A 57,671-nucleotide genomic window follows, 5' to 3' on the forward strand; every position below is an offset into this window, starting at 1 on the left:
AAGTTAAAGCTACTGCGGATATGACACAAGCCCAATCAGCTTTAACGTTAGCCAGGATACAAAAAGACCGCCTGCAACGGGAAAAGCTATTAACGGCGACGGTGCGGGAAACAGAAGCCGCTTTGGAGTTAGCCAGGGTGCAAAGCGATCGCCTACAACGGGAAAAGCTGTTAAAAACTACCGTAGATGAAGCGGAAACAGGCTTGAAATTGGCGAGAGAACAACGCGATCGTTTACGACGGGATAGGCTTCTCAGGACGACTGTGCAAGAGACACAGACGGCTTTGAACTTAGCCAAGGCGCAACAAGAAAGATTACAAAGGGAACAACTCTTAGCCAAAACTGTGCAGGAAGCAGAAACCGCTTTAAATTTAGCCAGGGTACAACGCGATCGCCTGCAACAAGATAGAGTTTTAACTGCAACTGTCCAAGAAGCAGAAGCCGCCTTGAGTTTAGCTAGAGTACAGCGAGAAAGATTACAGCCGATAGTAGCATCGGGAGCGATCGCCCGTAGTTTCTTCGAGGAAAAAGACCAAGCCGTAATATCGGCGGAGGCGAGGCTGGAACAAGCCAAAGCTAACGCTAAAAATCTGCTGGAAGATAAAGAACAAGCGGTGATTGCGGCGGAGGCGAAACTGGAACAAGCCAAAGCCAACGCTAAAAATCTTTTGGAGGAGAAGGAACAGGCTGTCAAATCAGCAGAAGCGAAGCTAGAACAAGCCAAAGCCAACGCCAAAAATCTCTTGGAGGAAAAAGACCAAGGTGTAATTGCGGCGGAAGCGAAGCTGGAGCAAGCTAAAGCCAACGCCAAAAATCTCTTAGAAGAGAAAGAACAAGCGGTGATTGCGGCGGAGGCGAAACTGGAACAAGCCAAAGCTAACGCCAAAAATCTCCAAGAAGAAAAAGACCAAGCTTTAACAGTTGCACAAACCAATCTCGCCAAGGCCAGAACTGCAATAAATCCCAATGATGCAAGCGTGACTGTAGCATCGGAACGAATTAAACAAGAACAAGCCAGAGGTGAAGTTACCTTAGCCGCCTTGAAAAAAGAAAGAGAAACTTTGCTACAACAACGCTTAGAATTTCAAAAACAACTGGACAGAAACCGCAAAGAACTACAACAAGCCGAAAATGACCTAAACCAAAGTATAGTCCGCGCACCCATCGCCGGGACAGTGCTGCAATTGAATTTGCGTAACCCCGGACAGGTAGTACAACCGAGTGAGGCGATCGCTCAAATCGCACCGTTAAACGCGCCAATACAAATCAAAGCTAACGTCCAGGCGCAAGATATCAACAAAGTCAAACCCGGTCAACAAGTCCAAATGCAGGTTTCTGCTTGTCCTTACCCAGACTACGGCACGCTCAAAGGAACAGTCAAAACAATCGCCCCAGATGCCCTACCTGTAGCTAATAATAGCCCACAAACCACCACAGCTAAAGCCACAGCCTATGAAGTCATTATAGAACCGCATACCCCATACGTTGGTAGAGGCGATCGGCAATGTCAACTCAAAACCGGAATGCAAGGTAAAGCAGATATCATTTCCCGCAGAGAAACAGTATTAAGGTTCATCCTCCGCAAAGCCAGATTAATTGCAGATTTGTAATTAGTCAGAGACGCGATTAATCGCGTCTGTACAATTGTCTTCTGCGCTTGATTCTTAATTTTGAATTTTGTAGCTTTAGCTTCCCGTAGGGTATTTTGAATTTTGAATTGGTATAACCTCCGTATTCCTCTGCGTTTAAAAAAGCCACCAACTGATACAAAACAGTACTTAAATTACAAATTAATATGCTTAATTTCTTCAAACTCCGAAAAAATTACCCCTGTGTTTTACAACTGAGTGAAGAAGATTGTGGAGCCGCTTGTATAGTTTCCATTTGTCGGCAACACGGACGCTTTTTAAGTATGAATAAAAGCCGTGAAGCAGTAGGAACTGGACAATTAGGTACAACCTTATTAGGTCTGAAACGTGGCTCGGAAAATCTCGGTTTTAACGCCAGAGCCGTGAAAGCATCACCCGCAATCTTAGACAGAATTAAAGAAATTCAACTACCAGCAATCATTCATTGGCGGGGCTATCACTGGGTAGTTTTATATGGAAAAAAGGGAAGCAAATATGTCATAGCCGATCCAGCCGTAGGAATTCGTTATATTCACCGGGAAGAGTTAACAACCGCTTGGAATGGGGTCATGCTCTTAATGGAGCCAGATCACCAGCGTTTTTCTCAACAGCCCCACGACAAACCACAGCCAGGATTTACCCGCTTTCTCCAGCGCATCTTGCCCTATCATGGGCTATTGTCCCAGGTTTTTATGATCAACATTGTCCTGGGCATATTGGCTTTAGGCTCACCAGTCCTGATTCAAATCCTCACCGATGATGTCTTAGTTCGTGGCGATACTCAACTACTAACTGTGATAGCGATCGCTGTCGTCATCATGAATTTATTTAGTAGCGGTATGCAGGTATTAGAATCTACGATGATTGCTCATTTTAGCCAACGCCTGCAATTAGGTTTAGTCTTGGAATTTGGGCGGAGAATTCTGCAATTACCATTGACTTATTACGAAGCTCGTCGCAGTGGAGAGATTACCAGCCGACTTAGAGATATTAATGAAATTAACCAGTTAGTCTCACAGGTTGTAGTACTTTTACCTAGCCAATTTTTTATCGCTGTAATTTCTTTCGGCTTAATGATTTTTTATAGTTGGCAGTTAGCATTAGCGGTCATCCTCATCGGTGCATTGATGAGTTTAGCTACATTGCCGCTTTTACCAGTCCTACAGCAAAAGACTCGTAGTCTTTTAGTTTTAGGTTCAGAAAATCAAGGTGTGTTAGTAGAAACCTTTAAAGGCGCACAAGTCCTGAAAACCACAAATGCTGCACCGCAATTTTGGGATGAATTACAAAATCGTTTTGGTCGTCTGGCAAATTTAACATTTAGTACTATTCAAATTGGCATTATTAACAATACTATTGCGAAATTTCTTTCTGCTATCGGTGGTGTAGTTTTATTAGGACTAGGAAGTATTTTAGTCATCCAAGGAAAGTTAAGTATTGGTCAAATGCTAGCAATTAATGTTCTGCAAGTTAATGTGCTGACATTAATTAGCTCATTAGTAGGTTTAGTTGATGAATATTTTCGTTCCCAAACTGCTATCTCTCGGCTTTTGGAAGTTATTGATGCTACTCCCGAAGTAGATAACACTTCTCAAAAACCATTCGCCCAAATCTCTAGTGATGCAGACATTCGTTTTTCCCATATTAACTTTCACCATCCTGGTAGAGTTGACCTATTGGAAGATTTTTCTCTCAAGCTACCAGGAGGACAAATTATTGCTTTAATTGGCAAATCAGGCTGTGGTAAAAGTTCCTTAGCCAAACTCATGGCAGGATTATATCAGCCCAATTCTGGTAATATCCGCATCGGCTTTTATAACATTCAAGATATTGCCCTTGATTGTTTACGACAACAAGTAGTTTATGTACCTCAAGAACCTCATTTCTGGAGTCGTTCAATTTTAGAAAACTTTCGTTTAGGGAGTCCCCATATTTCCTTTGAAGAAGTCGTCACAGCTTGCCAAATTGCCGATGCTGACAGTTTTATTAGCCAACTACCAAATAAGTATCAAACAGTGCTAGGAGAATTTGGGGCTAATCTTTCTGGAGGACAAAAACAAAGACTAGCGATCGCCAGAGGTATTCTCAATAATCCACCAGTCCTAATTTTAGATGAAGCAACAGCTGGACTAGACCCAGTTAGTGAAACTCAAGTTCTTGATCGGTTGTTAGAATCACGTCAAAGTAAAACTACAATTCTCATTACCCATCGTCCCAGCGTAGTCCATCGCGCCGATTGGATTGTCTTACTAGATCAAGGCAAAATACAACTCCAAGGTACTTTAGAAGATTTCCTGTCTCAACAAGGAGAGCATCTAAAGTTTTTATCAATATAAATATTATTTTTAGTCATAAAAAACATAGCAAATTGTAATTTTCCAAAAAAGATGCAGTAAAACCAAAATTTTATGTATAAAGTAGTAAACAAATAATTTTATTAAGCACTGATCATAGCTTATAAAATACATATTTTGGTATTTGAAAACTCATAAATAAACTAAACTTATTGCAGGGGTATTATTAATCTTACCCCTGTATTTTTATGGCGATCAATTTATATGAAAATTATATTTTGCCATCAAAATAGCATGAGTCAAAAGTAGTAAAATTTATTTTTATAAATACCACCACAGCATAATTTAAATAAACCAAGGATATTCAATAATCAAAACATAGGTAATAACAAACCTATGTTGTTAAGTAAGTGAGGTAAAAGTTCATGTCTAACCAAATGCTAGCTTCCAATTTACTTGAAGATTTATCCTTAGATCAACAGCAATCTTTAGCTGGTGGTCAAACCTTTGATGAGGGAGATGATGAAGGCGGAAATACACGACTTGGCACTGGTGAAACTCGCCGCTATAGAATTAGAAGTGTCAGCATCGTTAGTGTCCGCAAATTGTCATAGTTAGTGACAATTGGAGTGAACTGAAATAAACGTCTCAAAGTCTAATTGTACTTGAGCATTTCTGCACAATCTCCTATTTTCTGCTAAATCTTATGAAGCTAGGTAATAAAACTACCTAGCTTTTTTTATGGAATTATCTCTATTGATGAAAGCTAAATAACTCATATTTTTATTTAAAATAAACTTTAATTAAAAGATGATTTTCTATGAACCAAAAGCTAGATATTTAATCAAATATTATCTAACTAAAGAGTAATTTAAAATATGTATAAATATTGAACAATTAAATTATCAGGTGTTAGACACCTATGTGATTAAGTGAGGTAAAAAATATGTCTAATCAAACCATTGCATCTAATTTGCTAGCAGATTTATCCACAGAACAACAGCAGTTTCTAGTGGGTGGTCAGCAAACAACTCAACCACCACAAGGTCAAGGTGGTTGTCCGGGTGGTATGGGTTCTGGTGGTATGGGTATGGGTTCTAGTGGTACTGATCAAGATAGCTGGGAGCAAAATGGCTATGATCAGGAAGGGGGTGGCGCTGGAGGTAGCTTTGGTAGTCGCCGTCGCCGCTTGCGAGTAAGACTTTCTGGCTACGTTTATCTCAGATAAGTTGACAAATTTCAAAAGTAGGATCTGCACTCTTATTCATACAAGGTAAATGTTCTCAAACCTTGTAGTTAATGACTAGTGCAATCAGAACGCTAACTAGATGGGATTTTTACTCAACAGCCAGTTCCTCGGAGAAACTGGCTTTTTTTAATTTAATTACATTTTGAGGATACAATTTTCAGCTATATCCTATTTATGATGGGGTACGAAAATATTGTTTTTTGCATAAAAATATAAATTAATAAATGAAATAGTATTTGCATTGATATCTGCAATATTTACAGGAAGATTAGTTGAAAAATCATACTTCTTAAGCAATATTTTTATTATTTTTATTTCCACCTCTAGGAGAGTTTAATTTGTCAATATTATTCCTATAAATAGAATCAAAGTTATTATACATTTATGGTTATTATTCATATTTGTATAAACTTTGTAAGCGTGTATAAATAATAGAGAGAACAGAGAAAAAGAATCATGTCAAATCAAGTTTTGCAATCTGATTTACTCGTGGAACTCTCCACAGAAGACCAGCAAAATCTAGCTGGAGGTCGCTGGGGTCATTTCGGTGGTTTCGGTGGTTTCGGTGGTCGCTCTTGGTTTAGAACAGGCAGATTCTGGGGAGGTCGCTCTTGGTTCAGACCAGGTGGTTTCCGGGGTCGCTGGGGTGGTTACTGGAGATAATTGCCTGAAGCTCATCGATAGAAGCTTATTAATTATCATGACAAGTCTTGATTTATCTTAAATCAGACTTGTCTTTTTGCTATTTATAACGCCGTGTCCAACTTTCTCTCAAACCTAACCCCCAACCCCTTCCCTGCAAGGGAAGGGTAGCAAGATTCAAAGCCTCTCTCCGCTTGCCTAACGGCAGGCTAGCGCCAACGGGAAGAGGTACTCTACGAGAAGCGCTCCGCGCTATGGAGAGGGGTTTCAAAAATAAGTCGCACATCGCGTTATTTATATTAAAAATAATTACCCAATTGTCTGGGAATTATGCTCAATTTCTTGGGCTTCTAAAAGCCTAGTTTGTTCCCAAATCCAATCTTGTAAAATTGGATTAACTAACTCAGGAGCTTCATCTTGAGGACAATGTCCTACGCCTTCCAAGGGAATAAACTTGAGTACTTGAGGATAGTTAGCTAATTCTCGACCTAAATCTATCGGTTCCCAAGGGTCATCTGTCCCCCACACAATCAATGCTGGACAGGGTAGCAATGGTAAAAGGTCTTCTGGTAGGGGGCCAGAAGAATAGGAAGTAAATGCCAGGAAGACGGCTACAGCACCAGGATCACTTGCTGGTGCTGTCAAAATATCCACCAGTTCCTCTGTCACAGCCTCACTATTAATGTAGGCTTGTAGGAGAATCTTTCTCACTGTTTTTGGTTGCGCGACTTGACGGAAAAAGAACTGACCAATTGCTTTAATAGATAGTACGCGTTGCAGCACAGGCGCACCAAAACGACGTGACCAAGGTAGAGTTTCCCGTTTGCGATCGTGCAGTAATCGTAGAGAACAGTTGAGTAAGGCAACACTTAAACAAATCTCTGGATTGCTGACTGCTGCTTGCATGACTACAATACAGCCAATAGAGTTACCCACTAAAAAAGCTGGTTCACCGACAACTTCACGGCAAAAATCCGCTACTTGTTCTCCCCAAGTTTCTAGTGTATAAGCCATTTCTGTATCTGGTTGAGGTTTGGCTGAACCACCAAAACCAATTAAATCAATTGCATAAACACGGCAATTTTCCGCTAGTGTGGGTATGTTTTTTCGCCAGTGTCCCCAGGAAGCACCAAAACCATGTACGAGTACAACAGATGGCCCGGTAGTTCCTTGAGTTTGATAGCAGATGGAAAAACCTCGCCAAATCCAGGTTTTTGTAGAAGTAGAAGTATTCATGAGAATTTAAAAATAGCTGAAGATATTAAAGTAAAAGATTGTACCAATAGAGTTAGAGTTTAGTTGTTCTACTGAACAAATCCTGGGGATACTCCCTGCTTATGGAAAAACTCATAACCCTGAAAGAAACTCAGCTACGTGTCAGTTTTGTGTACAAAATAACAGAAGCAGCAATGTTTACAGCACTGAGATTTTTGTCAAGTTAGAAATCAATAAACAAAAATTCCACAATAAGAGTGTGAAATTTTTTATTCCCCATTTCTTATTCTTTATTGCCTATACTTTATTTTCAACTCAGAGCATCGGCCCAATCAAGGAATTAATAAAAATTATCACACAGATGCCAGTAGCAATGATCTACTCTCTGAGGTTTAATATGGGAATTATTAATTTTCCTATTTATACGTGGGTACAGGCTTGACTAATAAAAATCAAGGAAAGTTGAGATATTATTAACTTCAACTTATTAGTTTATAGATATTATGTAATAGTTTTTTTTAGATGAACTCAATTGTATTTTCATATTTTTATTTATGGGTCATAAATAACACTATTTGCATATTTTTGCACAAGATTAGGAAGTTAATACAAAATAATGAAATAAGCAGCCGGATAAATTCAGTAGTTTTACAATTTACGGACTTGAAGTTAGCCCATAAGATGTACTGGATACAAAGCATCTACTAATAGGTGAGCTAAACCTGAACAGTAAGGTTCAACTTCACCTAGATTTTTGTTCCTAGTGCAGGCTGGCTAAAGAAAATGACCATACTAGAAACAAGTGACACTCCTGTTGGTGGTTACGCGCCAGATTTTGAATTACCAGGGATTGATAATCACGTCCATCATCTCAGTCGTTATTTAGATAATTTTCGCGCAGTTGGCGTAGTTTCTTTGGGTAATTACTGCCCTTATGTAAATTTGTATCTAGACAGGTTAAAGGCCATTCAAGCGGAATTTGGGATGGAGGGCTTTATCTTAATTGGCATAAATGCTAGTGATATTACCGAGCCAAGTTGGTCAAGCTTAGAGAAAATGAGAGCCTTTGCCCAAAATCACGAGTTAAACTTTCCTTACCTGTGGGACTCGACCCAAGAAGTTAGCAGAAGCTTTGGCGCTACTAAAACACCGATCGCCTTCTTGATCGACAGTCATGGTATATTGCGATATAGAGGGCAGATTGACAATCATCCTCAAGAGCCATCATCTGTAGGCGAAGACTACCTACGAAATGCGATCGCTGCTCTGTTTAAAGGCGAAGAAATCCCAGTACCTGAGACGGAACCAGTAGGCACTTCATTGATCTGGCGTATATAGACATAGATAGTCATTGTACTGCTATCTTAAATTGGAGGCACTTGCAACTTTTTTGATAAAGCGGAACTTCATGGGAACGAATTACCGACGGGTTTTACTCAAACTGAGCGGTGAAGCCTTAATGGGCAACATGGGCTATGGGATTGATCCAGAAGTGGTCAAGGAAATAGCCCAGGAAATAGCGGAGGTGATAGCCACTGGCGTTCAGATTGCCATCGTCGTTGGCGGTGGTAACATTTTTCGTGGCGTAAAGGCAGCGTCGGCGGGGATGGACAGGGCAACCGCCGACTACATTGGGATGATTGCCACGGTAATGAATGCCATGACGCTGCAAGATTCACTGGAACGCATAGGAGTACAAACGCGGGTACAAACTGCGATCGCTATGCAGGAATTAGCCGAACCATATATTCGCCGTCGAGCCATCCGTCATCTAGAAAAGGGACGGGTGGTTATTTTTGGTGCTGGTTCCGGTAATCCCTTTTTTACAACAGATACAACAGCAGCATTAAGAGCCGCAGAAATCGACGCAGAAGTAATTTTTAAAGCCACCAAGGTAGATGGGGTTTATGATGCAGACCCCGAAATCTATCCTAACGCCAAACGTTATAACAGTCTCACCTACGCCCATGTTCTCGCTCAGGACTTGCGGGTGATGGACAGTACGGCGATCGCCCTTTGTAAAGAAAATAATATCCCTATTCTTGTATTTGACCTAACAACGCGGGGTAATATTCGCCGCGCCGTTTTAGGAGAATCTATCGGTACCCTTGTGGGAGGTTCTTGTGAAATTAGCTGAAGCTGAAAGTAAAATGCAACATACTGTTGAGGCGACTCAACGGGCATTTAATACAATTCGTACTGGCCGCGCCAATGCCAGCTTGTTAGATAAGGTGTTGGTAGACTACTACGGTTCACCTACGCCCTTAAAATCCCTAGCAAACATCAGCACGCCAGACGCAACGACAATCCAAATTCAGCCTTACGATAAGACCAGTTTAAATATTATCGAAAAGGCAATTTCTCTATCTGATGTTGGTCTAACACCCAGCAATGATGGTTCTGCTATTCGCCTGAATATACCACCCTTAACAAGCGATCGCCGCAAAGAACTAGTCAAACTGGCTGCTAAGTACGCGGAAGAAGGGCGTGTTGCTATTCGTAACATCCGCCGTGATGCCGTAGACTCAATTCGCAAACTAGAGAAAAACGCCGAGGTTTCCGAAGATGAAGCCAAAGACCAACAAGACAAACTGCAAAAACTAACCAACAAATATACTGCCAGAATCGATGAACTGTTGACAGAAAAAGAAAAAGACATCACCACTGTCTAAACAGTTTTCAGGCTGAGGAATCTCATGTTCTTCAGCCTTTTTTATCAGTAATACCAAATTAATATGAAGCTGCGCCAAATAAATGATGTAGAGACTTTGTATGCAACGTCTCTACAGTACAGAATAAAGTGCATCTATGGCTACGCCAGGCAAGCTACATCAAGAAACGGTATAAGTCCTAACTGTTGACAACTCTCAGAAATTTTGAATTTTGAATTTTGAATTTTGAATTTTTTATGTACGACACCATCATCGTTGGTGCTGGGCCTGCGGGTGGCGCAGCAGCATATCATTTAGCCAAAAAAGGGCGTTCAGTATTAGTTTTAGAAAAAGAATCCTTACCTAGATATAAACCATGTGGCGGGGGAGTGTCACCAATAGTTGCCGAATGGTTTGACTTTGACTTTAGCCCAGCAATTTCTCTGAAAGTAGACTCATTTCGTTTTACCTGGAACTTAGAAGACCCTGTAGAAGCGAAGATTGAGACTAAAGAACCAGTGTGGATGGTACGCCGGGAAGTTTTTGATCATTTCTTAGTACAGCAAGCGCAAAAACAAGGCGCAGAACTGCGGGATAATACAGAAGTTACAGGAATTGAGTTTAAGAGTGACTACTGGCAAGTTAACACCGCTAACGGCCCCGTTACTGGGCGCTATCTAATCGCTGCTGATGGTGCTAAAGGCCCAATGGCAAAATGGTTAGGCTTCAAAGAGCGTAAACGCCGTTTAGCCGGTGCATTAGAAGCAGAAGTTCCCGCCAAGGTCGAAGATAAATCTACAATTCACTTCGAGTTTGGTTTAGTGAAAAACGGCTATATTTGGAACTTTCCCAAAGAAGATGGTTATTCAATTGGTGTAGGAACCTTTATTGGTGGACAACCCCAAGATTTTAAGAAAATTTTGGTTGAATACTCCCAATTATTTAATATAGATGTCCAAACTAGTAAGCAATATGGTCATCCAATTGCTCTATGGGATGGTAATCAAAAATTACACACTCAGAACGCTATTTTGGCAGGGGAAGCAGCTTGTGTAGTTGACCCCATGACCGCAGAAGGAATTCGCCCCTCAATTTATAGTGGTGTTCACGCCGCCGCCGCAGTTGACAAAGCTCTTTCCGGTGATATCAACGCCTTAGAAGAATACACCGAAATCATTCATGAAAGTTGGGGTGCTGAGATGGCTTGGGCGCAAAAATTAGCCGGCGCTTTCTATCGCTTTCCTAGCGTCGGTTATCAAGTTGGTGTTAAGCGTCCCACTGCTCCCAAAGTTATGGGTAAAATCCTCTGTGGCGAAATGTCTTACAGCAGCGTTGCCGGTCGCGCTCTCAAGCGTCTAATCCCTGGCTTTAGAGGTTAGGCAACACCAATTAACAATTCAAAATTCAAAATACCCTACGGGAAACTAAAGCTACAAAATTCAAAATTAAGAGAAGTATCTGTAGGGTGGGCAATGCCCACCATATCCGGTTTTTGGTGGGCATTGCCCACCCTACATAGGATTCACTACACCCCTACACCCCTACACCCCTACACCCCTACACCCTTACTTTTTGGATATTTTTTTACTACTTGGAAACCGTATTAGCTCTACGGTCAGGACGCGACTCTAATTGGCGTTCGCCGTAATGTAACAGTCTGCCTATAATTGCCAAACGATTTTCCCAAGCTCTGACTTGATAGCTATTTTCCATCTGTTGTTGACGCATCCAGACCCGAAATAGTGATTGAAAGCGAGTTAGATTAGCTTTGGCTGTGACTAACTTACTAGCAGAAGGTGCGGTTGCTAGTTGATTTAAAGCATTTTGCAGTAATTCTGCCTGGCTATGAAAATCGGCAATGCTTTTATTTGTTATCTGTTGTTTTTCATCCTGTAGAACTAATTGCCATTCGCGTTTCAAACTCAGATATCTGGTCACAGCACTTTGGAATGGTTCACGATGAGGTAGAGGTTCACTAATTGCCGATTGTTGCTTTCCTTGGGTATTACTAAATAACTTGTGCAGCTCGTTATTTAAATTTTCGGCGGCGAACAGTGCATAACCACTCACCGGTAAATCCCTCACCAATTGCAACTGGTCAAATGCACCTAGTGTTGGTAAAGAAAGTAATCTGATTCCAGGAATTAATAAAGTAGAACCTAATTGTGTCGAAGTAATCCAAGGTTTTGCTAAAGTTTGGAAACGCACCGTATCTTGGGCATAAGTCATGGGAATAATTAAATCTACATTTCCCTGTCTTGCCCAAATTTCCCAATGCTGTTGAATTTTTTGGACGCGTTCATATTCTGGTAGGGGGAAGACTGCAACTGACAAAATCAGGTTGCGGTCTTGCTGACGTAACATTTGGGAAACTTGAGCAACGAAGCTATCAACTTGCTGGGTACGGAATGTTGTCCACTGCTGCCATAGTTGTGTTTGACTAGGGGAAATCTTCATCGGATCTACACCTGTCAATTGTTGAAACTGGGTTCTGGCTGCTTTACCGTAACCGTAGCTTCGTCCGGCTGCTGGGTCTTGGAAAGGGTAGCGAATATAGTCTAGCTGTAGACCATCGACTTTATATTTAGTAATAATCTCTTCGTAAAGTTTCAGCAAATACTGGCGTAATTCGGGATTGGCTGGATCGAAAAAGGGCTTAGTTTGACCAAAGGGAATCATTTGCCCTTGGTGATCGTAGTTTGCCCAATCAGGGTTAGCAGCTAGGACTGGCCCTGGATAATTGGTGGGAATATTCAGTAATTCATTATGGCGCTGGTTTCCAGCCGCGAATGTCCAAACCCAAGCGTGTAATTCCATCCCTCGCTCATGAGCTAATTTCACCCCAGAAGCCAAGGGATCCCAACCGCGAATTAATGGGTTTTGCTGGGGTGCAACTTTACTGGGATAAATGGTGTAGCCAGCGTTGACTGTTTCAAAAAAGATGGTGTTGATTCCTGCTTGCGCCAAACGATCAAAAATTTTGGCTAATTCTTGTTCGCTACCTGCACGGACAATTGTCCCTCTGTCTAGCCATACTGAGCGGATTTCGGCTGGCGCTAATCTGCGGTCTGTGGGAAACTGTTTCCACAAGTTTGTTCTGGTTGCGAGCCATTGTTGACGAGCCAGAGCATAATTTTTATTGGCAATTAACTGAGGTAAGTTTTTGGCTACTACTCTAGCTTGTGCCAAAACTTGTTCTTTGTTAGCGATGGGAGTTAAAGAGGTGCTGGTAATTCGTGGGGCTTCGGCTTTCACAGACAGGGAGTTGTTGCTATTCCCATCATTCACCATTGCGGCTAAGTGGGCGCTTTCTACTCGTCCAATGAGGTTTTCTAGCTCTTGTTGGAGAGCGATCGCTTCACTACTACCTATTGGTGCATTAGAATGAGGCGCAACATCCCAATGTACTTGTTGTTCCAGTTGATCAATCGCTTCTTCAGTTGCGGGTGGTTTGGTTGCTGGTAAGACTGGTTTAGGTGGAGTGATGGTTCTGGGGGCGATATTATTAGTTCTCTTCTGTTCCTCTGAAACAGTTGCTACCGATGTGGCACAATTGGACGCACCTCCGGTAATTTTTTTTGTGTTATTTCCTGACACATAACGAGTCACAGCAGCTTTGAGCCAAGAACTATCTAATTCTGCTGTGGAAGCTGCATCTGTTCCCCAGCGCCAGCCCAAAAAAGTAGCGCGTTCTGTTGAGACTACGGCGGCGGGATTTTCTCTGGAATTCCACACGGCTACAGTTTGACTAGCACCACTACTGGGTATCAAAACACCACCGTGTACATTACCAAAAATTCCCCTGTTATTTACCCAGCTATGACTTGAGGTTTGAGGGGGTTTGATTTCTTGTTTATCCTTGAGGCTAAATCCCCAATAGCCGCCTAAGAGGGTTTTTAATAATTGACGGACTCCTGGGGCTGAGAGACTACCAACGGGGCCGCTTGCAATGATGTTACCGCCTTTGCTCTTCCACTCTTCCAAGGCGATCGCTTGGGTTGGCGTGAGGGTTTCGATATTCGGCAAAAATAACACGCGGCGATCGCCCCAATCTGCTACATTACTCACACTTGCTAGGGGAATCACACAATATTCCACCCCAATATTTTGCAAGCGTTTGGTAATTCCTGCCCAATGCTGTGTATTGTCTGGACTTTGAACTACACTCAAAACGGGTTTTTCTACCGCCTTTGCTGTCAAAATATCAACACAATTAAAAATAACTAATTGCAGAGTAAAAATGAAGAATCCAGTTTTTTTAATTTGCAATCTGTGATTATCTTGATTGTTTTTTTTGTGATTCTTCACTATTTCTCCCCACCACTAATTAATTATTATTTATTATTTATGAATTAAATCAACTCTGATTTACATCAGGAAAACAACTGATATTGCCTATCTAAACGCTAACACTATCAGTAATACAAGTTTTTATCAGTTCTTCAACACCTGCGATCGGTATGATTTTTGTTTGTAATTTTTGGGCTACTTCCTCAACATTCATATCATCTAAAAAAACTAATTCTCCATGTTTGAGCATGACATTAGGTAGCAAAATGCCTCCACCTAAATCCTGTTCTTTTAAGTGTAAAAGTAAATCGTGTCCAGTAATTAATCCGGTAACACTAATAGTTTGTCCCCAGTAATCACTAGATAAGGCACGCATATTTATTTCTAATCCTTCCACCGCATTTAAGCTTTTGAGAATTGGTTGAAAGGCTTTTTCTACAGCATTACCAACAACCCAAGTTAACTTTTTAGGGTGGTTGATTTTTGCTGGTAATAATTCCGCCGCAGTCTCTGCAAATTGTTTGAGAAATAACCTAATTGAACCTACACCGTTATCAATTTGGGGGTATTCTTCGTACTCAGCCTCGCTAGGTAATTCCTCACCCGCAATCAAAAACCATTCGTCTGCTAACCAAGCAACATTAGAACCAAATTGTCGGCGAAATTCCTGGGTGAGCGATCGCACCTGTGCAATCACTTCTTGGGCTTTCTCTCTAGTTACAGGTATAAGTTCGTCTTCTTCAGGACGAAATCTTGTTAACCCGACTGGTACAACTGCCACTGAGGCAACGGTAGGCACATCCCCATCATGAAATGACGCTAAATCCCGCAGTGTTTGTTCCAGATGTTTGCCATCATTTATACCAGGACACACAACTACTTGAGCATGGATTTGCAGCCTTCTGGCTTGAAACCACCGCAACTGGTCTAATATCTGTGCTGCACGCTGATTTTTCAGCAGTCTAATTCTCACTTCCGGTTCCGTTGCATGAACAGACACATATAAGGGAGACAGACGCATTTGTTCAATCCGTTGCCACTCCCTTTCCGGCAAATTGGTGAGAGTTAGATAAGAGCCGTATAAAAAACTTAACCGATAATCATCATCTTTTAAATACAGGCTAGAACGCTTACCTGGGGGTTGTTGGTCAATAAAACAAAACGGACAACGATTATTGCACTGAATTAGACCATCAAACAAAGCCGTTTCAAACTCTAACCCCAGGTCTTCGTCGTAGTCTTTCTCAATTTCGATATGATGAGTTTTGCCAGAAGCGTCTAAAACTTCCAATTCTAGGAACTCATCAGAGCATAAAAATTTATAATCAATTAAATCGCGGGGCTGTACACCATTAATAGCTACAAGCGCATCGCCCACGTCAAAGCCAATTTCAGCAGCTATAGAATCAGGTAGTACTTTGGTGATACGGGCGGGAAGAATAGCAGCCATGAATCAAAAGCCAATATCTCATTAGAGTCACTACTAATGAATATAGACTAATGGCAGTAAGATTCAGAACACAGACAACCGCTTGCAAACAATCTTACAAAAGTTATTCATACTGACGCACCCTGATAACTTGTATGCTGTGTTGACGGTTGACGGTTGACGGTTGACGGTTGACAGTTGACAGTTGACAGTTGACACCAAAAGACCTGCAAGTTAAACGCGTGACAGTTTATTAGGGATTGGGTAAAAGATAAATTGCCCAGTCCCCAATCCCCAGTCCCCAATCCCTAGCTATTTTGCAAAATTCCGGCGCTAATTGCCCCTAAAATCGCTATACCAAACACTAACCGATACCAAATAAACACCCACGTACTTTGGGTTTTAAGAAAACTCAGTAAGCCAGCGATCGCAATATATGAAAAAATAGCCGCAGAAATTACTCCCACAATTAAGGGAAGCGCTGCACCATCGGCTATACCTTCAGCTAAAACATCTTTTAATTCGACTAACCCCGCCAAGGTAATAGCGGGAATCCCCAGTAAAAATGAGAATCTGGCGGCTGTTTCCCGTTGTAAGCCCATAAATAACCCACTTGTGAGGGTAGAACCGGAACGAGAAACACCGGGAATTAATGCTAGTGATTGGGCTAAACCCATCAACAGTCCATCCTGCATTGTCAGATGTTCAAAATCTCGCTCACGTTTGCCTAATTTTTCCCCCACCCCTAACAACAAGGACATCACTATCGAGGCAACGGCGATCGCTCCTAAACTTCTAATAGGTGAATTATCAAAGTCGGGGATAAATTTTTTAATCAGCAACCCGAAAAAGATAATGGGTATGGTTCCTAAAATAATTCCTAAAGATAAACGTAAATCATAATCAGCGTAATCTTTCAAGGCGATCGCTCTTGTTGCGCCTTTAATAATTCTTGTCAAATCTCCCCAGAAGTACCACAGCACAGCCGCAATACTCCCCAACTGGATGATAGCCGTGAAAGCTACCCCTGGATCACCCCAGCCAAAGGCTACTGGTATGACTTTCAGATGTGCTGTACTACTAATGGGTAGGAATTCAGTCATTCCCTGCACAAAACCTAAAACAATCGCCTGCAAAATATTCATTTGCTGCACCCCACCACCTACCGAATTAGGTGAGGCGCTAAAAACTTCTAAAGGAAACAGCACTATCGACAAAGCCGCCGATACTGCACTGACAAGCACGAACCATTGACGTTTGAATATAGACATTACTTTACCTGCGATCGCTTTAATTAAAAGAATTAAGTAACCCAAGTTGCCAGTTTAAGGCTGTTGTAGTCTTTGGGCTTGGTCATTGGTAATAAATGGTTAACCAATTACCAGTTACCTATTACCTATTACCAGTTCTCGTCAGATAACTAGCAACTTATGTTAAATAAACAGCTAACTAGATAAGCCCCCAGGAAAATAACCCAACAAAGCATCTCATGTTACAGCTTGCGGTGCAATAGTCAACAGTCAACAGTTTTCTCCTTCCCTACTCGTGGTAGTATAAATATGCCCCCAGGGGGGATTTTTGAGTATGGTATTTTGAGTAATATAAAGATTAGTAACAATTATTAAAACTTTGATTAATAATACTTTGGCACCTTACGCAACTTCTACCACTCCAGGGATTACGGAACTACCGCCAAGCGAAACTGGACAGAAGAATATAAAAGAGTTGGAATCAACACTACAAGCATCTCCCTCTTTGCCTTTAGCTTTAGTGTTTAGGCAAACCTGGCTAGTGTTTGCAGCAGCAGTGTTTTTAGTATCAGTACCAGTATTTATAGAAGCGCCATTAGTGCGATCGCTACCCACATTGAGTTTAGCGCTCACAGGATTTTGGGTGTGGCTAAGTTTTACTTTAATGTCCCGTCCAGCAACCTATGTATGGGGAGATTTGCTTTTAGGCTTTAGCTGGAGTTGGCTAGCAGGAGGGATTTACTGGGGTTGGCTACGTTGGGAACCTTTGTGGCATTTACCAGTAGAGTCTGTAGGATTACCATTTGCTTGTTGGTGTTTGTTACGCAACTGGGGCAAAGTAGGTAACTGGTTTTATTTAGGTTCCTTACTCGGCACAGTTTTAACAGATGTGTATTTTTATTTAGTAGATTTAATGCCCTACTGGCGGCAAATCATGGTAGTAGAACCTGAAAACGTGTCGCCCATTTTACAAGCAGCCGTTAGCCAAGTGCAAACACCTTGGGGTATATCGTGGGCAGTTATTCTAGGTTTAGTGCTACTAGTAGCGGGAACTGTACCCTTAACTAAAAAGCAGCGACACTGGTACGCTTTCGGTGGAGCAGTCTTAAGTACAATTTTGGTAGACAGCTTATTCTTGATAGCCGCCCTGACAGCATAAGTCAATTCAAAATTCAAAATTCAAAATTAACAAAATGTAGGGGGTTAAATCCCCGTTACAACACTTAATTGTGTAAAGCCTGCGGCATAGTTGCGCTTAGAGCGTAGCGGGGCGTTCGCTTTTAGCGTCTCGCAGAGAAGCCCATTGCGTTGGCGTTAGCCTACTCTGCGAGTTCTCCGCAGGAGTAACTGAAGGCTATTGCGAATTGGTTTAAAGACAACTACCCATAAGAGGCTGTTTAGACTGGGTGTAATGGTGTTAAACCCTTAAACCCCTAAACCCCCACACCCCTACACCCCTAAACAAATATTGTGAGCATTAATAAGCTGTATATTAGTTTCTGATGGCTGCTGTGTGTTGATTAAGTCATTAGCTTCTCATAAACAGTAGAAACGTTGTACGCAAAGTCTCTACTATATATTTTTGAAGGCTGTTTACTTAAAGCTGTTGTTTCAGTTTGATGGAAAGAGGTAAAAAAATCGTGAAAGGATTGGTGCGTTTATTAACAGTATTTAGCTTGTTGCTAGGCTGCTGGGGATGGTTAGGAACAACTCAAATTGCCCAAGCTGGCAGTTTACAAAGTTTTTTGGTTCCTCAAATCCCAGTTTTAGCGATTGAATCGCAAAATCGGGCAGATGCCAAACTAGCAACAGAATTCGGTAAAAAAATCGATTTGAACAATACCAACGTAAGAGCTTTTCAACAATATCCAGGGTTATATCCCACTCTGGCTCGGAAAATTATCCAAAATGCTCCTTACAGTAAGGTAGAGGATGTCTTGGATCTACCAGGATTAAGCGATGGTCAAAAACAACTCTTACAGTCTAATTTTGATAAATTCACCGTAACAGAACTAGAACCTGCCTTCAACGAAGGAGACGATCGCTTTAACAACGGTATTTACAGATAATCCAATTTGTATTTTCCGTCAACAAGACTAACCCACTCTCTATCTCAGAGGGTGGGAGTCTTATTATTAAATCAGAAGATAGGTAATAGGTAATAGGTGATTGGTGATTGGTGATTACCCATTATTCGTTACCCATTACCCATTACCCATTACCCAGATTTCTCACCTTGTCACACATAGAGTTTCCTAGCCAATTTGATGTTTTAGTGGTCGGTGCTGGTGCGGCTGGACTATATACGGCATTGTGTCTGCCAGAATCCTTACGAGTCGGCTTGATTACCAAAGAAACTGTTGCTTTATCTGCTAGTGATTGGGCGCAGGGTGGTATAGCTGCCGCGATCGCCCCAAATGATTCTCCTTCTTTACATATTGAAGATACAATCCAAGCAGGGGCGGGCTTGTGTGATGTTGCAGCCGTGGAATTTTTGGCTCAACAAGCTCCCAAATGTATCGAATCCTTGGTGAACTTGGGAGTTGCTTTTGACCGACATGGGCAAGCTTTAGCCTTAACTTTAGAAGCCGCCCATTCTCGTAACCGTGTTCTTCACGCCGCCGACACTACAGGTAGGGAAGTCACAACTACACTCACCGCCCAAGTATTACGTCGTCCCAATATCCAAGTAATTCAGCAAGCTTTGGCTTTGAGTCTTTGGCTGGAACCAAAAACAGGTCATTGTCAGGGAATCAGTCTGTTTTATCAAGGTGCAATTACATGGGTCAGGGCTGGGGCTGTAGTCCTGGCGACTGGTGGCGGTGGTCAAGTATTTGCCCAAACTACCAACCCGGCGGTAAGTACAGGCGATGGAGTGGCAATTGCATGGCGAGCCGGGGCTATTCTCCGTGACTTAGAATTTGTCCAATTTCATCCCACAGCCTTAACTAAACCAGGTGCAGACCGTTTCCTGATCAGTGAAGCAGTCCGTGGTGAAGGCGCACACCTCGTAGATAATGAAGGGCGGCGATTTGCCTTTGACTATCACCCGGCTGGAGAATTAGCACCCAGAGACGTTGTGAGTCGGGCTATATTTAGTCATTTACAACGCACTGCTGTTGATCCTGCCACAGCCCATGTGTGGTTGGATATGCGACCTATTCCCGAAGATAAGATTCGTCTCCGGTTTCCTAATATTGTTAAGGTTTGTCAGCGTTGGGGCATAGACGTTTTCCACGAACCGATTCCTGTAGCCCCAGCCGCCCACTATTGGATGGGTGGTATTGCCGCAGATTTAAAGAATCAAACTAATATTCCTGGATTGTACGCAGTTGGAGAAACTGCTAGTACGGGTGTACATGGAGCGAATCGTTTAGCAAGTAATTCATTGCTGGAGTGTATTGTCTTTGGCGCGCAGCTAGCAAATCTCACGCCAGCAGATTTGATACAGCATATAGAAACACCAGCCTTACCCACAAGAGAATTGAAGATTGATGCCAGCGAGTGGCAAAACCAGCAAGCACATTTAGCCATACTGCGAGAAAAGTTACCGCGTCTAGTTTGGCAAAGCGCTGGTATTTGTCGAGAACAGTCTACTTTATCTGTGGCGATCGCTACTGTAGAATCTTGGCAACAGGATTTTGCTGCATTGCCTTTAAGCCAATTTTTGTTATCTCTACAACCCAACGAGCCTGTTAGCTTTAATTTTTCAGATACCGACCAACAACTACGACTCTGGGCAGAAACAGGCAATTTACTCGATATTGCCTATTTAATTCTCAAAAGCGCTGCTTTTAGAACTGAAAGCCGTGGCGGACACTTCCGTTTAGACTATCCCCACTCAAATCCTCATTGGCAAGTCCACACTTTAGTACAAAAGCACCAATGGTGGCAATCTCCGATCATGAAATCTTAAATAATGCTTAAGTATATTCAACTAAGTGTTTAAGTTCCATATACTGACTTCCAATAGGCACAAATAAATACTAATAATGAATTAATATTTACTTCCAAATAATTAATTTGGATTTAAGTATTTTCACGGTGTTAGGCGCAAATTACCGCAGCTACAAAACTATTTAGTCAAATAGTCCACATCGTGCTTGCTTATCAAATCGTGGAAAAAATAAATATTTAGCGAGTACCGCTACCATGCTGGCTATCTGGCCCACCATAATTTGGTGGAACATAAGATTCTTCCAAATCTTGTGACTTTTGCTCAGATTGGCTGGGTATGATGCTTATATCCCTAGAACTGCTAGCCAAGGAAACGTGACTTTGAGTTCCATTGGCATCTGCGACCTTGGGAATAATCAGGCTGGCACTGATGCAAAATATCACAACACCGATGATTGTCCAGTTGGTTTTCATAGGCTTGGTGAATTATTTTAAATTTCTGATTTATTTACAGATTGTTTATTTTGTACAAAAGGGAAAAGAGCTTTTCCCAAAATTAAACGTTGGGTAATCTTATTGGTGAGACAGAGAAATACTTAACTAAAACACCGTCAAGAGTCTCATCTTTTCGAGAATTGACACAGAAAGGCACTCAATAGTTAAGCAATATAACCTACGACCAGTTATTTTCATCGGTCTTTGGTTATAGTTATTTCTACGTCAAAAGTTATATATGTTCATTAATTACCACAGGAGAAATATCAACATCATGTTTTTTTAATTATTTCTTAATAATTTGCGGTGTAAATACTCACACTTACAGTAGTTGTCTACGTAACTTTACGCAGGCTCATCTAAATTTCATAAATTCATGATCTTAAGAATATATAAAATTTAGGGGGAGAACGACTATTATAATCATTCTTTTTAAAAATTGGCTTGAGAAATATCAGTAAAATTTCATAATACGTCCGTAACTCGACTGACAGCAATAAATTAAAAATATGAAATACTCTATGAGTAGTCCTACGTTTGTGTGGCATTTCGTAGGAAAGACGAAGTCAACAAAAACTCAAAAACGATTCGGCAGTTCCTTATTTATACCAAGTTGAAACAAGAATGTGACAGATATACAGCCCTAAACCCTTGTCCTCTCTTAATTCTTGATTTTGTACTCCTGCGGATAATCCTTACCTCTAGGGGAAAGCAAGCTACGCGGTAGCGTTGTGTAGCAAAGGGTATTTTTTCTTACTGCGGATAACCATTACCCCTATGGGTAAGCAAGATCCCATCGTATCTCCGAGAGGAGAAGGGTATTTTGAATTTTGAATAGTATCAAGACTAAGTGTTTCCCCTATCCGCCAATTCAAAGCGATTTTTTCCTAAATGTTTAGCACGGTACATGGCTGCATCCGCTTTCTTTAGCAATGTATCAGGCTCTAAACTGGTTTCCGGGTAAATACTAATACCAATACTCACAGAAACTTTAGTAGTACACCCGTTCAAAACAATTGGCTCAGTGATATTTGCTAGAATTTTTTCAGCGACTTTGGCTGCTACCTGCACGTTAGGTATGGCCTGTAGAATGACGGTAAATTCGTCGCCGCCTAAACGAGCCACTGTATCACTAGCGCGTAAAGAATTGCTGAGTCTTTGAGCTATCACCACCAACAAGCGATCGCCCATTTCATGACCAAGGCTGTCATTAACCTGCTTAAACCCGTCCAAATCAATAAATAAGAGTCCCAGGGAGAAATTGTTATCTTTCGCCCAATTAATAGACTCATAAAGTTGTTCCGCAAAATATTTACGGTTCGGAAGACCAGTTAAAGCGTCGTGATAAGCTAAATAACGCAAATGGTCTTCCTTTAGTTTTAATTCATTATTAGAGCGAAACAACTCAGCTGCTGTGCGCTTGAGTTCTTCCTCCATGATTTTGCGCTGAGTAATATCTCTGATCACCCCAACTAAAAAGAAATTACCTGCTGCGTCTTTGTGGAGCGATCGCTTAGTAGCAATTAAATGAGTTTTCCCATAAGCATCAGTAAATTCTTCCTCATTTTCCTGAGGCCTTTGAGTTTCAAACACTAACTCATCTTGCTGTCGAAAAACATCAGCTTCATGTTTAGGGAAAAAATCAACATCTGACTTTTCAACTAAAAAACTCTCAGGATAACCAATAAATCGGCAGTAAGCTTTATTTAAAACAATCCACTGATGTTGCTCATTTTTTACAAAAATTGGGTCAGCGATCGTATCAATTACTTGCTGCAAAAATTCTTTGGAACGCTTTAACTCTTCCTGCATATGAGCAAGATAATTAATCATCCAAATTACTGAACCAACCAAAGTTAGTAATGCAGGAATTAATGGTATCCACCACCCTGATAAAAAAGCTAGATAAGCACTTAAAAGCAGCAAACAGCAAGCAATAAATATAGCCACTATATTGGGAAGTGTTCCCCGTATTCGCCATGCTGCTACTGCTCCTAAATATGACCAAGCAAAAATCCACAAGTATTCCCAAACATCAGACCAAACTTTTAATACAGGTCTTCCTTCCAAAGCCGCAGAAATTAACTGACTAATAAAATAAGCTTGCAGTTCAATCCCCGCCACAGGTTTTGCTGCTCCCATCCAACGACTTGAATAGGGAATAAATACAAAATCTTGCAGGCTAGGAGCAGTAGAGCCGATTAAAACGATGCGATCCTCAATCCAACTGCGCGGAACTTTATCATCTAGCACATCTAGCATACTCACCTTGTGGAAACCGCAGGAATCTGAGGAAGAATTTCGACAACCTGGTTTAGGAAAGTTAGACAGAATTTGAGTACCCTTGTCATCAGCTCTAACGTAAGCACCATCATTTTTCTCAAATCGAGGAAAAACTGACTTACCCAACTGTAAATACTCCGGGTTACTAGCCGATTTTTTGGGAAAAACTGCCTCCTTCTTTAAATATAATAAAGCTAACTTTAAAGCAAAGCTTTCATAATAATTTTCACCAATATGCCAATACAACAAAATTCTGCGTACTTTGCCATCTGGGTCATAGAGTAAGTTATTAAAGCCTATTTGTTGGGAATTTAATTGTGGTGGAGGCGCAACTTTATAATTTTTATTATTTGATAATAATTGCGTGCCGATTAAATTCGGTATTGTTTTATAAGTATCAACTAGATTTTCATAACCATCTTTGGTTGGTAAATCTCGATAAATATCTAAGCCAATAGCACGAGGTTGATTGGCTTGTAATTTTTTTAATAAATTAGCAATGATGCCATCAGGTATGGGAAATCCTTGACGTAAAGACGCTTCATCAATGGCGACGATAGTAATGCGATCATCAGGCTGTTCGTTTGGTCTGAGGCGAAAAAATTGGTCTAATGCAGCCAATTCTACGGATTGCAGTAATCCTATAGAACGCAGCATCAGGACACAAACCAAAACGATGGAGGCAGTAATTAATTCTCTTCGTCCCCGACTCAGCCATTGCGCCAGTCCCAGAATTAACCTCACAATAGGATTCCCTAGTTGCTTATTCATTCCCAATACCTAAGTGGGATAATTTTCTCTATTGCTGATAAGTATCAATCCAAAATTTACCAAGTCAGAATAATTTTGAAATCCAAGTTCAATAATCAGAAGAAAATGCCCTAAACCCTTGATATTTCGTTTTCATGGGTAAGTCCTAATAGACACAAGCTTAATCTAAATACTATTTGTCAATAGTATATTTTCACTTAGTTACAATTGCCATCTTTTTTATGAAAAAAAGCTAGTTACCCTACGGATAGGCTTAAGCCTGCGTAGCGTTACCGCAGAAAAGGCTTCTCTACGAGACGCTACCGCATTAAGGGACTTCCAGAAAATAAAACAGTCAACAAGTGATTCACGCTTATCAACCAGTTGACTGTTTTATTTGTCATATTTATTTGTGTCTAGGCTGGGTGGAAATGATTCGTAGAAGTTACTTAAAATACTTAAAGTTGCTTGGCCCTGTATAACCTGTGATTTTGGCTAACTCTGAAAGGTTCTGCACTCCACTATAGGTTTGACCATTGATAATCCAAGTGGGGAAACCCTGTATTTTTGCAGCTCGGCACAATTCTGGCTGACCTTTGGGACTATCCTCAGCACACTCTATCTTGATGTTGTCACTGATGATTTGGTAAGCCTCTTTCCCAAAAAGTAGTTTCTGGTCATGGCAGTGAGGACACCAATAAGCCACATATTCCTTTGCACCTACCTTAACTAAATGCTGTGCTAAGGCGATTTCTGCCTCGCCGGAAGTAGTATTAATTTCCCAGCCAAATTCTGGGTTAGGATTGGTTTTGGGAACAAAAGGTGCCAGTTGTCCAGGAGGTATGTTGGCAGAGGTAACATCCGGTTTATTAATACCTGCATAAACGCCCAGAGTCCCAATCAGGGTTACCATACCCACGATCAAAGCAGTAAATAAGATTTGTCCGATATCTTCCCAAGAACGCCCAACGATTGTTAGTACCAAAAGGCTGAGGGAGAATAAAGCCGAACTAATACAATAAAGGCACAGAGCTTTAATTTCAAATGCCAGTAAATACATCAAATAGCCACTGAAAACAGACATGGCGATCGCACCTACCAGCAGTAGCCACCATGTCACATTTTCTAGTTGTTTGCGGCTGTTGTTTTCTCCACCTTTCCAAACAACAGGTGCTAACGCCAACACCAACATACTGGTGTATGCTAAAAACCCAAACAAGGCTAATGGCTGTCCTAAAATTGTTGCCCAGGGGCTGGATAGTACATCAGTACAACCCGTTGCACCAGCCTGTGCTACACAAGCAGGGCTGCCTCCTGTTAATTTCTCTATAGTTAGATAGCCGGTATTGAGAGCGCCAAATCCGGCGATCGCGGCAATTATTAGACGCGACCATTTATGAATCCAAGGAGTAGAACGGCGGCGAATCATAAATTGCGATTGGGTATTAGGGATTGGGGATTAGGGATTGGAGACTAAAAGAATTCCCAGTCACCAGTCCCCAGCATTTACGAATGTATAGTGATTGAGGAAACCGATTTGCTCTCACCTTTAGAGTTCCAACTCCGATGAGCAGCTTCCACAAATTGGCTGACGCGAATTGGGTCGATTGGTTGCTCGATTCGACCGTGGCGTTTGAGTGAACTAGAAACAATTACACCGTTTGCAGCCTGCAACAGTGTAGCAATATTTTCCCAACTCGCCCCACTACCAATAAATACGGGTGTGCCATTGGCTGCATCACAAGCTAATTCCAAATCTTCTTGATTGGGGGGGCTACCAGTAGCCCAGCCAGACAAAATCACCGCATCTGCCAAACCCCTCTCAATCGTGTCTTTGACCGCAACAGTCAGATTGGGTGAACTCAGTGGTCTAGCGTGCTTGACTAAGACATCAGCGAGGATTTGCACATCACTACCCAATTCTCGCCGATAGCGCAATAATTCATGGGCTTCTCCCTCAATTAATCCTTGGTCTGTTGCCATTACCCCAGTGAGGACGTTGACACGAATAAACTGGGCGCGGACACAGCTAGCGATCGCCATTGCACTTTTGCCATCATTTCGCAACACATTCAGCCCGATCGGCAACGTCACCAAATTCTGTATTCTTTGCACGACAACAGTCATGGCACTTACCACGGCTGGATCAACCTGATTTTTAGTAAACGGCGCATCGAAAAAATTCTCTACAATAATACCGTCCACTCCGCCACTAGCCAGAGCCGTAGCTTCTTGTTCTGCCCGATCAATCACTGCTTTCAGGCTGCCTCCCCAACGGGGTGAGGTAGGCAGTGGGAGCAGATGAACCACGCCAATAATCGGTGTGCGAGTTTTAAATAGTTGATATAAGTCCACGTCTTTAAACTATTGTCAGGTACTGGGGGTTGGGTACTGGGGGTTGGGTACTGGGGGTTGGGTACTGGGGATTGGGTATTCAAAAAAATTTTCCCTCATTTCCCTCATCTTTCTTATCTCCCCCATCTTCCTGATCTCCCTCATCCCCAGCCCACATCATTAAATTTCGTTTTATGCAGGATATTTTACTACCTCCTCCTGAAGACAGAATTTGGCGCAAAACTTACCATAAGATATGTTAAGATAAAACCTGGCTACAAGAGGAGTTTGCCACTCACAACACGCAAGGCAGCTTCCCGTGGTTTAGGCACATCACCTACCTCTCATGTAGGTCTAGCCTGACCGTCAGGGTAGCATTACTGCTTTATTGGGCGTAGTCGCAAGTGCGATTTCCCTGAGGGTAGCGACTTCTCACAACCAGCCCTTTGGGCGGCTTCCCGATGGGTAAATTAACAACGCATACGCTGCGGTAATGTAAAATACCAATAGGCGAATTGTTAAAAAACTTAAAAGTGTCAGATTTATCTCAAGACACTAAGCTTTACCCTGGGAAACAAACTAATAAAAACATCATAACACGACCTGAAATAGTCAAGGTCAGGGCTTAAAGACAGTTGTTGACCGTGGATGTACCCCACCAGATCACTGTCAGTCAAGGGTGCGGAGGAAAAAAGCAAAACTATCGCGTTTTGTGTTTAATAACAAGAAAAGACTGGAAGTTTTTTTCAAAATATGGGTGAAAAGCCGACAATAGCAATTTCTCACTTGGGCTGTGAGAAAAATCGAATTGATACAGAACATATGTTAGGCCTGCTGGTAAAAGCAGGTTATGGTGTAGATACAAATGAAGAATTAGCCGACTACGTAATAGTCAATACCTGTAGTTTTATCGAATCAGCTAGGGAAGAATCGGTTAAAACCTTAGTAGAACTCGCAGAAGCCAACAAAAAAATTGTCATTACGGGCTGTATGGCGCAGCACTTCCAAACACAATTATTGGAAGAGTTACCCGAAGCAGTGGCTGTAGTGGGTACGGGAGACTACCATAAAATAGTTAACGTCATTGAGCGAGCAGAGCAAGGCGAACGGGTTACACTAGTTAGCGCCGAGCCAACTTATATCGCCGATGAAACCACCCCACGCTATCGAACTACTACCGAAGGTGTAGCCTACCTGCGAGTAGCCGAAGGGTGTGATTACCGTTGTGCATTTTGCATAATTCCCCACTTACGCGGAAACCAGCGATCGCGTACTATAGAATCTATAGTTGCTGAAGCCGAGCAATTAGTAGCCCAAGGGGTGCAAGAGATCATTCTCATCTCCCAAATCACCACCAACTATGGGTTGGATATTTATGGTAAGCCCAAATTAGCCGAATTATTGCGTGCTTTAGGGAAAATTAATGTACCTTGGATTAGGATACACTACGCCTATCCCACTGGATTAACCCCAGATGTGATAGCGGCAATTCAAGAAACACCAAACGTATTACCATATCTAGATTTGCCTCTACAACATTCTCATAGTGAAGTTCTTCGTAGCATGAACCGTCCCTGGCAAGGGCGAGTCAACGATGAAATCATCGAGCGCCTCAAGATAGCCATTCCAGGTGCTGTGTTACGGACAACATTTATAGTGGGCTTCCCTGGAGAAACAGAAGCACAGTTTGAGCATTTACTACAGTTCGTCCAACGGCATGAGTTTGATCATGTAGGTGTTTTCACCTTTTCCGCAGAAGAGGGAACCCCCGCCTACAAGTTACCAAATCAACTGCCCCAAGAGGTGATGGATGAACGCCGCGATCGCCTCATGGCACTCCAGCAACCCATTTCTTGGCGAAAAAATCAGCAGGAAGTCGGCAAAACAGTTGAAGTCCTGATTGAGCAGGAAAATCCTGAAAGTGGGAAATTAATTGGTCGTTCTGGCAGATTTTCTCCAGAAGTTGATGGTCTGGTCTATGTGGATGGCGAGGCGAAGCTAGGAACCATCGTCCCTGTGCAAATTCACAGTGCTGATGAGTATGACCTGTTTGGTCAAGTTGTCAGTCATAACTGATTGCTGACCAATAGCACAACGTTTCGATTTACAAGTCTAAAAGCAAAAAAGCAAAATCTAGGAGAGTTGATGAACTTATCGTTTCCCGAACTAGGAATTTCCCAAGAACGCGTAGAACACTTAGAAAAACTTGGTTTTACAGCACCAACAAACATTCAAGCCCAAGCCATACCCCAACTTTTGTCAGGACGGGATGTAGTTGGTCAATCACAAACCGGTACAGGTAAAACAGCAGCATTTTCACTGCCAATTTTAGAGCGATTAGATCCTCAACAAAAAGCAGTACAAGCCATAGTTTTGACCCCAACCCGCGAATTAGCAATTCAAGTCCACGATGCGATGGCGCAATTCGTTGGTAACAGTGGATTGCGTACATTAGCAATTTACGGTGGTCAATCAATTGACCGTCAAATGCTACAACTCAAACGCGGCGTGCATATCGTCGTCGGTACACCAGGACGGGTAATCGACTTGCTAGAACGGGGTAACTTGAAGCTAGATCAAGTCAAGTGGTTTGTCTTAGATGAAGCCGATGAAATGTTGAGCATGGGCTTTATTGACGATGTAGAGAAAATTCTTTCTCAAGCACCCCAAGAACGTCAGACAGCTTTATTCTCAGCTACCATGCCACCATCAATTCGGATGTTGGTCAACAAATTTTTGCGATCGCCCGTCACGGTCACCGTCGAGCAACCAAAAGCCACCCCCAATAAAATCAATCAGGTAGCTTATCTCATTCCTCGTCACTGGACAAAAGCCAGAGCCTTACAGCCAATTCTGGAAATGGAAGACCCAGAAACAGCTTTAATCTTTGTCCGTACCAGACGTACCGCCGCCGAACTCACCAGCCAACTGCAAGCAGCTGGTCACAGTGTGGATGAATATCATGGTGACTTGTCCCAACAAGCACGGGAACGGTTATTAACTCGTTTCCGCAGCCGTCAAGTGCGCTGGGTAGTAGCAACTGACATTGCTGCACGCGGTTTAGATGTGGATCAACTATCTCATGTGATCAACTACGACCTACCCGATAGCGTCGAAACCTACGTCCACCGGATCGGTCGTACTGGTCGTGCTGGTAAAGAAGGTACGGCAATTACCTTAGTGCAACCATTTGAGCGTCGCAAACAGCAAATTTTTGAACGTCATGTCCGCCAAAATTGGCAACTGCTTTCCATTCCCACACGGGCGCAAATCGAAGCACGCCACATTCTGAAATTGCAAGAGCAAGTCAGAGAAGCCTTAGCTGGTGAGCGTTTAGCTTCCTTCTTGCCCATTGTCAGCGAATTGATCGAAAAATATGACGCTCAAGCGATCGCCGCAGCCGCACTACAAATCGCTTACGATCAAACTCGTCCCGCTTGGTTAAGCACGGATGCCGAAATCCCCGAAGAAGTCGCATCCACTCCCAAACCCAAACTCAGCAAGCGTCGTGAGTTTTCCGGTGACAGAGGTCGTTCCAACTGGAACAAATCAGATAATAACAACAGCGACGACGAAAGACGCGGTACTCCCAAACCAAAATTGCGGACTGGCCGTCGTGAAACTTCCGCTACGCCTAGCAATCCTAAATTGGGTTCACCTGCTGCAAGAGAATCAGCTTCTTAGTCATTAGTCATCAGACTTTGAACTTAGCTAAGATAGCTAACTGTTTTGATCAGCTTGTAGGAACATAGATATAAATGGATTATTTCTCATCTTATGTTCACAATCTCAGACTTAGAGCAGCTACAAGCTGAACATCCAGAATGGCAGATGGAACTGGTGGACGGAAGTATTTTGGTTATGGGGCCATCAGATTATATTTCAGAAGAAATCGGCGCTGAGTTAATTCGATTGCTTGGCAACTGGGTTCGCCCACGTAAGTTAGGACGGGTAACTGGTTCTAGCGCTGGTTTTATTCTGCCTAGACTGGAAACGGAAAATGGCATCGAAGCTGATATAGAAAAGCGAAATCTCCGCGCTCCTGATGTATCTTTTGTGCGTGCGGAGAGACTAAAAATCAGCAAGCGTGATTTTGTGGAATTAGTCCCTGACTTGATGGTAGAAATTAAATCTAAATCAGACCGCATCAAGCCACTGGAAGAAAAAATCCAATTATTTTTACAACTAGGATGTACGGTGGGGATTCTCATCGACCCAGATAAATTAACATTAACCGTTTACAGAATTAATCAAGAGCCAGTAATTTTACAAAATAACGATAAATTGACATTACCTGATTTACTTCCAGGTTGGGAGTTAACAGTATCAGAAATTTGGCCGCCTGTGTTTGAGTGAGAAACCAGAGGTTAGAGACTAGAGATTAGGGATTAGAAGTAGCAGCAGAGGTACGGGAAGAAATTCAACCCAATCCCCAATCCCCAATCCCCAATCCCCAATCACTATTTCCAAGGACGACTAACTTTTTCTAACTCCTGAACTTCCTCATCATTTAACCTCCAACCCAAAGCGCCTGCATTTTGCCTTACCTGCTGGGCGGTTTTGACTCCAGCAATGGGAATCACATTACCTTGAGCGATTAACCAGTTTAGGGCAACTTGGGCGGGAGTGCGATCGTATTTTTCCCCTAAGCTGCGTAGTAAAGATATCACTGGGGCGATTTTTTGCAACCCCTCTTTCTTAAATCTTGGGTCTATACTTCTAGCACCAGTCGGAACTTCATCACTGTCAGCAGAATATTTTCCTGTAAGTAAACCTTGAGCTAATGGGCTATAAGCCAAAATAGTTACATCTAATTCACGGGCAGTTGCTACAATGCCCTCAGTTTCTATTTGGCGACTTAGTAAAGAATAGCGGACTTGGTTTACTGCCAAAGGCACACCCCTAGACGCTAATATTTGGTGAGCTTGACGCATTTGCGATGCTGAGTAATTACTCACACCCACAGCAGCGATTCTCCCCCGCTTCACTTCATCGGCTAGCGTGTTCATTAAGGTTTCTTGACTTAACAAAAAAGTAAATGGCCAATGCACCTGATACAAGTCCACACGCTCAAGTTGCAGGCGTTTGAGGCTATCTGTGATGGCATCAGAGACAGACTGGCCTGAGAATCGCCAAGGTAAGGGGCCAAATTTTGTGGCAATTTGTACAGGTTGTTTTGCCTGTTTTACAAATTGCCCTAATAATTCTTCTGATAGTCCTAGTCCGTAAACTTCTGCTGTGTCGAAAAAGGTAACACCAGTTTCTAAAGCGGTGGTGAATGCTTCTTGTAACTGTTCTGGGCCGTAGCCATTGCCATAATTCCAAAACAGCTTATCTCCCCAAGCCCAAGTTCCAATACAAAGGGGTGTAACGGTAGGGCCATTTTTCCCTAAGGTAATTGTTTCCACGATCGCCAGATTTAATTTAGTTACATTTCTTTACTGTTTTAGTGTAACGCTGGCAAAGTGAAAGGTGTGGGGGTGTAAGGGTTTAGGGGTGATGAGGCTATTACTCTTGCACCCATTGGCCTTAGGCTACCTGAAAATTATCGGCTTCCTCCACTAGCTCATAACCATGAGTTAGCCTTTCAGTGGCTTTGTCAATCAAATCTAAACCTTGTTGGACTGTTTCAATTACACTTAACTGTCCACGCAACTCAGCCGCACCGACGAAACCTTTGGCATACCAAGTCATGTGCTTGCGGGCTTGACGAACGCCGCGATCGCCTTTATATTCCCATAAGGCTTGTAAGTGATCTCTAGCACATTCCAAACGTTGAATTGGGGTTGGTGCTGGCAAGAGTTCACCAGTCTTTAAGAAATGGTCAATTTCCCCCACCAAAAACGGATAACCCAAAGTCCCACGGGAACACATCACACCATCAGCACCCGTTTCTTCTAAACATTTCACCGCCGATGCTACAGAAAATATATCGCCATTACCAATCACGGGGATGGAAAGTATTTCTTTGACACGGGCTATCCATTCCCAACGAGCGTTACCATTGTAACCTTGAGCGCGGGTGCGTCCATGCACTGTAATCATTTGCGCTCCCGCATCTTCCATGCGCTTGGCAAAATCGAGAATGGTAATTTCTCTGTCATTCCAGCCAATCCGGGTTTTGACAGTGACCGGCACATTAACAGCTTTTACTACTTCCCGCACAATGGCTTCTGCAACTTCCGGCTGTCGTAGTAAAGAAGAGCCACCGCCGTTTTTGGTAATTTTATTTACCGGACACCCCATATTGATATCAATCGTATCAGCGCCTTCCGCAACGGCTTTGATTGCTGCTTCTGCTAAGAAATCGGGACGACAGTCAAACAGCTGAATACTGATTGGTCGTTCGTTGGGGTCTACTTCCATAATTTTTGGTAACTGCTGAACGTAGTGTAAACCCGTAGCATTCACCATTTCCGTGTACATCATCGAATCTGGTGCATAGCGACGTACTAGACGACGAAACACCATATCTGTCACCCCCGACAAAGGCGACTGAAGGACTCGGCTTTTAACTACGAATGAGCCGATTTTTAGGGGTTGAGAAAGTCTAGATTGTAGACTGGGGGACAGAGTAACCATAGAGGCAATTGAAAATACCAAATCAATCTTAACTGTTGACTGTTGACTGTTGACTGTTGACTATTGACTGTTGACTATTGACTGTTGACTATTGACTGTTGACTATTGACTGTTGACTATTGACTGTTGACTGTTGACTGTTGACTGTTGACTATTGACTGTTGACTGTTGACTGTTGACTGTTGACTGTTAAGTGTTGAATGTTAGAAATTGACGCTCATCAGTCATTAACTCAATACACTTGTGCATCTGCTGACGCATTGTCTCAACGTCAGTATGAAAGCGCCGCCCATGTCCTGGTAATACCCACTCAAATGAGTAATCAGCTAATCGGCGCATGGACTTAATTTGTTCTGCCCAAGAATACCAGCATACATCATGAAATGCGGTCAATTGTTGCCGAGTTTCCGACCATGCAAGATGATCACCCGTAAACAAGAACTTGTTTTTGTATAGTAAAACTGTGTGTCCTTTAGTGTGTCCAGGAACGGGAATGATTAATATATCTGGTTGTAAAGTAAATGTTTCCGAACCAGTTAATTGTATTTCTACATTCCGAGTTTCCGCAGAAATTTCATCAGCGTGCAAGATACGCTGACAGTGAAAATGTTCAGCAAATTTTTGATGATCAGCTACATCATCCTGGTGAGTTAAATACATATATTGAATTCCCCCCATCGCCTCTATTTGTTTTACTAAAGGCGGCGTAAATCGAGGAGAATCTACTAAAATGTTTCCTTCTGGCTGTTGAATTAAATAACTAGCAGCACCATAAGATTTTTCCGAATGATAGCCGCAGTGATAAATATTTTCAGCCACTAAAATAGGAAAACTCTCCTGGGCAATTTTGATATCTTTGGGTTTTTCAACTGTGCCGATAGAACTGGTGGGGCAAGATAAAAGTGCTTGCAGTGCTGCTAATCTTTCTGTTTCGTTTGTGGGTTGATGATATACTGCCGACATTTCATCAACACGATGAAAAACTGCTGGTGTCATCCAGCGACAGGTATCACAATCAATGCAGGTAGTATCTACATAAAAATCGCCGTTAGTATTTTGGGGGCGACGAAGATTTACATGAGCCATAATACACCTCTGTTTGCCAAGCTAATTGCTAGGCTGGTAATTCAAGCTGATGTCACAAGCCTAACAAAAATCACTTCCAACTAAGCTGTTACGCATTTAAATTGTATATTTCGCACTCAGGTTGTCAAAAGTCCAAAGTCCACAGTCCAAGCTAGCCTTTGACTCTGGACTCTTGACTATGGACAGCCCTGACGCAAGAATATTTGATTTAGGTGCGTATCACCTTATCAGCATCACTAATAAGTTAATGCGCGCCCAAATTGCATAACTATTAATAAGGGCTGTTAACTGTTGACTGTTGACTGTCAACGGTTAACAGTTAACAGCCCTCACGATGGATTACGCAATTTAAAAGCAGAATAGCTTAGTTCGCCAACCCAACTGACTAGTACCGCAAGGCGGAATTCAAAATTCAAAATTCAAAATGAATACAGCGTAAGCGTTTCGTTAGTTTAGAATGGTCTGCTTATTTACGCTGTGCTGTACTAGCGCGTCTCATCCGCGAGTATTAAAGACTCGTCCGCGAATATCAAAGACTCGTCCGTGAGTATTAAAGACTTGTCCACGAATATCAAAGACTTGTCCACGAATATCAAAGACTCGTCCGCGAGTATTAAAGACTCGTCCGCGAATATCAAAGACTCGTCCGCGAATATCAAAGACTCGTCCGCGAATATCAAAGACTCATCCGCGAGTATTAAAGACTCGTCTGCGAGTATTAAAGACTCATCCGCGAGTATTAAAGACTCATCCGCGAGTATCAAAGACTCATCCGCGAATATCAAAGACTCATCCGCGAATATCAAAGACTCGTCCGCAAATATTAGCAACTGATGTTACTCAAGTGAGGCACACTGAAAAGAGCAGCACTAGTTCTACGTTTCTTTGACTATTGAAGTATTAACTCTGGGGATGGGGTATTAAACCAGATCCTTTCAACAACTGATACGCGCAGCGCAACCAAAAGAATAGTTTTTGTATTTCTTAATACAAACTATCTAGTATTTACACTCCAGATATTAGTATTTAGGATAAAAATATTAGAAGATAACTATAGTATCTGTTGTAATTGACGATTAACTAATAGTAACCATTTTAATGCTCTATGCAATCTCTACCTCAACTTCTCTGGCCACAATGCTTAGAGTCAGTTATTGACCTTTCGCCACTGACGGTTGAGCCGGAAATGCCATTGTCGGATGCAATTTCCCAAATGGCAAAGCAAGGTGCTGCTATTGTTGTGGTTGCCAATACTCAGATATTAGGGTGGCTATCAGAAAGAGATGTGGTAAAGCTGGTAGCCTTGGGTGTTGACTTGCAGACCACTACAATTTCGCAGGTGATGAACACCTCAATCATATTTTTCCAGGTTGGACAATTGGAGGATATAGGGGCAATTATTTCTCTGTTACGTCAACATCAATCAAGTTGTTTGTTAGTGGTTGATGAACAAGAGCAACTAATGGGAACAATTACATCTGAAAGTATTTATCAAGCTGTGGGAGCAGCAACGGAGTTGAATAGCCAAGAAGAACCAGAAATCTCACAGCAAGATTTTCAGTTGCTTAAGTCAGCAGTGGTTAATCCTCAAGATGCCATTTGGCCTAGTGAAGAGAGCCTGTGGTGTGTGGCTAATACTGCATCAATATTAATTTGGATATCAGCAGCAGATACGTCGTGTATTTTTTTCAACAAACCTTGGTTAGAGTTGACAGGCAGTACCCTAGAACAAGAAATAGGTAAAAGTTGGTCAGACAGGTTGCATCCAGAGGATTTACAAGGTTTTTTAGATGCTTACTTACCAGCTTTTTATACTCATCAGTTTTTCTCGGTGGAATATCGCTTACTAGGAGTGGATGGAGAATACCTTTGGCTACTAAATATTGGGGTTCCCAAATTTACATCTAATGGTGATTTTGCTGGTTATATTAATTCTTGTATAGATATTACTGAACACAAGCAATACTTTGCTGCATTAGAGGAGAGTACAAACAGGCTGAAACTAGCACTAGAGGCGACCAACACAATTTACTGGGAGCGAAATCTTAGTAATGACCAGTTATTCTTTCTCAATCCTGTTGTTGAATTTGGAGATAGTGAAGGATTAACTAATAGCAAGGTTCTAACCTTTTTTCATCCAGAGGACAGGGAAAGAGTGGATAAGGCTGCACAAGAAGCGATCGCCAATTGTAGTTGTTTAGAAATAGAACATCGGCTGCCAGTTGCAGGAGAACCATCTAAATATAAATGGTTTCTCTCAAAATCTACAGTTCTCACGGACACAACAGGTAAACCTTCGCGGATGATTGGCATTTCCACGGATATTACCGACCGAGTGGAGGCACAAGACGCACTAGAACAAGCCAACCAAGAGTTAGAAAGGCGAGTGGCAAAGCGCACCTTAGCTTTACGGAAAGCAAATAGACAACTGCTGGCGGAAATTAGCGATCGCCAAATTGCTCAAGAGCAACTACGGCAATCTCAACAAATGTTGCAATTAGTTATGGATACTATTCCGCATGGTGTTTTTTGGAAAGATCGAAATTCTGTCTTTTTGGGCTGTAATCGTAACTTTGCCATTATGGTAGGTTATGAGCATCCAGAAAATCTGATAGGTAAAACCGACTATGATTTTCTCATAAATCCACAGAATGCAGACTTTTACCGCCAATGTGACGCTAGGGTCATAGAAACAAATAACCCTGAATATCACATTATTGAACCCATACTGACACCGGATGGGCAACAAATTTGGCTAGAAACAAATAAAGTTCCTCTTCATGACCCTGAAGGTAATGTGGTTGGTGTTCTCGGCACCTTGGAAGATATTACTGAACGCAAACAAGTACAAGAAGCTTTGGAAAAAAGCGAAGAAAGGTTTCGATTTTTGGCAGAATCTATTCCGCAACAGGTATGGATAGCTCAACCAGACGGATACATTGAATATGTCAACCAACGCACCCTGGAATATTTTAGTAATGTACCAGAATCCATACTAGGCTGGAAATGGCAGCAATGGATACATCCAGAGGATCGCCCCCGTTGCTTGGAAATTTGGCAGCATTGTGTAACCACTGGTGAACCCTTAGATGTAGAATTTCGGTGGTTTAGGACGACGGATCAAAGCTATCGCTGGCACATAGGACGTGCGTTACCACTACGCGATTCTCAAGGTAATATCATCAATTGGTTTGGTACAAATACAGATATTGATGATCGCAAACGGGCAGAAGAAGCCCTGGCAGAAAGGGTAAAATTGTCAGACTTTCGCTCAGACGTTGATACAATTCTCACTCAAAGTTATACCTTACAGGACTTAATGCGCGGCTCTGCTGATGCAGTAGTTAAACATCTCAATGCCGCCTTTGCCAGAATCTGGATACTCAATAAACAAGAAAATGTCCTGGAATTACAAGTCAGTTCGGGGACGTACACCCACATAGATGGGTCTCATAGATGTATACCAGTCGGTCAATACAAAATCGGTTTAATCGCCCAACAAGGAAAGGCTCACTTCACCAATTCTGTACAAACAGATCCGCTTATCAGTAATCCAGAGTGGGCCCAGCAAGAAGGAATGGTTGCTTTTGCTGGTTATCCCTTGATTGTGGAAAATGAGACATTAGGCGTGATTGCCATGTTTTCCTGTCAAGCAGTGAGTGAATCTCGTTTCCAAGCTTTGGGGATTGCAGCTAATCAGATTGCCATTGGTATCAAGCGTCAACAAACGGAAGCAGCTCTCAGACATAGCGAAGAAAGATTCCGCAATTTAGTGGAAACTAGTAGTGATTGGGTATGGGAAGTTGATGAAAACGCTATCTATACCTACGTTAGTCCTAAAGCTAAAGATATTTTAGGTTACGAACCACGAGAATTATTAGGTAAAAGTCCCTTAGACATCATGCCACCAACAGAAGCAGAACGTGTCATGAATATCTTTAGTTCTATTATTGCAGTACAAAAGCCTTTTAAATGTCTTGAGAACACCAATGTTCATAAAGATGGTCGTTTAGTTGTTCTCGAAACTAGTGGAGTGCCGGTTTTTGATGCGACGGGGAAATTTTGTGGTTATCGCGGGATGGATCGAGATATCACTGCTCGTAAGGAAGTGGAAACGAATTTATACCAAACTCAACAGCAGTTACAAGTAATTTTGGATAACTCCCCAGCCATAATTTATGTTATGGATTTGCAAAATCGGTTTATCTTAGTCAACCGACAGTATGAACAACTATTCCACACCACTCAATCCGAAATTGTAGGCAAAAGTGTATATGAGACTTGGCCTGATGATATTGCTCATCAATATGCCATTAACAACCGTCAAGTGATTACCACTGGTATGGCTATAGAAGTTGAAGAAGTGGTTCCCCAAGAAGATGGATTACATACATATTTAAGTATTAAGTTTCCTTTAAAAGACCGCAATGGCACCATTTATGCGATGTGTGGCATTTCTACAGACATTACAGAGCGTAAATCAGCAGAAGATTCGCTTCTCCGTTTCCGCAAAGCAATGGAAAGTACGAGTGATGCCATTATCTTTGGTGATATTTTTAATATCAGTAATTATGCTAACCCCAGTTTTCAGGAATTATACGATTATAATCTAGAGCAATTACAAGCGGCTGGGGGGGTATGCACAATTTTCCAGGAGCCTCAAAAGCAACAAGAAATAATGGCTAGGGTGATGCAAGGGGAATCTTGGCGGGGTGAATTGGCCATGCGATCGCGCAATGGCTGTTTATTACAAGTTGATCTGAGGGCAGATGCCATTAAAGACAGCAATGGTAAAATCATAGGTACTGTATGTATTCATACAGACATCACCAAACGCCAGCAGGTAGAAGAAGGTTTAAAATTACGCGATCGGGCGATCGATGCTAGCAGCAATGGCATCATTATTGCTGATGCTAGCACTCCCAGCAGACCCATTATCTATGTGAATCCTGCCTTTGAGCGCATGACCGGCTACTCTTCAGACGAAGTGATAGGACAAAACTTCCGTTTATTCCAAAGTGCAGATATCGATCAACTAGGATTACGAGAACTGAGTGCGGCTATGCAGGCAGGTAAAGCTTGCACTGTGGTTCTCCGCAACTATCGCAAAGATGGCAGCCTCTTATGGAATGAGTTGAACATCTCCCCTGTTTATGATCAAAATGGTCAACTTACCCACTACATCGGTATTCAAACAGATATCACAGAGCGTAAACAAGCAGAAACAGCACTACTCGTCAGCCAACAGCGACTACAATATTTACTGACATCTAGTCCTGGTGTGATTTATACCAGTAAAACTTGTGGAGATTTTGGCAATATTTTTGTTAGTGACAACATCACCACCATAACTGGTTATAAAGCCCAAGAATTTACAGAAAATTCCGACTTTCGGTCTACTCATATCCACCCAGAAGACGCACCAGCAGTCTTGAAAAAACTTTCAAGCGTCTTAGAGGCGGAAACTTACAAATTAGAATATCGATTTTTACACAAAGATGGGACATATCATTGGTTATACGACCAAGGACGAATGGTGAAAGATGACACAAATAATCCAGTGGAAATGGTCGGTTACTTGATAGATATTACAGACCGCAAACAACTCGAAGAATACTTAAAAGTAGCACTCGAAAAAGAGAAAGAGTTGAGCGAACTTAAATCTCGCTTCGTCTCCATGACTTCCCACGAATTTCGCACGCCGTTAAGTACGATTTTATCTTCTTCTGAATTACTAGAACACTACCGCCACAAATGGACAGAGGAAAAACAACTCACCCATCTACATCGTATTCAAACTGCCGTCAAGCGGATGACGGAAATGTTAAATGACATTTTAATCATTGGTAAGGCAGAAGCAGGGAAACTAGAGTTTATGCCTAGACCCCTCGATGTCGTCGCCTATTGTCGAAATTTAGTGGAAGAAATCCAGCTAAACCTGAATAATAAGCAAGTTGATTTTATCAGTGAACATCAATCCATGTTATGTTGCATGGATGAAAAATTATTAGGACACATTCTTATTAACTTAATTTCTAATGCGATCAAATATTCTCCAGCCAACAGTACTGTTCAAGTTAAATTTTATTGTCGAGATCAATGTGCAGTCTTTGAAGTTCAAGATTGGGGTATTGGTATCCCAGAAGAAGATATTACACACTTATTTGAATCATTTTATCGAGCCAAGAATGTTGGCAATATCTTAGGTACAGGTTTAGGATTAGCAATTGTCAAAAAATGTGTAGATATTCATGAAGGTGAAATATCTGTTGTCAGTAGCTCAGAAGTTGGTACTCTATTTACTGTGAATATTCCTTTAAAACAACAAATAAACGAAGAGGTCAAAAATGATTAAAATTTTAGTAATTGAAGATGAAGAGTCGGTCAGGGAAAATATTTTAGATTTGCTACAAGCTGAAGATTTTCATACCGTGTCTGCGGCTAATGGACGCATTGGCATAAATTTAGCATTGGCAGAATTTCCCGATTTAATTTTGTGTGATATGATGATGCCCGAAGTTGATGGTTACGGGGTATTATCAGCATTGCGCCAAGAACCATTAACGGCAACCATTCCTTTCATTTTTCTAACAGCAAAATCTGCCAAAGCAGATTTCCGCCAAGGGATGGATATGGGTGCAGATGATTACCTAACTAAACCATTTACCAGGGCGGAATTACTCAGTGCTGTGATGAATCGTTTAGAAAGGCAGGCTACTTTAAAAAAGTACTTAATAAATCACAATGGTATTAAAATATCATCTCCAAAAACGCAATTGTTGGAGATGAGTCTACACAAAGTCATTCAACAACAGAAATTTCAAGAGTTTGAGGTGCAATATCAGCCTATCGTTGATATTGCTTCAGGAAAAATAGTTGCGGCAGAAAGTTTATTACGTTGGCACAGTCCCGAATTAGGTTTTGTTTCCCCTTCAGAATTTATTCCATTAGCAGAGTCCACAGGTTTAATCGTGCCAATTGGTCAATGGGTAATAGCCAATGTTTGTCACCAAATTAAAAGTTGGCATGATTCTGGAGTGGATTTCTTAACCATTTCCGTGAATTTATCAGCAATGGAATTTAATAAACCAGATTTAATTCAGAGAATTACTGAAGCTTTAAAAACCAATAACATAGCACCACATTATTTGGAGATAGAATTAACTGAAAGCATGATTATGCAAGACTTAAATAGTGCAATTTTTACCATGAACGAATTGCAATCTTTAGGTGTTAGGCTTGCTATTGATGATTTTGGTACAGGTTACTCTTCTTTAATTTATCTCAAGAATTTGCCAGTTAATACACTGAAAATTGACAGGTACTTTATTCATAATGTTGCCAAAGATAAGCAAAAATCTGCTATTACCAAAGCTTTAATAGAAATGGCACACAATATGAATATGCAGGTAGTAGCTGAAGGTGTAGAAACAGAATCAGAACTATATTTTTTAAAACAAAATAAGTGTGATGCAATGCAAGGATTTCTCTTTAGTCGTCCATTACCAGCAGTAGAATTTGAAAATTTTCTGTGGAATAATAAACACTTGTCTGTATAAAAAATAGTCAAATAATTACTACCGTGAACAAAACGTTAACTTGACAATTACTAAGATATAGTAATAATTGTTTTTTGATAATTTTTTTATAAACAAAAATCAGTAGTTATCCATACAATCTTATGCAATTATTTAAAATTTATTTTGTTGGCAAATATGAATAAAATTCTGGTTATTGAAGATGATATCCATGTACGCCAAAATATCTTAGATTTGTTGGAAGGTGAAGGATTTAACATACTTGAAGCGCATAATGGACTCCTTGGTGTGAAATTAGCTCAAGAAGAAATTCCTGACTTAATTATTTGCGATGTCATGATGCCAGAACTAGATGGATATGAAGTTTTAAAGGTACTACGCCAACGCTCAGAAACGGCCATAATTCCTTTAATTTTTCTAACTGCTAAGTCTGATAAGAATGATTTCCGTCAAGGTATGGAAATGGGAGCAGATGATTATATCATCAAACCTTTTACAAGAGCAGAGCTATTAGCAGCTATTGCTTGTCGATTAGAAAAACATATCACAATTAAACAAGAGAATCAAAGAAAACTAGATAATCTACGCAACAGTATTACTTTATCTTTGCCTCACGAAATGCGAACACCTTTAAATGGGATATTAGGCTTTTCTCAAATTCTGATGGAAGAGAGTGATAGTCTTGATTCGCAAGCAATCCAGGAAATGGCAGAATCTATCTATCTATCTGGTGAACGTCTATTTGGCTTGATTCAAAACTTTTTAATATATGCAGAGTTAGAAGTTATGGGAACTGACCCCCAGCAAATTAAATTGCTGCAAAGTCAAACTACCATATTTCCTAATCTAACACTAATGGAAATCATTAGCGAAAAAGCGAAAAAAGCAGGAAGAGAAGGCGATTTACGGTTAGAACTACATCCTTGTAGTATAATGATTTCCACAGCTAAGATTGCTAAAATTATAGAAGAATTATTAGATAATGCTTTCAAATTTTCTCCTCCAGGTAGCCTAGTTCAAATCAAAAGTCAGGTTATTAACAATTGCTTAATCTTATCATTCATCGATCATGGACGAGGAATTACGGCAGCGCAAATTGCCGAATTAGGAGCGTATCAGCAATTTGAACGCAAACTTTATGAGCAGCAAGGTTCTGGATTAGGTTTAACTATTGCTAAACGCATAGCCGAACTACATGGCGGCAAATTAAAAATTCACAGCAAGCCACAAGAAAAAACTATTGTGCAGGTAGTACTACCATGTAGCCAGCGAAAGGAAGATTACTTTGACAATACGTACTATCAAAAATCGTCAACTATAGGAATCCGACTTGATTATTGAAAAAATTTAAGTGAGCTATTTTGCTTTTAAGTTGCACAATCCATAGTGATATCTGTTGACTGTGAGGCAGTTGCAGTTTTCTCTACGTTCGCAGAGCGTGTCGGAGACAGAGGCTGCGCCAAGGCGGTTTTCGTCATAGGCGGAATGCCTTCCCGTAGGGTATGCGAACTGCCTCACCCGGAGAGTTGACCGTTGACACTCAACAGCACCGATTATGTAGTTATGCAATTTAGACGCGCATTACCTTATCTGTGGGGCGGGCATTGTCCAACGCCACTACCTCCGAACAGGGGAACCCTTTTGGCAGTTGCTTCCCTACGTATATTTCAGAGATTAAGTATGAATCCTATTTTAGTTTCAGTTAAGTATTTGCAGCGAACACAAGATTAGGGGCTAATATGCTTACGGCAGGAGCCTTACACCGCAGAAACAGGACTTTAGGGAAAACTGCACTAGCCAATGAACTACTCCTTACTGTCTTTAGTAAAAGCTTAAGCATTGCTCAGATTGCGATTGGCTCTTTGGGCAATGCCGTAAGCTAGTTGGGTATGTAGATTTGGCTGACTCAAGTTCTATTATGTACAACGGATGTTTGCGATCGCGTTGGGGTTTTTGTATAAGTTAGTATATAACTTGTATATTTTGTATAATAACGGACAAATTGTTGTCATGGCAAAGCGATCGCTCCAAGCCTCTGCTGAAGGTATTAGAAAAGCAAAGCAGGCTTTTAAGCGCAAAGGATGGACACAAGAATATCTGGCGGCGGAAGTTGGTTTAGAAACACGTCAGTCAATATGGAAATTTTTTACTGGTAAACCTATAGATCGTCATGTCTTTAATGATATTTGCTTTGCGCTAGAACTGGAGACAGCAGAAATTTACCAACAATCCGTTGAAAATTATTTATATTTAGAATGTGACGAAGATAGCCTACTAGATATTAATTTTTTGGTACAAAAATTACGCTCTCTTCATCACGAAAAAATCCATTCCCAATGCAGCACATTACATCTTTTAGATATTGCTAGACCAATTTCACTTAATGATATTTATATTGATGTCAACATAAATGAAGATATTTATAGTAAAAGATGGTTAGACATTCAAGATTTACAAAAAGTAGGCTCTCATAAAACTAATAACCCCATTATTGCACAACGAGACCAAAAATTGATTGGGGGTTTGGAAGCTCTGCAAAAATATTCCAAAATGATATTATTGGGAAAATTAGGCTCAGGTAAAACCACATTTTTACAATCAGTTGCTCTTAGCTGCGCTCAAGGAATATTTCAGCCAAATTACTTACCTATTTTTGTCAATCTCAAAGACTTTGCGGAAGATGTTAAAGACTTTCGGCAACTTAGCTTATTTAAATATATACTCGACCATGTGATGAATTTTGGCATTACTGAAGGAGAATTGAAAGCTGTATTATCTCATGGCAGAGCTTTAATTTTGTTAGATAGTTTAAATGAGTTTATAAGCAACAACCATGAAAAAAACATCAATAAAATTCACAGCTTTATCCAAAAATTTTATAAAAATAAAATAGTTATTACTTGCCGTAATGGTGCAAGCTATTCTAATTTTCATGGTTTTACAGAGGTGGAAATTGCTGATTTTGACACAACAAAAATCACAGCATTTGCTAATAAATGGTTCTTGAATATCGCCAATAATTCTCCAGAAAAATCGAGATTTTTAGCACACAAATTTGTACAAAAAATCGAACTACAAGAAAATCATCGTCTTCTTGAGTTGGCTAACAGACCAGCTTTATTGATTCTTTGTTGTTTGGCCTTCCAGTCTGCGACAGATTTCCCTTTTCATCATTTTGATATTTATAAACAAGCATTGGATATGCTCTTAATACGCTACGATGATGTAAAAGGAATTCAAAATAATCAAACTGTGACTAATTTATCTCTGCTGCACAAAATCAAGCTACTTAGTCACATAGCAGCAATTAGCTTTCATCAAAGGGATTATTTGCTCACTGAAACAAAACTCCAGCAAGTAATCACTGAATATCTAGTCCATCAAAGCAACGCTATGACTGATACAGATGCTTTGGAACTAGAGAGTACCGCAATCATTAAAACAATTGAATTACAGCATGGTTTATTAGTTGAAAGGGCAAAAGGAATTTACTCTTTTTCTCATCTCATATTTCAAGAGTATTTTATAGCTAGAGAAATCGTAGCTAATGCTAATCATCAAACGCTGCAAGAATTAGTTAGCCATTTATCTGAACAACGATGGCATCAGGTATTTTTGCTAGTTGTGTGGATGCTACAACCAGTAGATGATTTATTAAAATTAATCAAGGAAAAGATTGATAATATAGTTGTCGGAAATCGCAAGTTACATCATTTTATGCAATGGGTAGAACACAAGTCTGCTCAAGTAGGTTATGTATACCATCCTGCCAGTGTACGTGCTTTTTACTTTAGTATAGCTTTACCTCCAGAGCATCCCTTAGCTTGTAACCAAGATTTAGCAATATCCTTAGAGCATCAGTTTACTGGTAGTTTGTCTATAGACTTAGCATTAGATTTGGCTTTAACTAATGCACTAACGATAAGTATGACAATGACGGCTGATATATTTTTTGCTAGGTTATCTACTTTAAATTTAGCTCTAGACTTGAAGCACTTATTAGTCAATCAGGTGTCGTTAAATAATTCACTGCAAAATATTAGAAATCAGTTACCCTCTTTTAGTCAAGGGAGAGAATACTTAAAAGCTTGGTGGCTAGCAAATGGACAAACATGGACTGAAGAATTACGAGATATGATGATTAATGAGCGTAAGATTGGACTTAATTGGCAGTTCGGAAAACAAGACTTACAAGATTTGCAACAGTATTGGGATGCCAGCAAATTACTAATAGATTGTCTAAAATTGGCTAGAGATATTTCACCTACTTTATGTTATGAATTAGAGACAAGTTTATTTTTAGCTAAACAACATCAATTAAATGTAATTACGTAGGCCAAGTATGGGTAAAGAGAAGCTTTTGGACACGGTAGACTTTTATACAAAGTAGAATATTGATTCTAGCTTTCTCCTGCGGAGACACTAACGCGTAGCTTGCTTCCCCGTAGGGGTAGGGGAACACTTTGAGGGAATGCGTCTACCCTGCGGGTTCTGCTTGCGGTATGCTTGTTAGCCTTGGAAGATGAAACTATTTATTTTTAAAAATACTGTTTAGGGTATGGAGTCGCTACGAGTTCTGAGAAACAAGGATATAAGCAAATTACCAATTCTGCCACTCTAGCTTATAACACTCGCTGCAACTCCATATAATCTCTGAAATTGAACGACGAAATCCAAAAATTCTTCAGATTAGAGGAGATGAGATGAGAAGGGAACCGACTTGAATGCTGTACTTTTCGCTAATCAAAGGAATAATGTTTTTTCACGCCGCTTTGAATTTCCCATATACAGGACATTCCAGCCGGGAAGGTTACTAAATCGCCTTTACCCATTTGTACTGGTTGTCCGCCATGAGGCGTAACAATAACATCACCTTCTAAAAAGTAACAGGTCTCTTGAGTATCATAAGTCCAAGGAAATTTTGAGATTTCTTTTTGCCAAATTCCCCACTGGAAAACACCCAATTTCTGGAGTATTTCTGGACTAGGTTGATGCTCAATTTTTATTTCCATATAGTTTATTCTCGGTTCACAATTAGCAGTAGGACTGGATGTCTTCTCCGCACTTATCTACTAAATAACACAAAGCACGAAAACGTAAACCAACAAATTGATCATACAGGGGATTGAGCTTACACATGGGGGGAATGTGGGCAATAATCCGACCAAATACCACAATGTCACGCTCAAAAGGACACTGAGCAGGAATCAATTTTGCTATAAAGTGAGCTAGCTTACGATTTTGTATTTCTAGTGCATCAATCCATTGACGTAAAGGTTGTAGTGGATCAATTTTAGATTGAGTATTTTTTGGCTGATTACCAATGGGATGAATAACAGCAGACAGGACAATATGTTGCTCTTTTGTTTTCAGCACAGTCATAATATTTAATCTCCTTTGAGAGAATCAACTATTTGCTATTTTGCAACTTACCATACAATCTTTAACCTGAAATTATGAGGAATTTGTGAGGATTGACAATTAAAGCATTTAAAGAGCTAATTTTCAGGAATATTGTAGGTAAATAGGGGGGACTGATTGTTATTTAAACTTAACTAGATTAGTAAGAACTGTCCCGTTAAATACAAAATAACAAAGAAAATATAAAAGTGGTATTTCTTTAACTTATTGATTGCTAATATTCGAGATAGCAATCTCATATCTTAAATTTAAATCTCCAGTTCTGAAACTACACAGTACCTTAAGATGTACGTTTACCAGCAAAAATACTCTTTGCTGAGGCTATAGCTATATTTCCTAAGGGTTAAACTATACGGATACTTGATTTTAGGGTATTGGGTATCAAATAAAATGTCTTATCGGTTACATAAACTGACCTGAATATTATTTAATAAGTTCCCAGTGATCCTCTGATAAGCATAAGCTAATGTACTTGTGTCTATTTTTTATCAAAACCTGAATAAACTGACATCCTCCATACCAGAAAATACCCTTTTTTACAGTAAAACTAACAACCAAACGCAAGAAAATTTGAAAATTAAAAGAGACAAAATATGTCTTAGGGAAATGGGAAGCAGAAGAAGAAGAGAACGGTTGATAGTTGACTGTTGACTATTGACTAATTAACAACTTTTCTCTGCCGCCCAAGGCTAACAGCCATACTAGTACTACTATCCAGTGGATGAGGACGATCGCCCATAGAGAACCTGTCAAAGCATAGGCTATTGTACAGCACAATCCTAAAAGTCCGGTTAAGGTTAGGAATATTGGGTGAAAAAAGGTCGGAAATCCAACCCGGTAAAGGGTTTTGGCGTTTAGGGGATGGTAGAGAATAAACAGCAGTAAGATAAATCCTGCCCATAATGTCCATCCATACCAGTTAATTACTTCTAGAGGATGAGGAAGGAGTAATACGCGGAAGACTAATTCCTCAGCGATCGCAGGTGTGATAATTACTCGTAATGCGATCGCTAGTTGGTGGAGAGGATTGGTAGAGGTGAAACACCAAGACAAAAAACCAGAAAGCCAGCCTAAAGGTAAGGAGATCGCACCATATATGAAGACGGTGATCCCCGCAACTAGCCAATCTCGTATTTCTGGTACTACCAAAGATGCCAGTAGGCGGTTTAACAAAATGGGTATAGGTGCAATGTTGGTAAAAGGTATGGTGATTTCTCCTAACCCCAATGTCGGTGCTACGGGGGCAATATCGGGATTTTCACCGCCGATTTGATTGGTGCGTAGAAACCAGAGTTTGGCACCATGTCTGAAAAATAAGGCGGCGATTTCATCGTGTGCTTGTCTGGGTACCATCGTCCGCCAACTTGTCAAGGCTGCCCAAGGACTGCGATCAGCTACGCTGGGCAGAACGCCATCACGAAAAGGTTCTGTCCCATCCCCAATGCCTGTGAGATAATCTGCGTGACTTTTCCAGTCTGCACGGACGATCCCCAAGGGAGTTAATTGGCGTTGCAAGTCTGAACTCAATCTCACTAGCTGTCCAAAGCGTTCAGTTTGGGGATCATGGGGATGATTACTCAACCACTGCTGAATGGCTGGGTTTGAGGCTACTTGCTGAGAAATTACTTGAATGGCGATATATAGTGCTTGGCTGGCATCTTGGACGCAAGAAGTCGCCGGAGTAACCGTGGCGCTACCAGTACCATCACCTGTGCGATAGCGTGCCATCATAATCTGCAATTGTCGCTGAAATTCTGTCACGGGAGAAAGCTTGATCCCGTCAAAATTGTAGTCTTGGGTGACTGGTGCAAACTTAATTAATACATCAGAAATGGGTCTTGTGGCTGCCCATCCCCATTGTAAGTTCCCCATGTAATCTGCCCAAGAATGTCTCCCCGCAATGATCCCGTCTGAGTTATTGGCGTAAATTTGTTGATACTCAATGGCAAATTGTAATTCTTTGGTGATGGGATCACGAACTACTTGCGCTAGTCCAAAGGCGAAGTGTCCGGTGATTGTATATGCTGTGCTACCTTCACTTTTTTTACCACCAATACCACCAAAGTTATGCAGGACTATGGCGCGATCGCCTTCTTGCCAATTAGATGGGGCTAGTTGGTCTTGGTTGGTGCTGGGATCAAGTAAAACAGTCCGGATTGTACCTTTATCTTGGGGTGAAATCTGCCAATTCTGGTTTTTTATGTAGGTTAACCCCGGTTGTTCTCCTAAAACTACGTGTTGCGGCTGGATTTTTAAGAGCGATCGCGGTACTATCCCCTGAACCACAAAAATTCCTTGAGTATTCTTTGCGCCATAAATATACCAACCCGCTTGTCCGGCGGGGGATTTTTCCATTTCCCTGGGGGTAGATGGTGGAATATTGCGCGTATCAATTACTTGTTGGGGAATCCGCACAGTTTCTTCCACTCCATCGAAGTTACCGGAGACTCGATTGTAATGACGCACGCGAAAAAAATCACTGGGACAAGGGGAAGTTCCAGGACAAATCGGTGACGCAGGATATTGACTACTAGCTGGTTCTGGATTGAGGATTTTTACTAAACCATAAAATCTACCGGTAGCCATTACAGGTTCGTGGGCAATTTGCAGACGTGGCTGATTATCACTCCCTTTCACTAACTGACCATCGTCTAAGGTGACGATCACATCATCCTTCGGCCTAGCACCAGCGAGGGATTGCAAAGGCCCTACTTGCAGACGACCATCAAGGCGAAATGGGTGAATAATCCCCTTGGCTTGACTTTCCCTTGTTTCATCAGTAAAACTTATATCTTGTTGCACAGCTTGTACGTAAGACTGTGACTCTGGCTTGTTTAGCCATTCCAAACGCACAACTTTACCTACTAAATTTTGTGTTTCTGGTGGCGCGTGTTGGACTTCCATCCATACCCAATCTGATCCCGGCTGTATTTGCTGCTGATTTGGCAATACTAATCTACCTACCCATTTGTCTATAGGTTGATAAAGGTCGGGATTAACAGTTTGATTTAAGGGATAAAACTGTGATTGATTGAAGTCTTGCCGTTTGTGAATGGCGTAATTGCTTGATGGCTTATGTTCCACCGTAGATGTTCGCGGGTAAAACAGCAAAACAGCGATCGCACTCAGTAGTAATAAAACAACGAACATCCCCAATCGTAATTTCGTCTTCTGTTGCAACCGTTGTTTGTTCGACGGTTTTTCTTTTTGCATTGCTGTCAAATCGTACCTTGGAGATTGGTTATATCAGATATAGCCGCAAGTGTAAGACGATACTCAAGCTTTCCTGGCAGTTATGATACCAAAATTACCAAATCCTCACCCACAAGAGCATAGGGATTTTGGTCATGGGTAATTGGACTATTAACTGTTAACAAAGCTACTTTCGATAAAATTTTTATTTGTGATGTTGAAAAACTACAAATACTGAATTTATTCAGTATTTTAAGTGTCTCATGTATCAAGAATAATCTGATGTTTATATATTAGTACTTAAGCATATAGGGAAATGCTGAAACATGAAAACCTTAGATATAAAAATGTAATTAAATTTTCGACAATATTATTAATAGTATTTGCAACGACACCATAAGTTATTTTTCATACAGATACAACTTAAAAAAGATAGCCAATTTAGGTGCTTATGTAGAAAATAATGCCTAAATAAAAACAGCTACTTCTACGTAAAAACCATATTTATTAATGTTTATCATAAAAATAAGAGTATTTTTCGTCACTAGTCATAAAAAGGAAATTACTGTAAGCAGTCAAGTTATCAATAGAGATTTATTAGGTAAATTCAATTGATGGTATGAGTTACTGAGTGAATTATTTACTACATTCTTACTAGCAGTCTGAGCATTAGTATGTTATACGGGTTAATGAGTAATTGTACAAATAGCAGAAAATTCTGCATTTTTGAATGCGATTTTAATCAGGGAATTTGTCATACAATTCCACAACCAATCTAGAAGATTTCGGCAAAATCATGGTTAACTCTGTCAATACCCGCCCCGAAATTTTATGGCGACAAGTTTGGGGATTAGCCGCTTTATTAGCTGCCATCATCTTCAGTTGGATGGCTTACAAGTTTTATCAACCGAGGATTTTAGAGGAATTGGAATTTGTCGGACTGGTTGGCTGGTTGGGGATATGGCAAGGGTTACTAATAGCTGTGATCGAACCGATGATTGGTGGATTGTCCGATCGCATTCAGCAGCGTTTGGGTAGTCGTTTACCCATGATTAGTATAGGGGTAGTCTTAGCTGGGGTTATTTTTGTAGCTGTATCACTGTTAGTTCAACAAAATTTACCGATAGGTATACGTTGGGTTGTACCGATGTTGATGACTGTTTGGGTCATCGCCATAATTATTTTCCGCGCCCCAGCGATCGCACTTTTAACGCAATTTGCCCCTAAAAGCGAGTTACCCCAAGCGAATGCAGTATTAGTGTTCGTCTTGGGAATGATAGGCGCTATCAGTCCAGTTTTGAACACCCTCCTCGACAACATGGGTGCATCTATCACCTTTCTTGTGGGGGCGATCGCTTTAATTTTGGCAGCATATATTCTGCAATTATTCACACCTAAACATTCGCTGCACATCTCTAGCTTCAACCTAGAACCAACAGCTAAAACTTCTGTGCAGATGTTTATCCTGATTTTCATCATTGGCTTAGGGACAGGAATTGAACTTAACCTACTTTTATCAATATTTCCCCAAGTATTACAAATACAACTGCCTAACCTGACAGTAGAGTTTATTGCTTCTGCGATTTTGTTAGTCTCGGCGATCGTCTCTGTTCCTTTGGGTGACTTGACATCACAATTAGGCGCAAATAAATCTATGCTACTAGGTTTGGGTGCAATGACAGCCTTAATGGGGCTAGCCTTATTAAATGACAGCGATAAACTGGCGATCGCTTTCATCCTGGCCTTTGGTATTAGCTTCAGTTTAGTGTTTATCAGTATAATTCCCTTAGTGTTAAGTAAGGTTCACCCCAGTCGTGCAGGTTTGGGTACAGGACTATATTTTGGTGGTAGTGCCGGCGGTACAGCCATAGTTTCTCTGTTCATCAAAGAACTAGGAAACACATCTATAGGCGCTTTTTTATTAGCTGAATTTGCTTTTGTATTAGTAAGTATTTGTATTCTTTTAAGCAGAAGATTTCGTATATTTCCTTATTAATTTTTTAAAAACCACCAATAATATTTGATTTCTGGAATATAAGTAGAGTGGGCAATGCCCACCCTAAAGATACTTTGTTATTTAATACATTTCACAACTTCAGAATAGTTAAAAATACATTTCAGTTTTATCTATTGAAATTTCCCATCAACATATTCACAATTACGTTAAAAGTAATTATTGAAATAGAGTATGTTAAATAGGTGGATATCGTATTTAGTTATAGGAAAATACCCATTAATTTAGTAATACTCACATCTTTATTGATAAATTATTTATTAGTAAGCCGAGTAAATGCTAAAACTCAAAGAAATATCGATTTAATCGAACATAATAATAATTATGAGGAAGCATCAAAAGTAATATCTGTTGACTATTTGCTTTGGCGAAATAAGAACGTTACACCAACCCTAGCTAATGAGCCAGAAAAAGTTTTTCCTAATCCCAATGAAATAAATGTTCCCACTTTAATTAATCCGCTCCGAAAACCAGATACTAACTCTGAGCAAGATGAAACCCCTATTCAGCAAAATATCACTCCAGCTTTATCAAAAAAAGATTTAGAATTATTTATATTAAATGCACTGAGTAATAGCGCCACTAAATACCCTTGGATAATTGATCCCAGAGATAACTTTAGTTTTTATTCCTCGACTTTTAATCCTCTACAAGATACAAGATATATTGATTTATCAACTAAATTTTCTGCGGAAGACCCTGTAATTAACAGATTTACCTTTGCTGAGTTTCCCAAACAAGATCAACTTTATTGGATATTACCAGGTAATCGGGTCGTTGTAGAAACTAAAGGTTGGCAGAATGGAATCGTATATCAAGGAGAATCAAACGATAGTGTCACGAGACAAACCATTAGATTAACTCAGAGACTTTGGGGTATGCAGGCAGTTTTTTCACTTCCCCAAGGTGTTCAAGAACTCATAGACGAAATTGGGATTAACCAATTCGCTGTCGAATCAGTGGCGGCGGAAGTTAATAATCCTGTAGGCGTTACTGCTGCTCCTATTAATATTAATAGAAGTAGTGCAGATAATTCTATAACTTCTATTGTTCCCAGCATTTCATCAGTGACGACAGAAAAAGATCCTCTAATATTACAAAATTTTCCCACAAGTGATTTACAGCCATTATTAGGAGAAGTAGGTCTGACTCGCGGAACCGTAATTCCTGAAGAAACTTTGAAAAAAGCAGGCTTTGTGTGGGGAAATCCTTTAACTAGGCAAAGAACTAGATTTATTCCTGTAATTACATCTAATCCGGGGATTAAAGTTGGTAACAGAGAGCAATTCGGTAACTTTGATTTATTCAATATTTTACTCAATAGCTCCATCAGTGAAAATCAGCGAAATTTATATTACTTAAATTCTTTATATTGGGTTTCTCTAGGCGAAAGACGCAGTAATTTAGGAATCAGAAATACAATTAATAAACACGACTGGCACAGATTTTATTTTAGCCTTTCTCATAGTCGGACACTATTAGAATATGACTCTTTAGAGCCTAAGGCGACCTATACTAATATTTCTAGTAATCCTGGAGTTTCCTTATCTTTGTCATTCTCTGAAATAAAAATAGACGAATTGCAAACAGCTAACTCTACACTAGGAATGTTAATAGGTGGTGTTTTTAACTTGATTGACTTTCCCCATCTAAATGCGAGTTTGCAAGAAGCCAAAGAAAGATTATCTAGGCAAGAGAGTTTTGCAAATTTAGACTCAAAATCCACACCAGAACAAAGACGAAAAATTAACCAAGTACTGAATAGAACCTTATTTTTAAGTAACCGTACTAGTGGTTTAGAGCAAGTTTCAGGAAAATTGACTTTTCCTAGCACTATCACACCTAATAGTTCGAGTTTATGGCAAATTCGGACTGGTAATCATCAGCGAGCAGTTCAATTAATTGATGGAAAGCGTACTTGGAATGAAGGTAAAACTTTCATTTCTAAAGCCGACGTATCTAATAATAGTTTTGGTCGTTTAACATCAGTTAATGTACCTTTCTCTTCACAACAAACACCCAACCGCTCCTTGGCTACGCGAGTAACTTTAACTGCTCCTGACGGTCAGCAGTATGTTCAAGATTGGAACTCAGCTAATATAACATCTGTTCCTATCGATATTCGTACATTTGATATTGCTTTTGACCGCATTGAATTAAGCCAAGATGGTCAAATAAAAACTTATTTACAAACTTTTGGGGGATATTTATTTTTACCCGCCATAGAAGCTTTATGGGCTGGTTCTTCTGGGAAATGGAATTACAGTCTTAGTTCTGGAATCTGGTTTAATTTGCAGGCAGATAGTGCATTTAATATCACAAATAATTTTGGTATTCAAGAACCAATGCTAGGTATTTACACTAATGGAGTGTTGAATTTTATCAACACTAATATAGAATTTGATGCAGATGGAAAAACCAGAAGTATTACTAACCACATTCCATCTTTGCAATTTTCCTGGAACAGCGCAGCTAATTCTCAGAATCCGGCTTACCTAAATTTCAGCTACTTTTTCTCTCACCAAAATAGAAACTTAAACTATTCTCTATCTACAGCCCTTCTACTTTTAGATAATCAATCTAGTCTGACACCGCTAGGATTTATTCAGGGAAAATTGGGGTTCAATACAGGTTTAGAGTTTAACACTTCCATAGAAATTAGAGATGAAGTTTTCTATACATTCGATGGTCTAAAAAGAATAAATCCTCATTGGTCTGTTGGTACTTATTTACAAAATTTCCGAAATATTGACAAAGGCATAAGAAATCGAGATTCTAATTTCTCTTATGGCTTGGTCATTCAGCATAATACTCCTGGTAGTAATAACTTTTGGGAGTCTCGAATTGGAATGAGTGGAGACAGATTTGAGGTTCGTTTTGAAGGAGGATTTCGATTTTGATACTGAGTTTATTTTTCTGTGTGTCAGTTGTCAGTTGTCAGTTATTTTACTTCTGATTTAACACCTTCCTTGTAGGTAATCGAGCAAAACTCTATCCTCTTATGGGTCGAGCTTTTTTTAGTGTTTTACCACAGAATAAAAAGATACTAATTTTGACAAACCATAGTCTATTCAAATGAATAAAATTAGAAAATATGTGGAAATTACTGAAAATTTCCTGTATGATTGTTAAGGTTTGGTAATTTTATTTTTGCAAGACACCACGTAAGACGACCATAGCTCGAACTTCTACGTACGGAAAAAAAGACCAGCTTCCCACAGCTGGCCCAGTTGATTCTTTTAGCGTTGTCTTCTCATATAGAGTTAAAACCCGGCTGCGTATTCCCAAAATGCAACGGGCAACTTTTCTTAACAATATTGTAACAGCCAACACAGTTTTTTTGAAAAAATTTACCGAAAAAAGATATACCCGGAGGTAATCAGCCTCTATCTTTCAGAATATTTCCAAAATGTCAATGGGGGGAGAAGAGGCGGAGAGCAGAATGAGAGCCGTTAATGGCTATTAAGTAAAGGCAGGAATTTCTCAATGAGTCCAATTGTCACTGCTGGTAGTTCCAATTGTGGAGTTAATCCGACATTTTCCAATTCTTGAAACACTCGAATCGCTTGGGGGTTCTGTTCGGCCAAACGTCGGCCAATTTCTGGCCCAGTGAATTGAGACTTTTGCCCCCAAACAATGGCTGTGGGGGTCTTTAACTGTTGAATGTAGAGGGATAAATCAAAGCATAAATCACCCCGAACGAATGATAATGCTGCATACTCAGCGTTGGGCTGTTGGGCTGATTGTAAATAAGCTTCGACAATTTCGTCATATACTCGGTTAGCTTGGGCGAATTGCCGTTGTTCTAAGAAACTACGAATACCTGCACTAGTAGCAATTCCAGTACTGTATAGTAAGCGATCCAGAAGAGGAATACTAACGATTTGAGCAAAAATACTGCGGGAATAGTTTTCGCCAAAATCAGACAGCCCGGCTGGTGTAACAAGAATGAGCGACTTAAATAAATCGGGATGTGCGATCGCTACTCTAATTGTAAATGCTGCGGTGAGAGAAGAGGCGATCGCTGTCACTGGCCCCGTACAAGTCCGCTCAAAAAACTCTCGAATAGTCGTTAAATAATCTTCAATTTGATAATTGCGCTCTGGATGTTCCGATTGACCCCAACCAATTAAATCTGGCGCTAATACGCGATACCCTGAAGCAAAAGCGGGATACACTTTTGACCACTCATAAGCAGAAGACCCGCCTCCAAATCCATGCAGAAACACCAAAGTTTCTTGGTTATCGGTCTTCTCATTGTCCTGCCAAAGCGACCCAGTGGCAGTGTAATACACCATCTTACCTAGTGAAGTAATTATGGAGCGTTGCTCAAATCCCGGTGCTGGAAACATAGTGTTAGTTATTAGTCATTGGTTAGTTGTCAGTTGTCATTAGTTTTCTTTTTTTCCCGCTCTCCTGACTTAAAACGGGTGTAGGGGTATAAGAATGTAGGAAAAAGACATCTTTCCTGTTTGGCCGTGAAACCTGTTTCATCGGGACTGCCTTCTGCCTCTTACAATTGCTATTATCGATGAACCAAGAATTATGACACCTCTAGCCAGCGTCAGATTAAGTAGATGTAAAATCACTGGCTTACTTGTAAAGATTCAGTAATTTTTTTTTCATCATCTAAAATACTTTTTGCCTATAATTACCGGATAGCAAGGTTTACTAAAATTTCCTCCTGGTAGCGAGAATCACTTAGGTAATATTTGGGGATCAATTTTTTGTGGTAGTCTACAGAAAACTTACGGATAAATTATGAGTGTGTAAAACTATCTGCAACGCTCATAAACGATAGTTATGTTTTATTTGTTAGCACATAAAACAAGTAACTATCATTAATTTTGTGATTCTCTAGGTAATGGTAAGGCGGGGTGTTGTGGTCAAGCAGGCTACTCTTCAAACGGATAAAATACCAAGATTTGAAGATATTAAATTTGCACGTAATCAATTTGATGAGCAGAAACAAATTGTAGCTTCAGTTAAACGGAGCCAATCGGAAGAAGGAATTGACGTTAGTACGATAGATGCACAAACCTGTATATGTCTGAACTTAGAAGACTTAAAGTGCTTTGAAGTCGTAGACCATCAGTATGAACGTTGGGGAGTGACTTTTCAGAATTCACTAGCCATACAACCATCAAACCCAGCTTTTCCCACTAATTCCGGCTTAACAGTGTTGATGGGTGCGCCCAAAAGTGGATTTTTGGAAGCGACATTCTTGCGTCCTGTGAACCAAGTAAGCGCTTGTGTCACTAGTTCACAGAGGTTGGTACTTTCTGCTTACGATCGCGATCGCCAGTTATTAGCTCAAAGTATACTTCCCAGCGCCAATCTTGCCAACTCAGACTCAGCCTTACCTCCTAACACTTTATTATCTGTCACAGTTGAGAACATCCACTCTGTTACCTTCTGTGCATTTGATGGT

At 40.7% G+C, this 57,671-nt stretch carries 37 protein-coding genes (2 of these 37 cut by a window edge); 22 read left to right on the plus strand and 15 right to left on the minus strand.

Annotated features, from left to right (window positions below; all coding sequences use genetic code 11):
* The 5 genes from H6G14_RS03690 to H6G14_RS03710 form a co-directional block, all read left to right on the plus strand.
* On the plus strand, positions 1-1,610 hold the 3' portion of the coding sequence (locus H6G14_RS03690) for a beta-barrel domain-containing protein (RefSeq protein WP_190565790.1). The gene continues 523 nt to the left of window position 1, outside the view; only the last 1,610 of its 2,133 coding nucleotides appear in the window; its start codon lies beyond the left edge, outside the window; its stop codon occupies positions 1,608-1,610.
* Between the two features lie 185 nt (positions 1,611-1,795).
* On the plus strand, positions 1,796-3,964 hold the full coding sequence (locus H6G14_RS03695) for a peptidase domain-containing ABC transporter (protein ID WP_190565791.1): 2,169 nt from the start codon (positions 1,796-1,798) through the stop codon (positions 3,962-3,964).
* 383 nt (positions 3,965-4,347) lie between these two features.
* Positions 4,348-4,536 (plus strand): hypothetical protein, encoded by a 189-nt coding sequence (locus tag H6G14_RS03700; RefSeq protein WP_190565792.1) that lies wholly within the window; start codon positions 4,348-4,350, stop codon positions 4,534-4,536.
* A 332-nt stretch (positions 4,537-4,868) separates the two neighbouring features.
* Complete coding sequence (locus tag H6G14_RS03705) at positions 4,869-5,150, plus strand: hypothetical protein (protein WP_190565793.1); 282 nt, start codon at positions 4,869-4,871, stop codon at positions 5,148-5,150.
* A 477-nt stretch (positions 5,151-5,627) separates the two neighbouring features.
* Complete coding sequence (locus H6G14_RS03710) at positions 5,628-5,834, plus strand: hypothetical protein (RefSeq protein WP_190565794.1); 207 nt, start codon at positions 5,628-5,630, stop codon at positions 5,832-5,834.
* Positions 5,835-6,122: 288 nt separating this feature from the next.
* Here the strand turns inward: H6G14_RS03710 and H6G14_RS03715 are convergent, their stop codons facing one another.
* Entirely contained in the window at positions 6,123-7,049 is a 927-nt protein-coding gene (locus tag H6G14_RS03715; protein WP_190565795.1) for an alpha/beta fold hydrolase, read from the minus strand.
* Between the two features lie 762 nt (positions 7,050-7,811).
* Between H6G14_RS03715 and H6G14_RS03720 the strand changes: the two genes are divergently transcribed.
* From H6G14_RS03720 to H6G14_RS03735, 4 genes are all read left to right on the plus strand, one after another.
* Positions 7,812-8,366 (plus strand): thioredoxin family protein, encoded by a 555-nt coding sequence (locus tag H6G14_RS03720; RefSeq protein ID WP_190565796.1) that lies wholly within the window; start codon positions 7,812-7,814, stop codon positions 8,364-8,366.
* A gap of 70 nt (positions 8,367-8,436) precedes the next feature.
* Positions 8,437-9,165, plus strand: coding sequence for a UMP kinase (gene pyrH, locus H6G14_RS03725; protein ID WP_010995380.1), 729 nt, complete (start codon positions 8,437-8,439; stop codon positions 9,163-9,165).
* Complete coding sequence (frr, locus tag H6G14_RS03730; protein WP_190565797.1) at positions 9,152-9,700, plus strand: ribosome recycling factor; 549 nt, start codon at positions 9,152-9,154, stop codon at positions 9,698-9,700. Before pyrH ends, frr begins: the two co-directional genes overlap by 14 nt.
* 236 nt (positions 9,701-9,936) lie before the next feature.
* Positions 9,937-11,058 carry a geranylgeranyl reductase family protein gene (locus H6G14_RS03735; RefSeq protein ID WP_190565919.1) on the plus strand — a complete coding sequence of 374 codons (1,122 nt, stop codon included), beginning with the start codon at positions 9,937-9,939 and terminating at the stop codon, positions 11,056-11,058.
* Between the two features lie 208 nt (positions 11,059-11,266).
* On the opposite strand, the gene H6G14_RS03740 is transcribed toward H6G14_RS03735, so the two are convergent.
* The 3 genes from H6G14_RS03740 to H6G14_RS03750 form a co-directional block, all read right to left on the minus strand.
* Positions 11,267-13,987: a family 10 glycosylhydrolase gene (locus H6G14_RS03740; protein ID WP_190565798.1), complete on the minus strand. Its 2,721-nt coding sequence runs from the start codon at positions 13,985-13,987 to the stop codon at positions 11,267-11,269.
* 91 nt (positions 13,988-14,078) lie between these two features.
* Positions 14,079-15,419 carry a TIGR03279 family radical SAM protein gene (locus H6G14_RS03745; protein WP_190565799.1) on the minus strand — a complete coding sequence of 447 codons (1,341 nt, stop codon included), beginning with the start codon at positions 15,417-15,419 and terminating at the stop codon, positions 14,079-14,081.
* A 287-nt stretch (positions 15,420-15,706) separates the two neighbouring features.
* Positions 15,707-16,669 carry an undecaprenyl-diphosphate phosphatase gene (locus tag H6G14_RS03750; protein WP_190565800.1) on the minus strand — a complete coding sequence of 321 codons (963 nt, stop codon included), beginning with the start codon at positions 16,667-16,669 and terminating at the stop codon, positions 15,707-15,709.
* 358 nt (positions 16,670-17,027) lie between these two features.
* Here H6G14_RS03750 and H6G14_RS03755 point away from each other — a divergent pair, with 358 nt between their 5' ends.
* The 3 genes from H6G14_RS03755 to nadB all read left to right on the plus strand — a co-directional run bounded on the left by H6G14_RS03755 (position 17,028) and on the right by nadB (position 20,564).
* On the plus strand, positions 17,028-17,807 hold the full coding sequence (locus tag H6G14_RS03755) for a DUF3120 domain-containing protein (RefSeq protein ID WP_190565801.1): 780 nt from the start codon (positions 17,028-17,030) through the stop codon (positions 17,805-17,807).
* Between the two features lie 481 nt (positions 17,808-18,288).
* On the plus strand, positions 18,289-18,717 hold the full coding sequence (psbU, locus tag H6G14_RS03760) for a photosystem II complex extrinsic protein PsbU (RefSeq protein WP_190565802.1): 429 nt from the start codon (positions 18,289-18,291) through the stop codon (positions 18,715-18,717).
* 167 nt (positions 18,718-18,884) lie between these two features.
* Positions 18,885-20,564, plus strand: coding sequence for an L-aspartate oxidase (nadB, locus tag H6G14_RS03765; RefSeq protein WP_190565920.1), 1,680 nt, complete (start codon positions 18,885-18,887; stop codon positions 20,562-20,564).
* Between the two features lie 218 nt (positions 20,565-20,782).
* On the opposite strand, the gene H6G14_RS03770 is transcribed toward nadB, so the two are convergent.
* The 4 genes from H6G14_RS03770 to btpA all read right to left on the minus strand — a co-directional run bounded on the left by H6G14_RS03770 (position 20,783) and on the right by btpA (position 26,428).
* Positions 20,783-21,019, minus strand: coding sequence for a hypothetical protein (locus H6G14_RS03770; RefSeq protein WP_190565803.1), 237 nt, complete (start codon positions 21,017-21,019; stop codon positions 20,783-20,785).
* An 867-nt stretch (positions 21,020-21,886) separates the two neighbouring features.
* Positions 21,887-24,094, minus strand: coding sequence for a CHASE2 domain-containing protein (locus H6G14_RS03775; RefSeq protein WP_190565804.1), 2,208 nt, complete (start codon positions 24,092-24,094; stop codon positions 21,887-21,889).
* Positions 24,095-24,518: 424 nt separating this feature from the next.
* Positions 24,519-25,502, minus strand: coding sequence for a vitamin K epoxide reductase family protein (locus H6G14_RS03780; protein ID WP_190565805.1), 984 nt, complete (start codon positions 25,500-25,502; stop codon positions 24,519-24,521).
* Positions 25,503-25,579: 77 nt separating this feature from the next.
* Positions 25,580-26,428 carry a photosystem I biogenesis protein BtpA gene (btpA, locus tag H6G14_RS03785; protein WP_041456604.1) on the minus strand — a complete coding sequence of 283 codons (849 nt, stop codon included), beginning with the start codon at positions 26,426-26,428 and terminating at the stop codon, positions 25,580-25,582.
* A 732-nt stretch (positions 26,429-27,160) separates the two neighbouring features.
* On the opposite strand from btpA, the gene rimO reads away from it, so the two are divergent.
* From rimO to H6G14_RS03800, 3 genes are all read left to right on the plus strand, one after another.
* Positions 27,161-28,483: a 30S ribosomal protein S12 methylthiotransferase RimO gene (rimO, locus tag H6G14_RS03790; protein ID WP_190565806.1), complete on the plus strand. Its 1,323-nt coding sequence runs from the start codon at positions 27,161-27,163 to the stop codon at positions 28,481-28,483.
* 69 nt (positions 28,484-28,552) lie between these two features.
* The gene (locus H6G14_RS03795) at positions 28,553-30,091 is read left to right on the plus strand and encodes a DEAD/DEAH box helicase (protein ID WP_190565807.1); all 1,539 of its coding nucleotides are present in this window, start codon (positions 28,553-28,555) and stop codon (positions 30,089-30,091) included.
* 93 nt (positions 30,092-30,184) lie between these two features.
* A complete protein-coding gene (locus H6G14_RS03800) occupies positions 30,185-30,763 on the plus strand; it encodes a Uma2 family endonuclease (RefSeq protein ID WP_190565808.1) in 579 nt (192 codons plus the stop codon).
* Positions 30,764-30,867: 104 nt separating this feature from the next.
* Here H6G14_RS03800 and H6G14_RS03805 read toward each other — a convergent pair whose 3' ends face one another.
* The 3 genes from H6G14_RS03805 to H6G14_RS03815 all read right to left on the minus strand — a co-directional run bounded on the left by H6G14_RS03805 (position 30,868) and on the right by H6G14_RS03815 (position 34,075).
* A complete protein-coding gene (locus tag H6G14_RS03805; protein ID WP_190565809.1) occupies positions 30,868-31,815 on the minus strand; it encodes an aldo/keto reductase in 948 nt (315 codons plus the stop codon).
* A 121-nt stretch (positions 31,816-31,936) separates the two neighbouring features.
* On the minus strand, positions 31,937-32,989 hold the full coding sequence (gene dusB, locus H6G14_RS03810) for a tRNA dihydrouridine synthase DusB (RefSeq protein ID WP_190565810.1): 1,053 nt from the start codon (positions 32,987-32,989) through the stop codon (positions 31,937-31,939).
* 189 nt (positions 32,990-33,178) lie between these two features.
* Positions 33,179-34,075, minus strand: coding sequence for an MBL fold metallo-hydrolase (locus H6G14_RS03815; RefSeq protein WP_190565811.1), 897 nt, complete (start codon positions 34,073-34,075; stop codon positions 33,179-33,181).
* A gap of 1,105 nt (positions 34,076-35,180) precedes the next feature.
* Between H6G14_RS03815 and H6G14_RS03820 the strand changes: the two genes are divergently transcribed.
* The 4 genes from H6G14_RS03820 to H6G14_RS03835 all read left to right on the plus strand — a co-directional run bounded on the left by H6G14_RS03820 (position 35,181) and on the right by H6G14_RS03835 (position 45,948).
* Positions 35,181-40,430: a PAS domain S-box protein gene (locus H6G14_RS03820; protein WP_190565812.1), complete on the plus strand. Its 5,250-nt coding sequence runs from the start codon at positions 35,181-35,183 to the stop codon at positions 40,428-40,430.
* Positions 40,423-41,634, plus strand: a complete 1,212-nt coding sequence (locus H6G14_RS03825) for an EAL domain-containing response regulator (protein ID WP_190565813.1) — start codon at positions 40,423-40,425, stop codon at positions 41,632-41,634. Before H6G14_RS03820 ends, H6G14_RS03825 begins: the two co-directional genes overlap by 8 nt.
* A 156-nt stretch (positions 41,635-41,790) precedes the next feature.
* A complete protein-coding gene (locus H6G14_RS03830) occupies positions 41,791-42,954 on the plus strand; it encodes a hybrid sensor histidine kinase/response regulator (protein ID WP_190565814.1) in 1,164 nt (387 codons plus the stop codon).
* A gap of 588 nt (positions 42,955-43,542) precedes the next feature.
* Entirely contained in the window at positions 43,543-45,948 is a 2,406-nt protein-coding gene (locus H6G14_RS03835; RefSeq protein ID WP_190565815.1) for an NACHT domain-containing protein, read from the plus strand.
* A 404-nt stretch (positions 45,949-46,352) separates the two neighbouring features.
* Here H6G14_RS03835 and H6G14_RS03840 read toward each other — a convergent pair whose 3' ends face one another.
* The 3 genes from H6G14_RS03840 to H6G14_RS03850 all read right to left on the minus strand — a co-directional run bounded on the left by H6G14_RS03840 (position 46,353) and on the right by H6G14_RS03850 (position 50,247).
* Positions 46,353-46,625: a cupin domain-containing protein gene (locus H6G14_RS03840; protein ID WP_190565816.1), complete on the minus strand. Its 273-nt coding sequence runs from the start codon at positions 46,623-46,625 to the stop codon at positions 46,353-46,355.
* Between the two features lie 22 nt (positions 46,626-46,647).
* Positions 46,648-46,995: a Mo-dependent nitrogenase C-terminal domain-containing protein gene (locus H6G14_RS03845; protein ID WP_190565817.1), complete on the minus strand. Its 348-nt coding sequence runs from the start codon at positions 46,993-46,995 to the stop codon at positions 46,648-46,650.
* 690 nt (positions 46,996-47,685) lie between these two features.
* Positions 47,686-50,247, minus strand: a complete 2,562-nt coding sequence (locus H6G14_RS03850) for a CPBP family glutamic-type intramembrane protease (protein WP_190565818.1) — start codon at positions 50,245-50,247, stop codon at positions 47,686-47,688.
* 775 nt (positions 50,248-51,022) lie between these two features.
* Here H6G14_RS03850 and H6G14_RS03855 point away from each other — a divergent pair.
* On the plus strand, positions 51,023-52,222 hold the full coding sequence (locus tag H6G14_RS03855; protein WP_190565819.1) for an MFS transporter: 1,200 nt from the start codon (positions 51,023-51,025) through the stop codon (positions 52,220-52,222).
* A 203-nt stretch (positions 52,223-52,425) separates the two neighbouring features.
* Positions 52,426-55,140, plus strand: coding sequence for a hypothetical protein (locus H6G14_RS03860; protein ID WP_190565820.1), 2,715 nt, complete (start codon positions 52,426-52,428; stop codon positions 55,138-55,140).
* Between the two features lie 552 nt (positions 55,141-55,692).
* On the opposite strand, the gene H6G14_RS03865 is transcribed toward H6G14_RS03860, so the two are convergent.
* Positions 55,693-56,592, minus strand: coding sequence for an alpha/beta fold hydrolase (locus H6G14_RS03865; RefSeq protein ID WP_190565821.1), 900 nt, complete (start codon positions 56,590-56,592; stop codon positions 55,693-55,695).
* Positions 56,593-57,104: 512 nt separating this feature from the next.
* Between H6G14_RS03865 and H6G14_RS03870 the strand changes: the two genes are divergently transcribed.
* On the plus strand, positions 57,105-57,671 hold the 5' portion of the coding sequence (locus H6G14_RS03870; protein WP_190565822.1) for a hypothetical protein. The gene runs 36 nt beyond the window's last position; only the first 567 of its 603 coding nucleotides appear in the window; its start codon is at positions 57,105-57,107; the stop codon falls past the right edge of the window.

The sequence above is a fragment of the Nostoc parmelioides FACHB-3921 genome, from assembly GCF_014696625.1.
In the GTDB taxonomy this organism is placed as follows: Bacteria; Cyanobacteriota; Cyanobacteriia; order Cyanobacteriales; family Nostocaceae; genus Trichormus; species Trichormus parmelioides.

Bases quoted from the DNA above. Each gene is read 5' to 3' on its own strand.
- H6G14_RS03695 (WP_190565791.1), top strand. From the start codon at position 1,796: ATGCTTAATTTCTTCAAACTCCGAAAAAATTACCCCTGTGTTTTACAA.
- H6G14_RS03700 (WP_190565792.1), top strand. From the start codon at position 4,348: ATGTCTAACCAAATGCTAGCTTCCAATTTACTTGAAGATTTATCCTTA.
- H6G14_RS03705 (WP_190565793.1), top strand. From the start codon at position 4,869: ATGTCTAATCAAACCATTGCATCTAATTTGCTAGCAGATTTATCCACA.
- H6G14_RS03710 (WP_190565794.1), top strand. From the start codon at position 5,628: ATGTCAAATCAAGTTTTGCAATCTGATTTACTCGTGGAACTCTCCACA.
- H6G14_RS03715 (WP_190565795.1), bottom strand. From the start codon at position 7,049: ATGAATACTTCTACTTCTACAAAAACCTGGATTTGGCGAGGTTTTTCC.
- H6G14_RS03720 (WP_190565796.1), top strand. From the start codon at position 7,812: ATGACCATACTAGAAACAAGTGACACTCCTGTTGGTGGTTACGCGCCA.
- pyrH (WP_010995380.1), top strand. From the start codon at position 8,437: ATGGGAACGAATTACCGACGGGTTTTACTCAAACTGAGCGGTGAAGCC.
- H6G14_RS03735 (WP_190565919.1), top strand. From the start codon at position 9,937: ATGTACGACACCATCATCGTTGGTGCTGGGCCTGCGGGTGGCGCAGCA.
- H6G14_RS03745 (WP_190565799.1), bottom strand. From the start codon at position 15,419: ATGGCTGCTATTCTTCCCGCCCGTATCACCAAAGTACTACCTGATTCT.
- H6G14_RS03750 (WP_190565800.1), bottom strand. From the start codon at position 16,669: ATGTCTATATTCAAACGTCAATGGTTCGTGCTTGTCAGTGCAGTATCG.
- H6G14_RS03770 (WP_190565803.1), bottom strand. From the start codon at position 21,019: ATGAAAACCAACTGGACAATCATCGGTGTTGTGATATTTTGCATCAGT.
- H6G14_RS03775 (WP_190565804.1), bottom strand. From the start codon at position 24,094: ATGAATAAGCAACTAGGGAATCCTATTGTGAGGTTAATTCTGGGACTG.
- H6G14_RS03780 (WP_190565805.1), bottom strand. From the start codon at position 25,502: ATGATTCGCCGCCGTTCTACTCCTTGGATTCATAAATGGTCGCGTCTA.
- rimO (WP_190565806.1), top strand. From the start codon at position 27,161: ATGGGTGAAAAGCCGACAATAGCAATTTCTCACTTGGGCTGTGAGAAA.
- H6G14_RS03795 (WP_190565807.1), top strand. From the start codon at position 28,553: ATGAACTTATCGTTTCCCGAACTAGGAATTTCCCAAGAACGCGTAGAA.
- H6G14_RS03800 (WP_190565808.1), top strand. From the start codon at position 30,185: ATGTTCACAATCTCAGACTTAGAGCAGCTACAAGCTGAACATCCAGAA.
- dusB (WP_190565810.1), bottom strand. From the start codon at position 32,989: ATGGTTACTCTGTCCCCCAGTCTACAATCTAGACTTTCTCAACCCCTA.
- H6G14_RS03815 (WP_190565811.1), bottom strand. From the start codon at position 34,075: ATGGCTCATGTAAATCTTCGTCGCCCCCAAAATACTAACGGCGATTTT.
- H6G14_RS03820 (WP_190565812.1), top strand. From the start codon at position 35,181: ATGCAATCTCTACCTCAACTTCTCTGGCCACAATGCTTAGAGTCAGTT.
- H6G14_RS03825 (WP_190565813.1), top strand. From the start codon at position 40,423: ATGATTAAAATTTTAGTAATTGAAGATGAAGAGTCGGTCAGGGAAAAT.
- H6G14_RS03830 (WP_190565814.1), top strand. From the start codon at position 41,791: ATGAATAAAATTCTGGTTATTGAAGATGATATCCATGTACGCCAAAAT.
- H6G14_RS03835 (WP_190565815.1), top strand. From the start codon at position 43,543: ATGTTTGCGATCGCGTTGGGGTTTTTGTATAAGTTAGTATATAACTTG.
- H6G14_RS03840 (WP_190565816.1), bottom strand. From the start codon at position 46,625: ATGGAAATAAAAATTGAGCATCAACCTAGTCCAGAAATACTCCAGAAA.
- H6G14_RS03845 (WP_190565817.1), bottom strand. From the start codon at position 46,995: ATGACTGTGCTGAAAACAAAAGAGCAACATATTGTCCTGTCTGCTGTT.
- H6G14_RS03850 (WP_190565818.1), bottom strand. From the start codon at position 50,247: ATGCAAAAAGAAAAACCGTCGAACAAACAACGGTTGCAACAGAAGACG.
- H6G14_RS03855 (WP_190565819.1), top strand. From the start codon at position 51,023: ATGGTTAACTCTGTCAATACCCGCCCCGAAATTTTATGGCGACAAGTT.
- H6G14_RS03865 (WP_190565821.1), bottom strand. From the start codon at position 56,592: ATGTTTCCAGCACCGGGATTTGAGCAACGCTCCATAATTACTTCACTA.